This window comes from Planctomycetaceae bacterium, assembly GCA_021371795.1.
In the GTDB taxonomy this organism is placed as follows: domain Bacteria; phylum Planctomycetota; class Phycisphaerae; order Sedimentisphaerales; family UBA12454; genus UBA12454.
In genome coordinates this window covers 173,014-230,684 of sequence record JAJFVK010000019.1, presented here as the reverse complement: position 1 = coordinate 230,684, position 57,671 = coordinate 173,014, and the positions used below count along the sequence as shown (strand labels likewise).

The 57,671-nt window shown below is 43.2% G+C and carries 53 protein-coding genes and 1 tRNA gene (2 of these 54 only partly in view); 27 read left to right on the top strand and 27 right to left on the bottom strand.

The genetic code is table 11. The features are described 5' to 3' along the window. Together LLF92_09715 and LLF92_09710 are read left to right on the top strand one after the other, a co-directional pair. Nucleotides 1-1,018, top strand: partial view of an elongation factor G gene (locus tag LLF92_09715; protein MCE5341384.1) — the 3' portion only. Its footprint begins 1,019 nt before the window's first position; only the last 1,018 of its 2,037 coding nucleotides appear in the window; its start codon lies beyond the left edge, outside the window; it ends in the stop codon at nucleotides 1,016-1,018. Between the two features lie 67 nt (nucleotides 1,019-1,085). Further along, nucleotides 1,086-3,386: a heavy metal translocating P-type ATPase gene (locus tag LLF92_09710; protein ID MCE5341383.1), complete on the top strand. Its 2,301-nt coding sequence runs from the start codon at nucleotides 1,086-1,088 to the stop codon at nucleotides 3,384-3,386. Here the strand turns inward: LLF92_09710 and aroE are convergent. Both aroE and LLF92_09700 read right to left on the bottom strand, forming a co-directional pair. Beyond that, complete coding sequence (gene aroE, locus LLF92_09705) at nucleotides 3,381-4,931, bottom strand: shikimate dehydrogenase (protein MCE5341382.1); 1,551 nt, start codon at nucleotides 4,929-4,931, stop codon at nucleotides 3,381-3,383. The genes LLF92_09710 and aroE overlap by 6 nt on opposite strands. Before the next feature lie 63 nt (nucleotides 4,932-4,994). Further along, a complete protein-coding gene (locus LLF92_09700) occupies nucleotides 4,995-5,570 on the bottom strand; it encodes a hypothetical protein (GenBank protein ID MCE5341381.1) in 576 nt (191 codons plus the stop codon). A gap of 110 nt (nucleotides 5,571-5,680) precedes the next feature. Between LLF92_09700 and LLF92_09695 the strand changes: the two genes are divergently transcribed. The 5 genes from LLF92_09695 to LLF92_09675 all read left to right on the top strand — a co-directional run bounded on the left by LLF92_09695 (nucleotide 5,681) and on the right by LLF92_09675 (nucleotide 9,171). Then, nucleotides 5,681-6,655: a bifunctional riboflavin kinase/FAD synthetase gene (locus tag LLF92_09695; protein ID MCE5341380.1), complete on the top strand. Its 975-nt coding sequence runs from the start codon at nucleotides 5,681-5,683 to the stop codon at nucleotides 6,653-6,655. Nucleotides 6,656-6,674: 19 nt separating this feature from the next. Continuing rightward, nucleotides 6,675-7,388 (top strand): hypothetical protein, encoded by a 714-nt coding sequence (locus LLF92_09690; protein ID MCE5341379.1) that lies wholly within the window; start codon nucleotides 6,675-6,677, stop codon nucleotides 7,386-7,388. A 67-nt stretch (nucleotides 7,389-7,455) separates the two neighbouring features. Next, on the top strand, nucleotides 7,456-7,758 hold the full coding sequence (locus LLF92_09685; GenBank protein ID MCE5341378.1) for a nucleotidyltransferase domain-containing protein: 303 nt from the start codon (nucleotides 7,456-7,458) through the stop codon (nucleotides 7,756-7,758). Next, the gene (locus LLF92_09680; GenBank protein ID MCE5341377.1) at nucleotides 7,748-8,131 is read left to right on the top strand and encodes a HEPN domain-containing protein; all 384 of its coding nucleotides are present in this window, start codon (nucleotides 7,748-7,750) and stop codon (nucleotides 8,129-8,131) included. Before LLF92_09685 ends, LLF92_09680 begins: the two co-directional genes overlap by 11 nt. A 44-nt stretch (nucleotides 8,132-8,175) precedes the next feature. Beyond that, nucleotides 8,176-9,171, top strand: a complete 996-nt coding sequence (locus LLF92_09675; GenBank protein MCE5341376.1) for a bifunctional oligoribonuclease/PAP phosphatase NrnA — start codon at nucleotides 8,176-8,178, stop codon at nucleotides 9,169-9,171. A 34-nt stretch (nucleotides 9,172-9,205) separates the two neighbouring features. Here the strand turns inward: LLF92_09675 and LLF92_09670 are convergent, their stop codons facing one another. From LLF92_09670 to LLF92_09660, 3 genes are all read right to left on the bottom strand, one after another. Beyond that, complete coding sequence (locus LLF92_09670; GenBank protein MCE5341375.1) at nucleotides 9,206-9,817, bottom strand: flavodoxin family protein; 612 nt, start codon at nucleotides 9,815-9,817, stop codon at nucleotides 9,206-9,208. A gap of 15 nt (nucleotides 9,818-9,832) precedes the next feature. Next, nucleotides 9,833-11,470 (bottom strand): hypothetical protein, encoded by a 1,638-nt coding sequence (locus tag LLF92_09665; GenBank protein ID MCE5341374.1) that lies wholly within the window; start codon nucleotides 11,468-11,470, stop codon nucleotides 9,833-9,835. A 61-nt stretch (nucleotides 11,471-11,531) separates the two neighbouring features. Continuing rightward, nucleotides 11,532-12,176: a TMEM165/GDT1 family protein gene (locus tag LLF92_09660; protein ID MCE5341373.1), complete on the bottom strand. Its 645-nt coding sequence runs from the start codon at nucleotides 12,174-12,176 to the stop codon at nucleotides 11,532-11,534. 398 nt (nucleotides 12,177-12,574) lie between these two features. Between LLF92_09660 and LLF92_09655 the strand changes: the two genes are divergently transcribed. From LLF92_09655 to LLF92_09640, 4 genes are all read left to right on the top strand, one after another. Beyond that, nucleotides 12,575-12,868, top strand: coding sequence for a hypothetical protein (locus tag LLF92_09655; GenBank protein ID MCE5341372.1), 294 nt, complete (start codon nucleotides 12,575-12,577; stop codon nucleotides 12,866-12,868). Nucleotides 12,869-12,926: 58 nt separating this feature from the next. Continuing rightward, entirely contained in the window at nucleotides 12,927-13,757 is an 831-nt protein-coding gene (locus LLF92_09650) for an aminotransferase class IV (GenBank protein ID MCE5341371.1), read from the top strand. Nucleotides 13,758-13,857: 100 nt separating this feature from the next. After that, complete coding sequence (locus LLF92_09645; protein MCE5341370.1) at nucleotides 13,858-14,382, top strand: hypothetical protein; 525 nt, start codon at nucleotides 13,858-13,860, stop codon at nucleotides 14,380-14,382. A gap of 91 nt (nucleotides 14,383-14,473) precedes the next feature. Then, nucleotides 14,474-15,595 (top strand): PXPV repeat protein, encoded by a 1,122-nt coding sequence (locus LLF92_09640; GenBank protein ID MCE5341369.1) that lies wholly within the window; start codon nucleotides 14,474-14,476, stop codon nucleotides 15,593-15,595. Nucleotides 15,596-15,651: 56 nt separating this feature from the next. Here LLF92_09640 and LLF92_09635 read toward each other — a convergent pair whose 3' ends face one another. Further along, a complete protein-coding gene (locus tag LLF92_09635) occupies nucleotides 15,652-17,541 on the bottom strand; it encodes an ATP-binding cassette domain-containing protein (GenBank protein MCE5341368.1) in 1,890 nt (629 codons plus the stop codon). A 79-nt stretch (nucleotides 17,542-17,620) separates the two neighbouring features. On the opposite strand from LLF92_09635, the gene tadA reads away from it, so the two are divergent. Further along, a complete protein-coding gene (gene tadA, locus LLF92_09630) occupies nucleotides 17,621-18,094 on the top strand; it encodes a tRNA adenosine(34) deaminase TadA (GenBank protein MCE5341367.1) in 474 nt (157 codons plus the stop codon). Nucleotides 18,095-18,766: 672 nt separating this feature from the next. On the opposite strand, the gene rpsU is transcribed toward tadA, so the two are convergent. Both rpsU and LLF92_09620 read right to left on the bottom strand, forming a co-directional pair. Beyond that, on the bottom strand, nucleotides 18,767-18,955 hold the full coding sequence (gene rpsU / locus LLF92_09625; GenBank protein MCE5341366.1) for a 30S ribosomal protein S21: 189 nt from the start codon (nucleotides 18,953-18,955) through the stop codon (nucleotides 18,767-18,769). Nucleotides 18,956-19,048: 93 nt separating this feature from the next. Next, nucleotides 19,049-20,200 (bottom strand): hypothetical protein, encoded by a 1,152-nt coding sequence (locus LLF92_09620; GenBank protein ID MCE5341365.1) that lies wholly within the window; start codon nucleotides 20,198-20,200, stop codon nucleotides 19,049-19,051. A gap of 275 nt (nucleotides 20,201-20,475) precedes the next feature. Between LLF92_09620 and LLF92_09615 the strand changes: the two genes are divergently transcribed. Beyond that, on the top strand, nucleotides 20,476-22,053 hold the full coding sequence (locus LLF92_09615; protein ID MCE5341364.1) for a tetratricopeptide repeat protein: 1,578 nt from the start codon (nucleotides 20,476-20,478) through the stop codon (nucleotides 22,051-22,053). A gap of 126 nt (nucleotides 22,054-22,179) precedes the next feature. Here LLF92_09615 and LLF92_09610 read toward each other — a convergent pair whose 3' ends face one another. From LLF92_09610 to LLF92_09590, 5 genes are read right to left on the bottom strand one after another with little or no spacing between them, the layout of a single operon-like run. Further along, the gene (locus tag LLF92_09610; GenBank protein ID MCE5341363.1) at nucleotides 22,180-22,662 is read right to left on the bottom strand and encodes a hypothetical protein; all 483 of its coding nucleotides are present in this window, start codon (nucleotides 22,660-22,662) and stop codon (nucleotides 22,180-22,182) included. A 25-nt stretch (nucleotides 22,663-22,687) separates the two neighbouring features. After that, nucleotides 22,688-24,097: a hypothetical protein gene (locus LLF92_09605; GenBank protein MCE5341362.1), complete on the bottom strand. Its 1,410-nt coding sequence runs from the start codon at nucleotides 24,095-24,097 to the stop codon at nucleotides 22,688-22,690. A 12-nt stretch (nucleotides 24,098-24,109) separates the two neighbouring features. Then, nucleotides 24,110-25,309 (bottom strand): RHS repeat-associated core domain-containing protein, encoded by a 1,200-nt coding sequence (locus tag LLF92_09600; protein ID MCE5341361.1) that lies wholly within the window; start codon nucleotides 25,307-25,309, stop codon nucleotides 24,110-24,112. Between the two features lie 18 nt (nucleotides 25,310-25,327). Further along, on the bottom strand, nucleotides 25,328-26,176 hold the full coding sequence (locus tag LLF92_09595; GenBank protein ID MCE5341360.1) for a hypothetical protein: 849 nt from the start codon (nucleotides 26,174-26,176) through the stop codon (nucleotides 25,328-25,330). A gap of 41 nt (nucleotides 26,177-26,217) precedes the next feature. Beyond that, a complete protein-coding gene (locus tag LLF92_09590) occupies nucleotides 26,218-27,759 on the bottom strand; it encodes a GspE/PulE family protein (GenBank protein MCE5341359.1) in 1,542 nt (513 codons plus the stop codon). Between the two features lie 206 nt (nucleotides 27,760-27,965). Here LLF92_09590 and LLF92_09585 point away from each other — a divergent pair, with 206 nt between their 5' ends. The 4 genes from LLF92_09585 to purH all read left to right on the top strand — a co-directional run bounded on the left by LLF92_09585 (nucleotide 27,966) and on the right by purH (nucleotide 32,984). After that, entirely contained in the window at nucleotides 27,966-29,771 is a 1,806-nt protein-coding gene (locus LLF92_09585) for a HEAT repeat domain-containing protein (GenBank protein MCE5341358.1), read from the top strand. Between the two features lie 63 nt (nucleotides 29,772-29,834). Continuing rightward, the gene (locus LLF92_09580; protein MCE5341357.1) at nucleotides 29,835-30,137 is read left to right on the top strand and encodes a hypothetical protein; all 303 of its coding nucleotides are present in this window, start codon (nucleotides 29,835-29,837) and stop codon (nucleotides 30,135-30,137) included. Nucleotides 30,138-30,168: 31 nt separating this feature from the next. Continuing rightward, nucleotides 30,169-31,239, top strand: a complete 1,071-nt coding sequence (locus LLF92_09575) for a PQQ-binding-like beta-propeller repeat protein (GenBank protein MCE5341356.1) — start codon at nucleotides 30,169-30,171, stop codon at nucleotides 31,237-31,239. Between the two features lie 134 nt (nucleotides 31,240-31,373). Continuing rightward, nucleotides 31,374-32,984 carry a bifunctional phosphoribosylaminoimidazolecarboxamide formyltransferase/IMP cyclohydrolase gene (gene purH, locus LLF92_09570; GenBank protein MCE5341355.1) on the top strand — a complete coding sequence of 537 codons (1,611 nt, stop codon included), beginning with the start codon at nucleotides 31,374-31,376 and terminating at the stop codon, nucleotides 32,982-32,984. Nucleotides 32,985-33,082: 98 nt separating this feature from the next. Here purH and selB read toward each other — a convergent pair whose 3' ends face one another. The 5 genes from selB to selA all read right to left on the bottom strand — a co-directional run bounded on the left by selB (nucleotide 33,083) and on the right by selA (nucleotide 38,182). Continuing rightward, nucleotides 33,083-34,996 (bottom strand): selenocysteine-specific translation elongation factor, encoded by a 1,914-nt coding sequence (gene selB / locus LLF92_09565; GenBank protein ID MCE5341354.1) that lies wholly within the window; start codon nucleotides 34,994-34,996, stop codon nucleotides 33,083-33,085. 60 nt (nucleotides 34,997-35,056) lie between these two features. Then, complete coding sequence (locus tag LLF92_09560) at nucleotides 35,057-35,203, bottom strand: hypothetical protein (GenBank protein ID MCE5341353.1); 147 nt, start codon at nucleotides 35,201-35,203, stop codon at nucleotides 35,057-35,059. A 57-nt stretch (nucleotides 35,204-35,260) separates the two neighbouring features. Beyond that, on the bottom strand, nucleotides 35,261-35,746 hold the full coding sequence (locus tag LLF92_09555; protein MCE5341352.1) for a hypothetical protein: 486 nt from the start codon (nucleotides 35,744-35,746) through the stop codon (nucleotides 35,261-35,263). 74 nt (nucleotides 35,747-35,820) lie between these two features. Next, entirely contained in the window at nucleotides 35,821-36,705 is an 885-nt protein-coding gene (locus LLF92_09550) for a type II secretion system GspH family protein (protein MCE5341351.1), read from the bottom strand. A gap of 73 nt (nucleotides 36,706-36,778) precedes the next feature. Beyond that, complete coding sequence (selA, locus tag LLF92_09545) at nucleotides 36,779-38,182, bottom strand: L-seryl-tRNA(Sec) selenium transferase (GenBank protein ID MCE5341350.1); 1,404 nt, start codon at nucleotides 38,180-38,182, stop codon at nucleotides 36,779-36,781. A 393-nt stretch (nucleotides 38,183-38,575) separates the two neighbouring features. On the opposite strand from selA, the gene LLF92_09540 reads away from it, so the two are divergent. The 9 genes from LLF92_09540 to LLF92_09500 all read left to right on the top strand — a co-directional run bounded on the left by LLF92_09540 (nucleotide 38,576) and on the right by LLF92_09500 (nucleotide 46,097). Continuing rightward, nucleotides 38,576-39,382 (top strand): methyltransferase domain-containing protein, encoded by an 807-nt coding sequence (locus LLF92_09540; GenBank protein ID MCE5341349.1) that lies wholly within the window; start codon nucleotides 38,576-38,578, stop codon nucleotides 39,380-39,382. Between the two features lie 14 nt (nucleotides 39,383-39,396). Beyond that, nucleotides 39,397-40,551, top strand: coding sequence for a 2-hydroxyacyl-CoA dehydratase family protein (locus LLF92_09535; GenBank protein ID MCE5341348.1), 1,155 nt, complete (start codon nucleotides 39,397-39,399; stop codon nucleotides 40,549-40,551). Between the two features lie 7 nt (nucleotides 40,552-40,558). Then, on the top strand, nucleotides 40,559-41,455 hold the full coding sequence (locus tag LLF92_09530; protein ID MCE5341347.1) for a 2-hydroxyacyl-CoA dehydratase family protein: 897 nt from the start codon (nucleotides 40,559-40,561) through the stop codon (nucleotides 41,453-41,455). Then, complete coding sequence (locus tag LLF92_09525) at nucleotides 41,452-42,834, top strand: 2-hydroxyacyl-CoA dehydratase family protein (GenBank protein ID MCE5341346.1); 1,383 nt, start codon at nucleotides 41,452-41,454, stop codon at nucleotides 42,832-42,834. Before LLF92_09530 ends, LLF92_09525 begins: the two co-directional genes overlap by 4 nt. After that, nucleotides 42,831-43,640, top strand: coding sequence for an acyl-CoA dehydratase activase (locus LLF92_09520; protein MCE5341345.1), 810 nt, complete (start codon nucleotides 42,831-42,833; stop codon nucleotides 43,638-43,640). Before LLF92_09525 ends, LLF92_09520 begins: the two co-directional genes overlap by 4 nt. Continuing rightward, a complete protein-coding gene (gene selD, locus LLF92_09515; GenBank protein ID MCE5341344.1) occupies nucleotides 43,633-44,829 on the top strand; it encodes a selenide, water dikinase SelD in 1,197 nt (398 codons plus the stop codon). Before LLF92_09520 ends, selD begins: the two co-directional genes overlap by 8 nt. A gap of 39 nt (nucleotides 44,830-44,868) precedes the next feature. Beyond that, nucleotides 44,869-44,964: transfer RNA gene (locus LLF92_09510), tRNA-Sec, on the top strand. Nucleotides 44,965-44,975: 11 nt separating this feature from the next. Continuing rightward, complete coding sequence (locus LLF92_09505; protein MCE5341343.1) at nucleotides 44,976-45,254, top strand: hypothetical protein; 279 nt, start codon at nucleotides 44,976-44,978, stop codon at nucleotides 45,252-45,254. 24 nt (nucleotides 45,255-45,278) lie between these two features. Beyond that, nucleotides 45,279-46,097, top strand: a complete 819-nt coding sequence (locus LLF92_09500; protein ID MCE5341342.1) for a 4Fe-4S binding protein — start codon at nucleotides 45,279-45,281, stop codon at nucleotides 46,095-46,097. Nucleotides 46,098-46,100: 3 nt separating this feature from the next. On the opposite strand, the gene LLF92_09495 is transcribed toward LLF92_09500, so the two are convergent. The 7 genes from LLF92_09495 to LLF92_09465 all read right to left on the bottom strand — a co-directional run bounded on the left by LLF92_09495 (nucleotide 46,101) and on the right by LLF92_09465 (nucleotide 53,736). Beyond that, nucleotides 46,101-48,563, bottom strand: coding sequence for a carboxypeptidase-like regulatory domain-containing protein (locus tag LLF92_09495; protein ID MCE5341341.1), 2,463 nt, complete (start codon nucleotides 48,561-48,563; stop codon nucleotides 46,101-46,103). A 300-nt stretch (nucleotides 48,564-48,863) separates the two neighbouring features. Further along, nucleotides 48,864-50,036 carry a hypothetical protein gene (locus tag LLF92_09490; protein ID MCE5341340.1) on the bottom strand — a complete coding sequence of 391 codons (1,173 nt, stop codon included), beginning with the start codon at nucleotides 50,034-50,036 and terminating at the stop codon, nucleotides 48,864-48,866. Nucleotides 50,037-50,108: 72 nt separating this feature from the next. Next, nucleotides 50,109-50,852, bottom strand: coding sequence for a hypothetical protein (locus LLF92_09485; GenBank protein ID MCE5341339.1), 744 nt, complete (start codon nucleotides 50,850-50,852; stop codon nucleotides 50,109-50,111). A gap of 111 nt (nucleotides 50,853-50,963) precedes the next feature. Beyond that, the gene (locus LLF92_09480; protein ID MCE5341338.1) at nucleotides 50,964-51,431 is read right to left on the bottom strand and encodes a hypothetical protein; all 468 of its coding nucleotides are present in this window, start codon (nucleotides 51,429-51,431) and stop codon (nucleotides 50,964-50,966) included. 325 nt (nucleotides 51,432-51,756) lie between these two features. Next, nucleotides 51,757-52,971, bottom strand: coding sequence for an MFS transporter (locus LLF92_09475; GenBank protein MCE5341337.1), 1,215 nt, complete (start codon nucleotides 52,969-52,971; stop codon nucleotides 51,757-51,759). A gap of 200 nt (nucleotides 52,972-53,171) precedes the next feature. Continuing rightward, complete coding sequence (locus LLF92_09470; GenBank protein ID MCE5341336.1) at nucleotides 53,172-53,366, bottom strand: hypothetical protein; 195 nt, start codon at nucleotides 53,364-53,366, stop codon at nucleotides 53,172-53,174. A 52-nt stretch (nucleotides 53,367-53,418) separates the two neighbouring features. Then, the gene (locus tag LLF92_09465) at nucleotides 53,419-53,736 is read right to left on the bottom strand and encodes an HU family DNA-binding protein (protein MCE5341335.1); all 318 of its coding nucleotides are present in this window, start codon (nucleotides 53,734-53,736) and stop codon (nucleotides 53,419-53,421) included. A gap of 186 nt (nucleotides 53,737-53,922) precedes the next feature. Between LLF92_09465 and LLF92_09460 the strand changes: the two genes are divergently transcribed. Further along, nucleotides 53,923-54,108, top strand: coding sequence for a hypothetical protein (locus LLF92_09460; GenBank protein ID MCE5341334.1), 186 nt, complete (start codon nucleotides 53,923-53,925; stop codon nucleotides 54,106-54,108). Between the two features lie 592 nt (nucleotides 54,109-54,700). On the opposite strand, the gene LLF92_09455 is transcribed toward LLF92_09460, so the two are convergent. Continuing rightward, the gene (locus tag LLF92_09455) at nucleotides 54,701-56,617 is read right to left on the bottom strand and encodes a hypothetical protein (protein MCE5341333.1); all 1,917 of its coding nucleotides are present in this window, start codon (nucleotides 56,615-56,617) and stop codon (nucleotides 54,701-54,703) included. Continuing rightward, a protein-coding gene (locus LLF92_09450) for a glycoside hydrolase family 99-like domain-containing protein (GenBank protein ID MCE5341332.1) crosses the window boundary here: on the bottom strand, nucleotides 56,610-57,671 show its 3' portion. It continues 171 nt past the right edge of the window; only the last 1,062 of its 1,233 coding nucleotides appear in the window; its start codon lies off the right edge, out of view — the gene reads right to left on this strand; the stop codon is at nucleotides 56,610-56,612. The genes LLF92_09455 and LLF92_09450 overlap by 8 nt, the downstream gene beginning before the upstream one ends.

Here is a 57,671-nt window from a genome sequence, read left to right as displayed (position 1 = left end):
CGAAACACCAGTAGGCGTCGCAGGCGATATTGTTACGCTTGCGAAGCTTGAGGAATTGCGGATTGGAGATTTGATTCACGACGGCAAAGTTGCCGGCAACTTCGAAATGCCGAAAGTTCCGGCTCCGATGTTCAGTCTTGCTCTTGAGCCTACATCGAAGGGCGACGAGCAGAAGTTGAGTATCGCGATGGAAAAACTGACCGAAGAGGATGTTTGCTTCAAAGTCAGCCGTGACCATCAGACCCACGAACTGGTTATTAGCGGAATGGGCGATTTGCATTTGCGTGTTATGCTCTCGAAAATGGAAAAGAGATTTAAACTTGCCGTTACGACCAAAAAACCGAAGATTCCATATCGTGAGACTATTACCGCGAAAGCCGAAGGCCATTATCGTCATAAAAAACAGACAGGCGGCGCCGGTCAGTTTGGTGAAGTTTTCCTGAACGTCGAACCGGCTCCTCGCGGCTCTGACCCTACCCTCATCTTTTCATGGGATATTTTCGGCGGTTCGATTCCGGGACAGTTCGAGGCTCCGATTCTCAAAGGTATTCAGGATGTTATGGAAAATGGCGCTGTCGCAGGCTTCCCGATGAAGGATATTAAGGTTTCAATCACTGACGGCAAACACCACCCGGTTGACTCGAAGGAAGTTGCGTTCCGTGCCGCCGGCAAAGGTGCGTTCATTGAAGCTGTTTCAAAGGCGAAGCCGTGTCTGCTCGAGCCGATTGTAAATATTGAAATTACAGTTCCTGCCGATTTTGTTGGCGGAATTGCAGGCGACCTGTCAAGCCGTCGCGGCCGTGTACAGGGGCAGGATATGCTCGCGGGCAATATGATGGTCATCAAAGCACAGGTTCCATTATCAGAAGTTGCAAGCTATGACAGCCAGCTAAAAAGCGTTACAGGCGGTCAGGGCAGCTATTCGATGGAATTGAGCCATTACGAAGTTGTGCCGCCGAACGTCCAGCAGCAGGTTGTTGCGCAGTACGCAAAAGAAAAACAGGCTGAAGTCGAATAATATATATAAGGTTTAGCCCTGCCACCGCTATGGCAGGGTTTTTACCTTTTATCGCAATAGGTATAATGTGGAGACTGAATACGAGAAAAACACGACAGACCCGGTCTGCGGTATGTCCGTTGATACTTTTTCTGCGTCTGCTAAAACGCAATATAAAGGAAAAGAATATTTTTTCTGCGGTAACAAATGCGCACAAAAATTCCAGTCTGACCCTGAAAAATACCTTGCCCCCAAACCTGTCGTAAAACATTCTGTTTTGGATTCTGAAATAATTTACACCTGCCCAATGCATCCCAATGTTCGTCATAAGGGGCCGTCAACCTGTCCGAAATGCGGTATGGGGCTCGAACCTGAACAGTTATCCGCAGAGGAAATACCAAATCCGGAACTTGTTTCGATGAGTCGGCGTTTCTGGGTTGGTCTTGTTTTATCGTTCCCGATATTTTTCATTGCTATGGGTCATCATATTTTTCCTAAAGCGATTGAATCGATAGCGTCGATGCACGTGCTGCACTGGTTTGAGTTTGTTTTGGCAACGCCTGTGGTATTTATATGCGGCCGGCCTTTCTTTGTTCGCTTTTGGCAATCGATTATAAACCGCAGCCCGAATATGTTTACGCTTATTGCGATTGGCGTCTCGGCGTCTTACTTTTACAGTGTAGTCGCGATAATAGCTCCGCAGATTTTTCCCGCGTCATTTCGCAATTCTGTCGGCGGAGTTGATGTCTATTTTGAACCTGCGGCCGTTATAACAGTGCTGGTTTTGATGGGACAGGTTCTGGAATTGCGAGCCAGAGGCAAAACCAGTACGGCAATCAGGGAGCTGCTTTCGCTTACGCCGAAAATCGCAGGGAAGATTTTGGAAGATGGTTCTGAAAAAGATATTCCGATTGAAGATGTTATTGTCGGCGACAAACTGCGTATCCGTCCAGGCGGAATCGTTCCCGTCGATGGCGTTGTTATAGAAGGTTCAGGCTTTGTCGATGAGTCGATGATAACAGGCGAGCCCGCACCAGTTGAAAAAAATCCTCAGTCGAAAATCATTGGCGGAACGATTAATACTTCAGGTTCGCTTTTAATGCATGCCCAGCGCATCGGAGCTGAAACGATGCTTGCGCAAATTGTTCAAATGGTCGCGCAGGCTCAACGTAGCAAGTCGCCTATTCAGAAAATCGCTGATACTGTCGCGGCGTATTTTGTGCCGCTTGTTTTCACTGCCTCAATTATTACATTCATTATGTGGTCGCTGATTGGCCCACAGCCGCGTTTTGCGTATGCTTTGGTAAATGCCGTCGCTGTGCTGATTATCGCCTGTCCGTGCGCACTGGGACTTGCGACGCCTTTGTCGATAACGGTTGGTCTTGGCAGAGGGGCGAAGGCCGGCGTTCTTATTAAAAACGCCGAAGCCCTTGAAAATATGGAAAGTGTTGACACGCTGGTCGTTGATAAAACCGGTACGCTTACAGAAGGCAGGCCGAAAGTTGTTTCCGTTGTTGCCAACGAAATAAAGGAAAGCCTGTTGATTCAGATTGCCGCCGGGGTTGAACAGTATTCGGAGCATCCGCTTGGCCGGGCGATAGTTAATTTCGCCGAAAGTAAATATATTTCACTGGAAAATATTCAGAGTTTTCAGTCTTTTGCCGGCAAAGGCGTGACAGCATTGCTCAATGGAGGGAAAATTATAGTTGGAAGTCAGAAATTGCTTGAGGAAAATGGAATTGACGTTTCGCGAATGACGAACAGTATCGACCAGAGTAACACAACTGTACTGGTTGCCGTAGAGGGCAAAATCAAAGGGGCTATTGCCATTGCCGACCCGATAAAGGAATCCGCACGTGATGCGGTAAAGCTGCTTAAAAAACAGGCCATTGAACTGATAATGCTCACCGGCGACAATCAGAAAACCGCCGAGATGATCGCAAAAGAGCTTGGCATAGAAAAAGTTTACGCGCAGGTTTTGCCGCAGGACAAAAACGAAATAATAAAGCGGCTTCAGCAGCAGGGCAAAATTGTCGCGATGGCCGGCGACGGCATAAATGACGCTCCCGCTCTTGCGCAGGCCGATGTCGGAATTGCGATGGCGACCGGCACAGATATCGCTATGGAAAGCGCCGACATTGTCCTTGTCAAAGGCGATTTACGTGGAATCATCAGGGCACGAAATTTGAGCAGGGCGACAATGCGTAATATCCGCCAGAACATTTTCTTCGCGTTTTTCTATAATTCTGTTGCGATTCCGATTGCCGCAGGTTTGCTGTATCCGTTTTTGGGAATTTTGCTAAGTCCGGTTATCGCAGCGCTGGCGATGAGTTTTAGTTCAGTTTCTGTTGCGACAAACGCGCTTCGTCTGCGGAATACAAAATTATAATTTCAATGCTTCGAGAACTGCTTTTCGCATCACATCCATCGGACAGTCTGTTTGCGTAAACATTTTAAATTGTTCCGCGGCTTGCCCTATGAACATCTCCGCTCCGCAGACAGTCTTTGCTCCTGCTTGTTTGGCTTGTTTTATCAGTAGCGTTTCTATCGGATTATAAACCATATCGAAAACCGTTTGTGTAGGTTTAAGACATTCCGCCGGCAGCGGGCTTTCGTTGACGTTGGGATGCATTCCGATACTGGTGCAGTTGATAATAATATCCGCGTTCAGGTTTTTAAGTTCGTCGTTGCCCGCAAAATGACATTTAAATTCTCTGGCCAGTCCCTGTGCTTTTGCCATTGTGCGGTTGTAAATTGTAATTTTAGCGCCGACGTCCGCAAGTCCCGCCACGATAGCGCGAGCCACTCCGCCTGCTCCCAGACATGCGACAGTCTTTCCATTAAGCTGTTTTCGTGATATTCCCATCGCGACTGTTAATGCGTCCATCGCGCCGGCATAATCGGTATTACCGCCTGTGATTCTGTTATTTTGGCCGATGGTCAGCGTATTGACCGCTCCGATTTGCACCGCGACAGGGTCGATATATTCGCCTTTTTCCTGTGCGTATTCAAGTGCGTTGACTTTGTGCGGTATCGTTACGCTAAACCCCTTAAAATTCAGCCACGGCCTCGATGTAATGTTATTCAAAAATTTGTCGAATTCGGCATTTCCGCCCTTTACAAGCATTGGCAGATAAACGCCGTTGTAATTTTTCGCTGCGAAGCAAGCGTTGTGAACTGCAGGACTGATGGAGTGTCCGACAGGGTCCGCGATTACTCCGAACAATTCGGTATCTTTGTTTATCGTATCGAATCGATAGAGTTGTTTCATTGTTTCAATGGAAACCTGTCCCGGCGCGGTCTGCTGATTTTCGTCAAGACTTCCGAAAGTTAAAAACGCATTTAGTTTCTTCGCAATAATCCTGCTGATGATTCCGGCCTGTCCCATACATATCGCGATTGCTTTTTCGCCGTATTCGTGAAGTATGTCGAATGCCGGAAAGCAGTCGTTTATATGATTCGCCTGATAAGCTGTTTTTGCGATTGCGTCGGGAAACACGGAGTACATTTCCTCGTAAATCTCAGATAAATTTTCGAAAGGTTCTTTAAAGTTGTGCGATGAGAGAATCAGTTTTGTTTTTTTGTGTTCAGCTAATGCTTGTTTTATCTCGATTTCGACATCGCCGGTAAAGTTTTTAAATTCGCAGTCGATTAAATCCGCGTTGTTATTTATCGCCTCAACGAGTATTTGTTTGCGAAGCGGGGCGGGAATATTGTTTTGACCGCCTTCTTTAGCGTCCCGGCAGGTTACAATTATTGGCAGATTCGTCTTTTTGGCCTCTGCCATTAGTCCTTTGAGTTTATAGGTGTCGAGCGATTCTAAATAATCGCTGCGAAGCTCCAGCATTTGGACGCCTGCCTTGACAGCCGAGCTGATTTGCTCTTTGCAGCTTTGTAAATCTTTTCCGCAAATTGGAATAGTCAAATAAGTCATAAGTTAAATATCTCTGTGAGCTCTGTGTTCTCTGTGGCTAAAACAAAAATTATTCTCCGTGGCTTAATCTAATTGCTGGTTTACTCTGTCCATTACGATATTGATAGCAGTTAGATAAGCCTTGGCGATTGCTTCAAGCAAATCGATTGAGCAAGCTGTCGTTCGCACCTGCCTGTTATGATATTCAGTAGTAATGCTTACCTGTCCGAGCGAATTTGTGCCTTCCACGATTGAATTAAACGCAAGGTTTTTAAGGAAAATTTTTATTTGCGTCGCTTCGGAAATTGCGGTGCATATTGCATCGGTCGTACTGCATCCTGCCGCCTGTGAAGTGATGTGTTCTTTCTTTGGCGTTTCGAGTACAACTGTCGCCGTTGGAAGTATCTTTGGTCCCAGTGTTGTCTTGAGCGAGACAAGGTCGAACCCGATTTGGGGCTGAATATAAATTTCTTCCGCGATTGCCGCTATTTCCTCGACATAAATAGAGGTCTTAACTTCGTATAGGCTGGTTATCCGTCCGAACAGATCATCGAACTGTTTTTGTGAAAATTCCTTACCCATAGCCGCCGTTTGTGCCCGCACGACTTCGGCGATAGGCGGTTTGGTCGCGTCAAAAAGAGGATTATCGCTCATTCTCATTATCATAGCCTGATTGTACACTAATGCCCTAAAAAGTCAAAAATATATCTCCTTTAAAATACTTGCCCAAAACATTCTTTAATCGTAAAATAGTTTGAAAGGATTTTGATATGATTACGATAGATAAACTTGAAGGGATTGACAATGGCCTTCGTCATTGCTGCCTGACAATCGGCAACTTTGATGGCGTCCATCTCGGTCATCGTGAAATAATTCGTTCCGCAAAGCAGTTATCCGGCAATTTCGGCGGCTGTCCCGTTGCGGTAATGACGTTCGACCCTCACCCGGCCGCGATTTTGCACCCAGACAGAATGCCAAAAGTTCTTACGCCTTTGCGTTTGAAAGCCGCTCTGCTCGAACAGGCCGGCATAGATTATATGATTGTTATGAAAGACAATTATCAGATGCTCTCGCTTTCGCCGGACGATTTTGTTGTGAAATTTCTGATGAAGGAAATTGCCCCCAAAGCGATAATCGAAGGCGATGATTTCCATTTTGGTTACGGCCGCAGCGGCAACGTGCGGACTCTTGAGCATCTGGCGAAACAGCATAATTTTAATGTTACCATAATTGAGCCGCAGCAGTTACTGGTCGGAAACGCATCGATGCGAGTTTCCAGCACGATGATTCGCCATTTGCTGCACCGCGGCGATGTTGCCGATGCCGCCCGCGCACTTGGCAGGCCTTACCGCCTTATGGGAAGCATTGTCAAGGGCAGGGGAAAGGGCACTGAATTGGGATATCCGACCGCGAACATCGACCCGCACGACCAGATTATACCCGCTGAAGGCGTTTACGCGGGATTCGTATCGTTAGCAGATAGCGTTGATGAACTTGCGATTAAGAATCAGAAATCGCCCGCCGTTTTCAGTATTGGCAGGGCAAAAACTTTCGTATCCAACCACCCTCTGCTTATCGAAGCACATCTGCTTGATAAGAAGCCGGAAGATTTATATGGAAAATATCTTGCGATGGATTTTGTGGATTTTATTCGCACGCAGATTCGTTTCGAATCGGAAGAGAAACTCAAAGAGCAAATTGCAAAAGATTGTCAAAAGTCGGAGTATATTCTTTCTAACAAATAATTTGCACAAGGAGAAAAAAATGAAAGGGATTCGCTCGCAATTTTATAAGCGCAGCCGTTCTGGTTATGCAATGATTCTGGGGCTTTTTATTTGTGTGTTGATTGGTGTGTGGTTTTATTACAGGTCGTTTCTTGGCCCCGGCATTGAAATAAATACCGGCCAAAAAATGAAAAATCCGCCGTGGAAGCAATGGAGCAATCTGTATAAAATTACGGTTCGCAATAAGCTCGGCAAGCCTTTCCCTATTCACCCTAAAATTACAGAAAAAATAGGTTTGAAAGCCAACCTGCACAGGGGCAATGATGAAAGGGGCTTTCTTACTTTAGTTTTTGACCCGAACTATACAGTCCAAGGCAACTGGGCAGGCGAATATTCTGTCGGCCCGAACAAGGCGAAGGAATATCAAATTGCTCTTGGCAAAATCAGGGGCAATTTCGTGCCGTATCCCGACAGGATTAATGTTAAGTCGCCGCACAAGACAGACGAAATCTATTTTCTGGCGTATGGATTGTATATGCTGGTTGAGTATAACAATGCCGATGGCGGCAAAGTCAGGAAAGTCAACGGCGATTTATACATCACCGGCTGGCTCGCTCCTGATTTTACCATCCAGCGAGGCCAGGCCGTTATAACTTCGGATAACAAGCATTACGAAGCGTTTGATTTTGAAGGAAAAGCGGAAAAGAGTATGGATTTAGAGATGTTAATAAAAACCTTGCAGCAGCAGAAATAACAGCCAGATTTATTGCGCGTAAAAAAGCCTTTTCTTTGTGAGTTTATTTTAGTAGAATGGTGGAGTTATGACACAAATAGACAAAGAAAATATAATAAACAACATAGTAAATTTTCTGAATGATGAACCGGAAGTTCGCCGAATCGTGATTTTTGGCTCTTTTCTGACTTCACCAAACCCTAACGATATTGATGTGGCTGTGTTTCAGGACAGCAATGAAAAGTATTTGTCGTTAGCGATGAAGTACAGGAAAAAGACACGGCCGGTTTCGGAAAAAATTGCTCTCGATATTTTCCCCTTAAGACCGGACGCAAGAGAAGGTTTTTTTATGGATGAGATTGCAATGGGCAGGGTTGTCTATGAAAGATGAGACCAGAAGATGGCTTGAGTATGCAGAGGAAAATTTAAAATCTTCGCAGGTGTTGTTTGAGAGTAATTTATATAATCCGTGTTTGCAAAATGTTCAGCAGTCTATTGAAAAGGCCTTAAAATCATTGCTGGTTGAGCATTCGATTAAAGTTTTAAAAAGTCATAGCATTTCTGAAATTGTTGGCTTACTCAATCAACATAATATAAGAATTGATATTTCCAAAGAGGATTGCGAATTATTTGATTCGGTTTATTTGCCGTCAAAATATCCATTGATGAGCGTTTTGCCGGATTTCATACCAGATAAAGCCGTTTGCCACAAATGTATTCTAATAGCTGAAAATGTTTTTAAATCAGTACAAAAACTGTTATGACTTTCGGCTGCATTAGTTTGAGAAAGCAGTGATAGAAAATAGATATGTCTAAAAATTTTCAAAAAGCGCTTGATTTAATTAACAACAGCAAAAGTTTCCTTGTAACTTCGCATACCCGTCCGGATGGCGACGCGATTGGCTGTATGAAGGCCTTTTGCGATATGGCCGCCAATCTCGGCAAAAGTGCGCAGCCGATTTTGCTCTCACCGCCTGCGGTTTGGTATGATTTTCTTTTTGGTAAACCTGTTCCGGTGCTTGGCAATGATGTAAAACTTGAGCAGCTTGGGTCCGGCGAGTTTGGCTCGTTTGATTTGATTGTGATTGTCGATACCAACAGTTATGTCCAGCTTCCGGAATTTGACAAATGGCTCAAGACCTCAAAACTGCCTGTGCTTGTAATTGACCATCACGTTACAGGTGACGGCTTGGGTGCTGTTGAGATAGTTGATTCAACCGCCGCGGCCACTGGTGAAATTATCTTCGATTTGTTTAAGTTTGCCAAATGGGAGATCACACCACAGATTGCCGAGGCTGTTTATGTGGCTCTTTCTACCGACACAGGCTGGTTCAGGTTTGACAATACCGACAGCAGGGTGATGCGCAATGCCTCATCGCTTATAGAGCTTGGTGCAAAGCCTGCCCAGATATATCACAAGCTTTACAAGAATTATTCGCCCGCTCGTTTAAAATTGCTTGGTAAAATGCTGAACAATCTTGAGTTTCATCACGATGGCCAAATTGCATTACAGCACATTATGCGAAGCGATTTTGACGCGACCGGTGCGATAGGAGCGGATACGGAGGAATTTGTAAACGAATGCCAGCGTGTCAGCGTGGTTGAAGCCGCAGCGTTATTTATTGAATTGAAGGATGGCGGTTTCCGCTGCGCGTTGCGAAGCACAGGCCGTGTGGATGTCCAGAAAATCGCAAGCGAACTTGGCGGCGGCGGCCACAAAATGGCTTCCGGCGTTAATCTAAAAGGCTCACTGGACGAAGTAAAGAAACTTATTTTAGACAAATTTGAAAAGCAGTTGAAATAAAACCTCTGTGATATCTGTGTTCTCTGTGGCAAAATTAAAAATTCTCTGCGGCTAAAAATTTGCCTGCTTTTCTCGCTTTTAGAACATATTTCTTCGGCAGAGATTCTTTTTCATTGGCCGCGACTGTGCCGATAACCAGCGGAATTACTTTTTTAGCTCCCAGAAGTTTCGCGACAGTTTTCAAAATTCTCGGCCCGCCGGTTAATAATATCTGCATAATTGCCGGCATCGCGGTGGCAGTTATATAAACAGCGTTTTTGGTACACACTTTGCTTCTTAATTTTGGTGCCGCCGATTTTCCCCACGGCCAATAAGCAAAACAAACAAGTCTTTCGATGAATTTCCGCATAAGGGCGGTAACATTGTAAAAATTGATGGGCGAAGCGAGAATGAAACCGTCTGCGTTTTCTATTTTCTGAAGAATTTCGTCCAAATCATCATTAAGAACGCATTTGCCATAGTGTTCGCCGGGCATTTGCGTGCATTTTCGGCAGTTTGTGCAAAATTCAAGATGTTTATCGAGCAGGTAAATTTTTTCTGTTTCGCAGCCGTTTTCTTGTGCCGCCGACAGTATCTCATCGACAGCCGAATCTGTAATTCCGCCTTTGCGATATGTTCCGACGATTGCCAGAATTTTTTTACTCATTTCCGAATTTCGTATTTATTTCTTATTACGTACAGATTCTTTAATTCGCTGAATATGTCCGCGACCGAGTGCCTTCACTTCGCAGCCTAATTCGAAATAACGCTTGATAGCGGCGTCGTCGAGAATGCCGAAGCAATCAACAACTGCGATTGGTGCGCCTGCCCATTTGACAATTTCGTCAGGATTCAGTTTTAGATAAGGCTCGTGCGGCACAGCAAGAATCAGCACTTCAGCACCTTTAAGCGATTCCTGAAGATTGCTTTGTACGTGAATATCCTTTAAGTGTTCCTGGTTCCTGAAAAATCTCGACCATGAATGTCCAACAGCCGGATATGTATCCTGTTGTTCGAATTCATACCAGTGTTCGAGGTATGGATCGTGAACTGCAATATCGGCTCCCATTTCAGTCAGTTTGCGTACAACTATTTCCGAACCGCTGTATCTTGTGTCGGCGACATCCTGACGATAGCTCGCACCGCACAGCAGCACTTTTGCGCCGGCGATATATTTGCCCATATTCCGGAGCGCATCGCGAGTCAGCGTTGTAACGTGCAGGCCGCGAGTGTCGTTAATATCAATTGCCATCGTTGACATCTTGAAAATATCATCTTCAAAGCCGAGAATGTGTTTGTATGCCCAAAAACCCAAACCGCCGTCTTTCGGCAAACAATATCCGCCGACGCCGGGGCCGGGGAATATCATATTACTATGCGTGGGACGCATTTTGATGGCATTGATAACTTTTATCAAATCAACGCCGTTGCGTTCGGAGAAAATGGACCATTCATTTAAGAACGCGAGTATTGTAGCGCGATACGAGTTCTCAATAATCTTCGTTGTTTCAGATTCAATGGGTCTGTCCATAACGGTCAGCGGGAATTTTTCGGTGTTGAGTACTTCCCGCAGAAATTTTTCAACTCTTGCGCGTGCTTCAGCGTTACAGCCTGAACATACTCGCCAGAAATCGCGAATGGAAGCGACGTATTGTTTGCCAGGCATTACTCTCTCGAAGCTGTGTGCCAGCAATGGTTCGCTCTTAATGCCGCGTGCCTGAAAGGCTTTCTTCAAAATCGGCCATGCTACAAATTCCGTTGTTCCCGGCGCTACTGTTGTCTCGATGAGCACAAGACATTTCGGCTGAATTTTTTGGCCGATAGTCTTCATCGTCGCCTCGAGTGCGGCCATATCGGTTGTGCCTGTCCGCAGTTGCCCCAGGTCTTTTTTCAGATAATCGCATTGCACATCGATCACAACACAGTCCGCCAGTTCGAGGCAATCGCTGTTGTATGTGCCGATTAGTGTTTTCTTGTCATTAACGCATCGGGATATCATTGGGTCAACTTCAGGGTCTTCAGCCTTAACGGGAGATACGCCTTTGTTGAGCATTGGAATCTTCCAATAGCTTCTTGCGCTTGGCCTTTGACAGCCGATAACGAATTTTGACGGTTTGCCGGTCTTTTTATCTACTGTATCGGCGACGATAGCCGCCATAACTGCGCCAACAAACCCGACGCCCATAACAACGACAACTTCTTTGCCGTCTTTACGTGCCGAGTCCGCAAGCTTCCGAACTCTTTCAAGTTCTGACGGATATTGGTCTTTGGTTGGGATAGGGAATTTTTCGCCGGTTGAGCTTATTGAATAGTCTGTCATTGTACCTCCTATATAAATTAGACTTTGTGTATTATAAGGGGAAAGGGCTTTAGAATCTACCTTATTTTCTAAAACGATCGGCCGTGAGAATTGTGCAGACGGCCAGACCCGCGATAATGCCCCAAACGTATAAAGGATTTAATTTTGAGGACAAGGCATTGTGTATTCCGACAAATCCGAATATCATAAAAATAATCGCTGCGGTCCATTTGATTGCTTTTTCAGGAATATGTTTGTGCATTACGACGCCGATGATAATTCCTATTGCGTCGGCGATTACCATTCCAAGCGTAGTCCCCATCAGCACGTTGAATGTGTTATTATATTCAACCGCAAGGCTCACGGTTGCCAGTTGAGTTTTATCGCCCATTTCCGCCAGAAAAAACGCGATGCCTACGGTAATTATTGGGCCGAATCGTGTTTCTTTTTTGTCTTCGCCGTGAAGCTGATCGCCGCGAATTGTCCACAGACCGAAGCCAATGAAAGACAGCGACGCGATTAGATTGATTATGTCCATTGGCATAACCGCAGATAGTAGCCGGCCGGTGTATGCCGCCAGAGCATGATTGATGATGGTAGCGATAAATACTGCGATAAGAACTTTGTGTGCTTTGTATTTGGTCGCGAAAGCCATCGCAAGCAGTTGCGTTTTGTCTCCCATTTCTGCAAGAACGACAAAAAAGAGAGATGCTATAAATGCTTCCATTTAATTGCTTTCAGATTGGCCTTTGTCTAAATGTATGGACATAGACACAGTAAGACTGCTGCAAGTTGTATTTAACGAAACCGCAAAGCCCACACTAAAGCCGGCGTATCAAACCAGTTTATCAGGACGAATAGCCCATCTATACATAATAGAACTGCGATAAACAAGCAACAAACAAGCTGTTGCCCTTTAACACAATCCATTACTTACGATGCCTGATTTTCCATTTCTGGTGTCTCTTTTTACTTCCTATTTTACGTCTTCTACGCGGCTTAGCCATTACCAATATACTCCAAAGATAATTTTTTTAATATTTTCGTAAACTTATTTAAGGGGATAAGATATAATGTTTTATGAATTTTTGCAAGTACCTAATTATTATTTTTTCAGGTGCGGTAATGATACAATGTAAAGACTGTGAGTTTTGTGAGATGGGTGCTGATAACCGGCGAACTTTCAAATGCGACCCCTTTATTAACATTAAAGAGCCGGAATGTATCGCTAAATGGCAATTAATTCGCCTGGATATGCTTTTGGTCTCATACAGGGGGATGCAGCAGTGGCAGGAGAAGATTGCACCTTTGCAGGACAAGATTTTCAAATACATGGAGCGGGAAATGGGCGATATCGACGAATCTGAAAAATGGAAGATTGACGGCGAAGACAGTAAAGACGATAATGGATTAGTTTAGTTTTTCGTATTTAATATATTTTAGGATTTGAATACTTAGGATTTAGGATTTTATAAAGATGCAGCTTGCTATGATTGGCGATAAACTCATCGAGGCGGACAAACTCGATTTAGCTCATCAGGACTACGGTACATTCTTTGGTGATGGCGTTTACGAAGTTTTGCGAAGTTACAACGGCAAACTTTTCGCGTTGGACGAGCACATGGCTCGTTTCAAGCGTTCGCTTGCGGAGATTGAGATTGATGGCGTCGACGTGGACGACATCCGCGGGAAGGTCGTTTCCACATGGGAAAAGACCGGCTTTTCCAACGCCAAGATATATTTTCATATAACACGCGGCGCAGGCGTTCGCGACCATGCCGCCGAAGGCCTTACTCCTCGTTTCTTTTTGATTATCTCGGAACTGGAAGAAGCAACCGAGCAAAAGCAGAAGGGCATTGCCGTAATTACAACTCCCGACACTCGGTGGAAACGCTGTGATATCAAATCGCTCAATTTACTGCCCAATGTACTGGCCAAACGTAAAGCGCACAAAGCAGGCTGCGACGAAGCGATATTCGTTGACGACAAGGGATTTGTTACAGAAGGCTCATCGAGTGCGTTTTTCGAAATTTTTGGGAATAAGCTGCATACTTCACCGCTGGCGATAAATATTTTGCCATCGGTAACGCGTTTGTTTGTGATGAAGATTTACAAAAACGCCGGCCTTGAGCTGATGGAAAAGCAGATTACCCCCGAACAGTGCACAAAAGCCGACGAACTTTTCATTGCGGTTTCGAGCAAAGATGTTGTGCCGGTCGTGAAATTTGACGGCAAAACCATTGCTGACGGCAAACCCGGCAAATACACCAAACGGCTCATCGAAGAATTCAAAAATCTGGTTAAGTAACCTAAAACACACAAAATTGCTTTGTCATTTTATTTTGTTACTGTGCCCAAACTCCATACACCGTTATTACAGACATGGATTAATTTGAAAGGAGTTTACAATGGCAAAGAGAATAGATTTAGTTGCGTTGTTAGTGATTGCGTTATTAACAGAAAACATCTTTGCTTTCGACAACATCCGAGCCAGACATTTTCACCATTATACCCATCCGCGTTTCAGACCTGCTGCCTATCCGCAGCAGATAATAATGCAACCAATGCCGATACAGACAAATATTGTTACCGTCTGGATTACAAACAACAACGGTTCCAAAACAGAAGTTAGGCTGACCATAACCGCCGCGGGCTACATTGGCCCCAAGGGCGAGTGCTATCAGGCAATGCCGACAGAAGAGCAGCTCAAGCCGTTGTATGGCGTCTATTCACCGCCACCGGTAAGAAACAACATCATTTTCTATCTCGGTAAAATCAACGGCGTGGAGAAAATCGTGGTAATTACCCGTGACGGCGAAACGTATCTCGGCCCAAATGGCGAGCGTTACCTGACTGTTCCGACAGAGCAGCAGTTAAGATTCGTTTATGTAACTCCTGCTTTGACCAGCACATATATTGCTGCCGCTCAATAGTATGTTACCATTGATAAATGCAATACACTAATATAGCAAGCATAGGAAAGCTGAAAAAAACAATAGTAATAATAGACTGAAAGGAACTACAATGTTTAAGAAAACGTTTATAATATTAATAGCGGCACTCGCCTTTTTAGCGATTCCCGCATATACATTTGCAGGTCATCATGGCGGTTACCATGGACATGGCGGACATTGGGGACACGGCCCGCGTTGGGGTTTTAATATTGATTTGATTATCGCTCCGCCTCCGGTTGAACGGGTTTATGTTTATCCGCCGCAGCGGGTAGTTTACGTTGAGCCTGCTCCGGTTTATGTTGCGCCGGCACCGATTGTTGTGGAAAGACCTGTCGTCGTAGAAAAAACGGTTGTTGTTCAAACTCCCGCACCGGCACCGACTGAAATTGCGGTTGTCTGGATTGCAAACGACAACGGCTCGAAAACAGAAATCAAGCTTACACGCACCAGTGAAGGCGGCTACAAAGGTCCTCGCGGCGAATATTACGCAACAATGCCGAGCGAAGATGATCTAAAAATTCTCTATGGCGTACGTACAGTGCAGGCAAAACCAGCGAATTTTACAGTATGGATTACCAACGACAATGGCTCGCAAACACCGATTACACTGACGCCTTCCGGCAATGGCTTTGTCGGGCCGTCAAATGAATATTATGCAACAATGCCGACAGAAGACCAGCTTCGCGCTCAATACGGTTTAAAAACAAATGCGCCTGCTGAAAATTCTGTAACAGTGTGGGTTGACGAAAATCTGCCGATAGTGCTGAACAAAGACGGCGATGAATACATCGGACCAAAAGGCGAGCATTATGCGGCAGTTCCGACAAAAGACCAGTTGAAAATGATTTACGGCCATAAAGTCGAAAAAGTTGAAAACGACAACACCGTGGTTTGGCTCACAGCTTCTGATGGCTCAAAGACGCCGATAACTTTGCAGAAAACCAGTGATGGTTATGTCGGCCCCGCAGGCGAAAAGTACAACACAATGCCGACCGAAGAGCAACTCAAGGCATTGTATGGCGTTCCGGACAGTAACAACACAAGCGAATTGAATTTTGAGATTACAAAAAATGACGGCACAAAAACGGTAGTTGCCTTGAAAAAGGAAAACGGCGAATTTGTCGGCCCCAAAGGTGAACGATATCCGAAAATGCCGACCGAAGAACAGTTGAAATTAATTTACGGCAAGTAAATATAAAAAATAATTCTTCTTCCTCCTGAAACCCTCGACTGCACGTTGAGGGTTTTTTATTTCAATTCTTCAAGTTCCTGCCAGCGTGCATAGGTAGTTTCCAGAAGTTTTTTTAATTCTGCCGCTCTTGTGCCGACTGCCGCTGCTTCTGCACCATTTTTATAAATCGACGCATCGGCCATTTTTTCGTGTAACTGTTTTTGTTCGTTTTCCAATTTTTCGATAATTTTCGGCAGGGCGTTCAACTCCTGTTTTTCTTTATAGCTTAATTTCCGCACCTGTGTTTTCGGTTCGACTTTTGGTTGTGTCTTAACTTCCTCCGCCTCCGCATCTGCTTTAGCCAGTTGTTTTTTCTGCCGCAGATAATCGTCGTATCCGCCGTCGTATTCGTTCACAGCCCCGTTGCCTTCAACTTCGATTATGCTTGTAACAACATTATTTAAAAATTGCCGGTCGTGACTGACAAGCAGCAGGGTACCCGGATGGTCGAGCAAAACTTCTTCGAGCAAATCAAGCGTTTCGACATCAAGGTCGTTGGTCGGTTCGTCCATAATCAGCAGATTCGACGGCTGCGTGAAAAGTCTCGCCAGCAGTAGTCGGTTGCGTTCACCTCCGGAAAGATTCGACAGGGGCGCTAAACATTGTTCCGCCGTGAACAGAAAATCCTGAAGATAGCCGACTATATGCCGCCGTGCTCCGTTGATTTCAATAGTTTTATTTCCGCCTGCGATATTTTCATAAACGCATTTATCGTAATCGAGTTCTGCGTGCAGTTGGTCGAAATACGCGATTTCAAGATTTGTTCCGTGTCGCACCGAGCCGTTTTGCGGTTCGAGTTGTTGCAGCAGTATCCGCAGCAGGGTAGTCTTGCCCGAACCGTTAGGCCCGATGATGCCGATTCGGTCGCCGCGCATAACAGTGGTTGAAAAATTTGTAATCAGCGGCCTATCCGCCTGATATGCGAACGAAATATTCTTCGCTTCAATTACTAATCTGCCGGACTGCTGAACCTGATGCAATTGGATGCGAACGTTTCCGGTTTCTTCCCGCCGCTGATGTCGTTCGTCACGCATTTTTTTCAACGCCCGCACTCGGCCTTCATTGCGTGTCCGCCGTGCCTTTATGCCTTTGCGAATCCACACTTCTTCGGTAGCGAGTTTTTTATCAAAGAGCGATTCTTCTTTTTCTCGTGCTTCGTTGGCTATATCTCTGCGAACAAGAAAAGTATCATAATTGCACGAGTAGTTTATAACTTGCCCTCTGTCGAACTCAAAAATTCGTGTCGCGAGTTTTTTCACAAATACGCGGTCATGACTTACAAAAATCAGCGTGCCTTTATAATTTGCCAGAAATGCTTCTATCCACACGACGGTTTTTATATCGAGATGGTTTGTCGGCTCGTCCAGCAGCAGCACATCAGGCTGACGCACAAGAGCCTGCGCAAGCAGCGCGCGTCTTTTCATTCCGGCAGATAAACTTTCCGCTGATGCGTCGGCGTCAAGCTCCATATTTTGAATGATGTCGGCAACATATTTATCCATCTGCCAGCCGTCCTGCGAATCGATACCGTGCTGAATAGCTTCGAGTTTATTGAGCAGTGTCGGACTTTCGTGGTCTGTCGCGAGTTGATGACTGACAATATGATATTCGGCAAGCAATCTTCCGCATTCGCCAAGCCCTTCGGAAACAAGCTCGAAAACAGTGCCTTTAAGATTGCCCGGCACATCCTGCATCAGACAGGTAATAGACATTTTCGGCGAACGTGAAACATCGCCTTTTTCAGGTATGACCTCACCGGCTATGAGTTTCATAAACGTAGTTTTACCCACGCCGTTTCGCCCCAGCAGACATATCCTGTCGCCGGCGTTGATTTGTATGTTTATATTTTCGAGCAACGGCCTTCCGCCAAAGCCTATGCTCACATCCTGCATTCCGATTACTGCCATATTAATTTTGCCTGTTGAAAACAGAGCATTATATCAGAATTATCTTTAAAATCTGCCGAATTTTAAGTAAAATTATGATATGGACGACAAAGACGTATATTTTATGAAAGCCGCGATAGACCAGGCGTATACCGCTTTGGAAAATGAGGATGTGCCGGTCGGTGCGGTAATCGTTAAAGAAAATAAAATTATCGCCAAGGGGTATAATCAGCGTCATCATCTTAACGACCCGACAGCGCACGCGGAGATAATCGCTTTGACCGCGGCGTCAGAACACGTCGGCCATTGGCGTCTTCACGGCTGCACGATTTACGTTACGCTTGAACCGTGCCCGATGTGTGCGGGCGCACTGGTACTGGCAAGACTCGACAGGTTAGTTTTTGGTTGCAGTGACCCGAAAGCCGGCGCCTGCGGCAGTTTGTACAACATCGTACAAGACACCAGACTCAATCACAGACTCGAAGTTACAAAAGATGTACTCGGCGAAGACTGTGCAGCAATGCTGCAAAACTTTTTCAGGAATAAAAGAAAATCCATTGAGGACAATGCCTGAAACTTTCAGAGCCATGAACGTCGAAAACCCTGCGTAAGTGTCAGCGAGGGGTAAATAGATTGTTTAGCCGCTTTCGGCACGAAAGAGTTTGTTTGAGCGTAGCGAAAACCCATAAGCGAAGCGGGGTACCCTTTTTTCTAATTAAAACATACAGCCAAAGTATTACGAAATTTTAAAATTCCTGCATGTTACAACAATTTTCACTCTTAGTTTTTTTACTTACGAGACCGCTTCATTATTCTGTCTACCGTCTACTGAATTCTGTATTCTAAACGCTGATTTTTTGTGAATTTCTGTCATTTCTATGTTGATTTACTGCTATTTTCTGTCATTTATTTGATTTTTGCTGCCGAAAATTATCAAAAATAACTGATTTTGAATCTTTTTCCGTTTAAATTTGCGCAAGTCAGGTGTTTTTGGGGTTAAATATGCGCAATTCACGTTTAAATATGCACAATTTGATGACTTTTTACGTGTAATAATGCGTTGGAGCGAAGCGGAAACCCCTGTTTCTTCAGGATTTTGTTGCCTCGAAAACAAAATCAGAGGGGCCAGTATGCAAGATTTGCGCAGGAATTCCCGTGCGCAGACTTGACGAAAGGGGGGCATAAATAAAAAAACCGGACACATTGCGCATCCGGTTTTAGGATATTTGAAAATAACTTGCAGTTATTAGTATCTGCTGGAGAACTTTGCAGATCTGGCGGCTTTGCGTCTTCTTCTGCGGTTCTTTTCAGACGGTTTTTCATAGTAGCTTATGCGCTTAATATCTCTGATGATGCCTTCTTTTTCGCACATCTTTTTGAAACGCTTAACCATCTGTTCAACTGACTCGCCGGCGCGAGATTTGACTTTAATCATATAAAATTCACAACCTTTTTTTTTGAAAAACTATATTTCTTATTACTTACGACAGAAGTAGAGAATATTAGTAACTTCTTTGCTAATTTCAAGTTAAAAATTAAATAAAAACACTTTATTTTTAACCTGGCAGCCAAAATTGAGGTATTTTGATGCTTTTAACAATCTCTTACTGCAATTACTTATATCGTCAATTGACCGGATTTTGGATAATTTTCTTTTATATAAAATATTATCCACAGTATTCGGCCCTAAACCGGGGACTCTTAAAAGTTTGTATCTATCGGCCGTATTTACGTTTACAGGAAAAAATTCGGGATGTTTTTGAGCCCATAATTCTTTGGGGTCGAAATCTTTTGATAATAGACCGTTCTGGTCGTATATAATGTCGGATTGGGAAAAATTATATTTTCTAAACAGAAAATCAACCTGATAAAGTCTGTGCTCACGGACAAAACCATCCTGTTTTGGGGTGGCAACATCGTTTGCGTCGTTTATATGCTGATATGCCGAGAAATACACCCTGTTCAGACCGATTTTGTCATACAGGGCGGAAGTATAATTTACGATTTGCCGGTCGTCTTCGCCGGCGGCACCGACGATAAACTGCGTAGTTTGTTTAATTCTTCGGCGATGTTCGCTTATTAATCTGCTGATAAGTTTCATCGGCTCGACGATATCGCGTATAAAGTCTTTTTGGCTCGATAGTTTGCCCATAAATTCCTTGCCGGGCGTTTCGATATTCAGCGAAACTGCCGATGCCAACGAAAGGGCTTTTTCGATAGCAGCAGGGCTTGAGCCGGGCAGGATTTTCAGGTGAATATAGCCTTTGAACTGATGTCGTTTCCGCAGGATTTCCGCGGCGGTAATCAGTCTGTCCATCGTTGCCTCGGCCGTCCCTATTATCCCGCTTGATAAAAACAGGCCGAAGACTTCTTTGCGGTTATAATAATCGAGAAAGGTATTTACAATCTCTTCGCTGCCCAAAGTGCAGCGTCTGACATCCGAATTTCTGTTCAGGGGGCAGTATTTGCAGTCGCTTGAGCAGACATTGGAAATCAGGGTTTTAAAAAGTACGCTTTTGCCTCTGTCCGGCAGAGTTATCGGATAAATCCACTTGCCGTGTCCGCCGCGTGTTCGATGGCTGTCTTTGGTTGAGCCGCACGCGCAGGCTAGGTCGTATTGTGAATCCCGACTCAAAAGCTGGAGCTTTTCAAAGGTATCGGGTTGTGTGGTGATTAACATATCTGCAATATATATCGCGGAAGTTTTTTAGCAATAGTGCCGTTAACATTTTTTGTTCCGGCAGGGCAGACAGGGCACAGAAAGGCCGGATTTGGTGAGTTTTCACCTCCACAATTTTGCGATTTGGCACTGAAAGTCCCTATACTCGGCACAACTCCAACCTAAAAGCCTGATTTTTAAGTTAAAAAACCGTTTTTTAGGTTAAACCGATTAAGACGGGTACCCGGCCAGTCGATACAAAAGAAGCTTTATTATTGATTTAACTTTAGGATACTATGTCAAAATTGCTTGAAATTCTCGGCAGGGCAATAGCCGTAAATACTGCAGGTTTGCTGTGGCAATGGATAGAGACTATGAACAAGTCTAATGCCAACAGTGACCGAATAGAGGAAATCCTCGACCTTATATCTGTTGCGAGTTTTGATATAGCCGAGGAAAGAACGGCCCAATACTTGCTTGAATTTACAGACTGTACAATAGGGCGGATGTGTGCGGCGGCTCTATGCCTTGAAAAATCAGACTTAAAAGGCGCGATAGAGAATCTTCAGACGATTTATTATAAGCAGCCGACGAACACGCTGGCATTGTATGCTTTAGGCCATTGTTATGAACGGCTTGATAAAGAGGCCGAGGCAATAGAGTTTTATCAGGATTGCCTGAAGTTCAAGAATTACCTCGAATTTCCGCGACAGAGACTTGCGGCTATTTATTATAAAAATGGTCAAATCGAAAGGGTGATTCAGGAGTATAGAAGACAGATCCAGGAATATCCTGACGATATTGAAACGTTTGTACTGCTGGGCTATTTATACCTTGAGACAGGCGATTACAATGCAGCCGGCGAGGCATTCAGCAACGCTATTTTAGTGCATCCGGACAATTACAGCACTCCGCCGTCGGAAGAGGAAAAGATACAGGAAATTATTGACCAGCAGGGCCCTTACGAGGCAATTAACTATCTGAATGAGCTGATAGAAAAACAGCCGACTGCCGCGGAATTATACATCCAGCAGGCGGGAATTTTCATTAAGGCCGACGATTTTGCGCAAGCTGTCGTCGCCTATGAAAAAGCCATAAAATTAGAACCAAATTATCTTGCGGCATATATCAAACTCGGCAGTCTGCACATGGCCAACGGCAATATGTCTTTGGCGGCGGGGATGTTCAACCGTGCAGGCGCGATAAATGATGAAATCGTTGACGCGTATATAGGCCTTGCGAAAGCACAGAAAAAACTCGGCAAAAATGAAGACGCCTGGTCAACGCTGAAACTCGCGGCTACAATCAACCAAAACAGCAGCATTTTATTGAGCGAGACCGCCCGTCTTAGATTAAATTCTGTAAACTGCAGCGATATCGATAAAAAAGAGTCGGACAATATAGTCCTTGATACGCTTGCGAGAGAATATTTCCATAACACAGGAAATTTATCCGTCGGCTACGCTCTGGGCTCAATCCTGATGAAACACGGCAATTTCGCGCAAGCAGCCGATAAGTTTTCCAATATCATCCGCCAAAACGAGACAAACTACCGCGCCCTGTCGAAGCAAATAATTTGCAAGACAGAACTCGGAGAAAAACAAAGGGCACTAATATATTTGAGTACAGCCAACAACGTCAGCCGCGAACTTATCGCACTGCACTACAAAACTGCGCTTTTATACTGCAACAGGTCAGCATTCATTAACGCTATTCAGGCGACCAAAAAAGAACATCTTGACGAATCAGAAACTGACGTAACTATGATAACGCTGAACGAAACACTTCAGAATATGGGTCTGGTTGACCGTGCGTATTCGTGCTGGAATATGCTCGGCGAAATGGTCTGTATAGCCGCAAACAAATCATTATAACGCATTTATAGCATTTTCACCCCCTTTCGCTGAATGAAACATAACATGTATTATGGGACGTTGAAAATTTCCTATAAATTCAATTCAAACGTGTTTCGGTTCAGGGATTTATTATCGCCGCCGATGCTATTGTCTGATAGCGTTGGCTACCTCCGGCGTTACCGCCTGCACAGGCTTATTTTCAAATACCGGTTTAAACCTTTGCCTTTGCAGATTACGTCTTTGCTGCATAGAACCTGTATCATTTGCCGCCATCTGCTGACCCTGCGTTTGAGACATTGGAATCTGTGATGTTTTTGATAATTGATATGCCCGTTTTGGGTTTGCAACCGCAGGCAAAGGCTGTTTGGGAGTTTTACTCACCTCTGCAATCTTATTCTTCTGCACAGTGGCATTCCCATTTGTATTACTGTCCGCACGCACGATGCCATCATTGCGTTCTATGTCATTCCCGCGCAGGCGGGAATCCACGTCCGAAACCGTATTAGGCTTTTCGACTGCCGGCTTTTCCGCAGGCCAATAAATCAAAACCGCACCTGCCAAAACTACTACAGCTATTCCAAAAATTCCCGCTGTTATAAACTTTTTATTCGTTAATATATTTTTCATTCTTGCCCTCAAGTATATTATGTAATTATTCCAATTTCATTTTTGTATAAACTATGCCTTCGGCTGTCGGATAAACTATATGCAAATTGTTTTCGCTATCAAATTCAGCCGCTATAAATTTCGTGTAAAGAATCGCTTCAGGTCGTTCGCTATCTTCAACTGAATAGGAATATTTTGTATAAATAATTGGCTTGGCGTTAACACCATTTAATATAATTTTTTCATTGCTCCACTTGCCATTTGTTCTGACTTTCTGGATAACATTTCCATTTCGGTCAACATAAAAAATGTGAACCCTGCCAAACTGGTCTGCTCTAACTAATGGGCAAAAGCCATCAGCGATTTTTTCAGCTTTGCCATAAGATTTTTCATCGCATTGCCAAAAATAAATGCTCGAATTGACATCGCTTAAATTAAATCCATCTTTATGCTTTAGCCCTTCATACTTCACCATTGTAGAACCGGCATGATGCCTTTGCCATTTAACCCATGTAAATACAGAATAAACATTTTTATCTTGGCTATCAGCAGATAATACACCGTAATCAGAGTAAGTATCTGCTGTAGAATCATATCCGGGTATATTTTCATATATTGTATAATTTCTTGTGTTCTTACCTTTTTGCAAATTATAATCTGAATAGTGTAAGATAATGGATTGTTTAATTGGCCTTCCTTGGTAATAGTCCCCTCCGTCAAATTGGTGCGTTTTATATGCATAACCATTTGTTCCTGAATCAACAACTTGAGTTGAAGGAAAATGTCCATCTTTCATCCAAGGTATATCTATATTTCTGAAACCAAAAAAATGAATTGAACCTTTTCCAGCTATAGCTTCCCGGATAACATAAGATTCTTCTGTTTCGCTATCATAATTCAATTTTATAGTACGAGTAATTTTACTGTTTTCAATCTTAGCTAAAAATGGTTTTTTAAACGATGTAACTCGGCCATTAGCTGCAATTCTTTCAAGGCTTTCAAGTGGGTTAAATGTAACCTTTGTATAATGTCCAAACAGATAATAATAATTCTCTTCAGGAACTAGAATAACTCCATCATAATCGTGATACTCGGAAATTTTGGGTTCAATACAACTTTCAAGTTCTATCTTATTTTGAATTTTGTAAACATTAGTTTTATGTATATCATTAATTGCCACATAAAATCGACTATCTTTTACATAGCCCCCCAAAATATCACAACAATATTCACTTAAATTTCTTGTATTTGTTAAATTGTCGCCTATATAAAAAAGACCTTTCATCGTAATCAATACATTATCACTATTATCAAAAACCATTTTGGTCCAATGCATATCCCAGTCATTCACTTTTTCAGCAATGATTTTTTGCTGTACAACTTGAATAGCCTTTATATTTACCACACATACCAACAAAAATATTGATGCAGTTATTATTATTTTTTTTGCAATCATAATATACCCCTATTAGTATTCGCTAATAAGTTTGCCAAAATCATCTCTTTCATATCTCCAAGTTCGCATAAGAGCATCCATCTTGCTAAATTCGCTGAAACCTTTGTAAAGTCCATGTTCGTCATTAAACATCAACCAAAGCTCTTCCCAAGTTCCCGTTGTCTTTTTGCAACTTTGATAAACATTATCATTTTCCTTTGTATGCAGATCAACATCCGGACGACCGGTTAAACCTCTAACAAGAGAATCTAAACCATGTCCACCACTTTCCCATCTAAAACCATTATCCCAATGAACATACGAATCCTGCCAAGCATGCATACTATATTCAAATCCCCTTGTAAACCCGAAAGCGATTGATGTAAGTAAATATGGCTTTACCTGCTCACGACTCATAAAGTGATATTTAGCCCATTCATTATAATGTTTTAAATCCGTAGTAGGATAATCTTTATCCAATCTTGCATAATCAAATAATGAACCAGGCTTGCCCGAACCAAGCGTTCCAAACTCTTGATGAATATATTCTTTCCACAGACCATTTAAATCATAATTATTTAATGGATCGTTTTGACAGTACAGATATTTATGCAGTGTCAGTGGATTTTCAAATTGCCCAACAATCAAATCTCTGCCAGTAAACCGTGAAAGATACGGCGAATATTGTCTTGCGCGAAGATAATATTGGCCGGTTTCGGAATCCAAATATTGACCTGTGAATTGCCACGAAGTAGAGAAATCGCCATAAGATTCAATAGTTTCGCCAAAAGGATTATACGTCAACGTTTTAGCCACCGAGCCCACAGAGGTAATTACTTGACGAATTGAACCCAATCTATCATGCAGATAATAATACTGCGTTGCATTGTAACCGCCATCGTGTTCGGATAAAATTTCTGCGTTGGCGTAGATGCAGCATTTCTTAATGCTCATATCAGCAGAATCGATTTCCATAAGTATCACCGGCAAATCGCCAACCACATCAACGATGTATTTGCGAGCCACAGAGGACACAGAGCCCACAGAGGATTTATAGACACGATTGCCAGCCGGGTCGTATTTGATGTCAATAGTATTTGCACCGGCTACTGCACTGCGCAGTTTATTATCCCAATTGTATTCTAATGTCATAGAGGTTGAAGCATCTTTCGGAGCGGCGGTTTGATTGCCGTTCTCATCGTAAGGCAAGGTGTTGCTGTTAAGCGTTCTCATTTCGTTGCCCACACGGGATTATTTAAGCGGGTTTTCGAGTTTGTGCTCTGTGCGTCTATTTCTCTGCTGCAATTCCATACCTCTTTCGACAGGTACCATTATTTCAGCCGGTTTTGTTTCGGTGTTTGTATTGGTATTGACATCCATAATTTTATTAGTGTCGGCAGGGATGATTTTTATGTCTTCCAGTTTTATGGGTTCCCGGACTATTTGCTGACCGGTATTATTTGGCTCAACAATGACAATCTGGTTGCTGTCCGTATTTTCTTCGGCAACTAACGCCGGCTTATTTGAATCATCCGCAGGCAGTGTTTGCTGCTCGACAGGTTTAGTTTTGGCGTATGAGGTCTTGATTTTTTCAATTGCCTTCAGCAGATTGTCATCAATGCCCTGAAGCGAAAATGACGAAATGTACCGGCAAGCCTTAACTATGGCACGGCCGTCATTATCTGGTATGAATTTCTGTGTAAGGGAATTTTCATTCAACGGCGAAACCGCAAGGGCGAACAATAATATATTTGCCGTGATGTATCCGCCCGCAAAGCCTAATAGTGCGCCGCCGAAGTCATCGACAAATTTTGGAAACGAAACGCAATATGTATTCGTCAGATAATAAAAACTTAAAAGCTGCGAAAGGGCGAGGTATAAACCCCAAATAGCCAGTAAAACCGCAGCATTTGTCCACGTGCCGAGAAAACCTGTCAACTCCCCCACCGCTTTGATTTCCAAAACGGCAGGCGTTAAAACAAGGGCTAAATACGTTGCTATCAGGACATTGAAAAGAAACGCCCACATAGGATACAGCCGTTTATGGTATCCCCATAAACCAAATACGGCCGCTATGATTATCGCGATTATTGTTGACATTTTCTTTTCCTTACAGAAACGACTCCTGGCACCGTTTTTTTCTAATTACTTGTTACTTTTTTTGCTTCTTCAAGCGATGTAACTCCGGCAATTACGTGCCGCAACGCCTGTCTGTTCAAAGTTGCTTTCATTTTTTCATCACTGTGTTCTGCAGTTATAATGGCAATATCGCCGGTAGAGATTTTATTCTTTATCGCAGCGTCGATTAACATTACATCAAATACTCCGATTCGACCTTTGTAACCTGTGTTATGGCATTTACTGCAGCCGGCAGCTTCGTATATTCGAGATGTGTCGATGTTTTTCTTCTGAAATGCCGCCCTTTGGGCTTCACTCATATTTGCAGGTCTTTTGCAGTTATCGCAAAGTTTGCGAATGAGTCTTTGCGAAACCAGCAAATCAAGACCTGAAGCCATCAGCAGCGGACTTATGCCTAAATCCAAAAGACGCACAAGCGAAGCACTGTTGCTGTTACTGTGCAAAGTAGCTATCACTAAATGGCCAGTTTGAGCAGCTTTTAATGCAATCGATGCGGTTTCATCATCTCTTATTTCGCCAACACAGATAACATCCGGGTCCTGACGTAAAATGCTGCGCAATGCCTTTGCGAATGTAATATCCGCTTTTGGATTTACTTCTATTTGGCCTGCGCCGGGAAGCACATACTCGACAGGGTCTTCGATTGTAATTACATTTTTCGCGTAAAAATCTATTTCACGCAGCATAGCGTAAAGCGTTGTGCTTTTACCACTGCCAGTCGGGCCACACATAATAATCATACCGGTGTCTTTGGACATAACATGTCTGACTGCCTGGCACGCCCTTTCGTCCATACCAATTTCCGGCAGTGTCTTGGGAGCAAGGTTCTGATTCAAAATTCTTATGGACAGCTTTTCGCCGTGAAGTACGCCTGCGCTTGCGACGCGGAACGATACAGTGCCGTTCGGAATCTTCGCAACAAACGCACCATCCTGCGGCCTGCGTTTTTCAGAAATATCCATACTTGAAATCGCTTTGATACTGTTTACAACCGCACCGTAAATTTCCGGACTAAGTTTTGTATAAGGCTGCATTATGCCGTCAATTCTGAAACGGACATCGTAATTGAAGCCTTCGATGGGATTTATCAGTATATCGCTGGCGAGCAATTCAACCGCGTCGCCGATGAGTTTTTCAGTGCTGGCGACAGTTTGCTTGGTATCGTCGTTGCCCTGCCCGCCGTAAACTTCATTGATGTTCTTGCCGGAAGGGTCGAGCAGTATAATAGATGAACTTCCCCTCGCCCCGCCGAGTTTGGTGTACTTTATGGATTGAACCGCACTGCCCAATGCGCTTTTGATTGCTTCGGCAAACGAAATTCCGGTTTCCTGGATTTTTTTGAGCACTTCGAGCAATAAAAGCACTAACAACACAAAAGGTGCCGCGACGAGCATTAAGAGGTTAATCCACCCTTTAAAACGATTGCCTATTAGGGGACTGAACTCAAACCGCTGAACTAAGTACATGCAACCATATACCCAGACTACAAGAAGCCCCAATTTGATTGGGCTAAAAAGCAACCCTTTTACAACGACAGTATCCATCAACAGTAACTCCCCACCGCATAATTTCTCTAATCCTAATAAAAAAGACATACAAGTGCAATAAAAAAAACTCGATAAATAGCTTTTTAATTGACAGTTAAGTCATATAATTTATAATCAATTATGGTTGTATTTACTGTTTTATTGTCTTTATTATCTATTTTATTTTACTTACCTTAACAAAAGGTATGTTCGGAGTAGCGCAGATGAGAAACTTTTTGACGTTTTGCGGACTATGTTTGATTATTGCATCAGCTTCACTTACGGTTAATGCCGAGCCTAACCAGCCATCATCCACCACACCCACATCCAATCAACTCGCGGATAATTGGAATGATTTTCTGCACTATACGGTTTTGGGAAGGTATGACCTTGCCGGCGGATTTGCGCAGAAAGTAATCGACAGCAATCCTGACCCGTTGGCGCTTCTGAAGTTGAGCGAAGACAATCCAAAGGGATACGCGATACTTGTGAAAGTGCACGCGAATAATCCGCAGCTTTCCCCCCTTGCGGCGAAGATTCTCGACATCATCGAACAAGGCAGATACCAGAGGCGCACCGCTTCGGATATTATTGTTGAAGAAATTAAAAGGTTGAGCAGTACAGTACGCGGCAAATATACCGCTATTGAAAGACTTCGCAATTCAGGCGAATACGCGATTCCATACATGTTGAGCGCAATGACCGATGAATCGCGCAAAGAAGAATTTCCGAATATCGCATCTGCCCTTTCAGAAATCGGCAGACCTGCGGTAAGGCCGTTGGCGGCATCTCTGGAAATGGAAAATCCTGCTATCAAAGCAGAAGTAATCAGAGCACTTGGCAAAATTGGTTATTCCGAAGCACTTGGCTATTTAAAATATATTGTTGAAAACGATAAGTCGCAGCAATTGCGTGAATTGGCAGCCGATTCGTTGAAACAAATCGACGCAGCAATCGCTGATAAGAAAGCGGCTGAACTGTTTTTCCAGACTGCAAATAATTATTATTACAAGGCTGATTCGCTGATGCCTGTTACCGAAGGCAATACCGCGAATGTATGGTTCTGGAGCAAGGAAAGCAGCGGCCTGATTCGCGAAGCGGTCAGCAAAACTAATTTCACAGAACTGATGACAATGCGAAGCTGTGAATGGGCATTGAGAGCGGATAAAGATTTCGGTCAGGCTATTTCATTGTGGCTTGCCTGTGCATTCAGAATCGACTCGACACATATTCCTTATCCGGCATATTTTGGCACCGGACACGCCGATGCTATGACTTACGCTGTTACAACCGGGCCGGAATATCTGCACGAAGCACTTGAGCGGGCAATCAAAGACAGTGATACGGTCGTTGTATTCGGCGCGGTCGAGGCACTTGCCCGCAACGCAGGCGAAAAATCGCTTATGTTCAGATATAAGACTTCACAGCCGCTGATACAGGCCCTGTCATACAATGATAAAGCAGTGAAATATACTGCGGCGATAGCGGTCGCATTGGCTGAACCGACAGAAAAATTTCCTGAAAGCGAATACGTAATTAAGAATCTGGCAGCAGCAATTACCGATACAGCAGGCGAAAACTGGTCTGCCGAACAGAATGACAGCTATGCTATTCGCGCGGCACAGGCATTGCTGAAACTTGCGGAGACAAAAAATGCGGCGGTCGATGTTTCAGCCGCTTTGGACGCACTTGTAAAAACAACCGGCGACAGCCGTGATGAAATGAAAATAATTGCCTGCCAGATACTGGCATATCTTTCAAGCCCGGACGCTCAAAGAGCAATCGCAGAGCTGGCATTAAAAGAAGGCAACGCTGTTGAAATAAGAATCGCGGGATTTGAATCTCTTGCGGTTTCGGCAAAGGTAAACGCAAATCAACTGCCCGACGGACAGATTGACCAGATTTATAATTTAGTTGCGTCACGCGATGCGAATGAACAATTGCGTTCGGCCGCAGCGGGCGCGTTTGGTGCGTTAAACCTGCCGAGCAGAAAAGTCAAAGACCTGATTCTTGATCAGTCGAAGATTTAGACGTCGCTGCCTTCATAGCAGCGATATACAGTTCCCGATTGAATCGGGGGCTTTCGGGACGCTATGGGCAAAACCACTGAAAAAGACGGTATAAAAACCGACGAAAAGAAACGCGACAACAAAGTTGCTGACTTTGTCAAGGGGCTTTCTGCCGAACATAAAATGCTGATAGTGTTAAAAAGTCAGCTTTACGGCGGGAAATGGGAGCCGATGCATCAGGACCTGAAGAACCGTCTTACAGGTCAGCCTTATATTTTTAAACTGGCGACCAGAATCAACGACGATATCGAACGAATTGAACAAATGATGCAATTTGAAAAACAAAACGACGCGGATTTATGCGATTACATAGATACAATTGAATAATACTATAACATTTTTTTCATGGAGAATGACTTTGAGAAATTCTTGTTTAATATGTCTGGCGGTATTGACATTTTTGATGATTATTCCGACGCAATCGCCGGCAAAAATAAATGACACATTACTTAAAGAAGCCAGTCTTCATACCGTATGGCAAAGCGCCGTTGCACTAAACCCCAAAGAAAAAGTGCAGCAAATGACTGTTCTGGGCAATTATATTTATATCCTGACGAACAGCAATTATCTGTTCTGTTTGGATAGAAACGACGGCCGGTCGGTTTTCAGCATTTCGGCAGCAGACGCAGATTTGCCTGTTTCGCAGCCGGTGGATTTTAATAATACAGTTTATTTCGCGGCGGCAAACAACCTGCTTGCGGTTGATTTGCAAAGCGGCAATGAGCTTTTCAGAAATAAAATAGAATTCCCTATAAGTTCACGACCTGCTGTGAACACGAAATATTTTTATTTGCCCGGTATGGATAAACAACTCCACGTTTTACAGCGTGATATGTTTCAAGTGTTCAGAGTTAACCCTGATGACCGCTCTGGTATCACAAGCGTTATCGCAAATGATAATTCGATTGTGTTTGCTACCAACAGCGGCAAGGTGTATTGCATGAACGCAAATCAGCCCATCAAACTCTGGCAGTTTGATGCCGTCGGTTCAATCGAGGCGGCTTTGACAAAAACAGACGATTCAATCTACGTCAGCAGCAAGGATACTAACCTTTACAAAATAGACGCAAACAGCGGCAAAATGTTATGGAAGTTTTACACCGGCAGTTTTCTTAACGTTTCTGCAAGAGCAATAGAAAAGGTCGTTTACCAGTATGCCATCAACAAAGGCCTGTATGCCGTTGACGCAAACAGCGGCAAACAGCTATGGCTTTCACCTGACGGCGCAGATTTGCTTGCGGAAGACGGCAGCAAGGCTTATGTAATCAGCCAAAAGAATATTTGTGAAGTCATGGACAACGCGGCAGCCAAAAGGCTTTACACGCTTAATTTCGAGGCTGTTACGGCTTTTGCGACAAATCCATACGATTCCAAAATATATGTAATGGAAGACAACGCAGTATTATGTATTGAACCAATTAAAAAATAGCCACGAAGGTACGAAATTATTTAAGATTTAAGATTGAAGAATGAAGATTTGAGGAACGCCTGCGGCGGGATATTTATAATAATCTTCAATCTACAATCTACAATTTTTCAATTTCTTAAGGAGCAACGATTCAAATGGATGTGAAAATCAAAACTGCACTCATCAGCGTATCAGATAAAAACGGTGTCGCAGAATTCGCAAAAAATCTTGCGGCAATGGGCGTCAAAATCATCAGCACAGGCGGAACAGCCAAATCGCTTGCGCAGGCGGGAATTAGTGTCGTCAGTATCGATTCGGTTACAGGTTTTCCTGAAATGATGGACGGCCGAGTTAAAACCCTGCACCCGAAAATCCACGGCGGTCTTTTGAGCATCCGCGACAACAGCGAACATCAGGCTGCAATGAAAAAGCACGGCATCGAACCAATCGATATGGTTTGCATTAATCTTTATCCTTTCGAAAAAACTGTTGCCAAACCTGACTGTAAATTCGAGGACGCAATCGAGAATATCGACATTGGCGGCCCAAGTATGGTTCGCTCGGCAGCGAAAAATCATAAATATGTTACGGTTGTTACAAGCTCCTGCCAGTACGAAAAAATTATCGCCGAAATGAAATCGTCCGGCGGCAGCGTCAGCGAAAAGACAAGAAGCGATTTTGCTCGAATCGCTTTTGGAATGACCGCGAGTTATGATGCGGCTATATCGAAATATCTCAATAAACAGGCCGGCGTAAGATATCCTGAAAGAATCAGCATTGCTCTTAACAAAGAGATGGAACTTCGCTATGGCGAAAATCCGCACCAGACCGGCGCGTTTTATAAACTCGCTCCGAACGACGAAGTCAGCGTTTCCTCCGCTAAAGTTATGGAAGACGAAACGCAAATCAGCTTCAATAATCTGATGGATGCAAACGCGGCGTTCGAGCTTGCAAAGGAATTTTCAGAGCCGGCGGCAGTTGTTGTAAAACATTTAAATCCCTGCGGCTGCGCAATCGACAACGATATTCACAAGGCATATCAAAAGGCCTACGAAACAGACGTTACAAGCGCATTTGGCGGAATCATCGCCCTGAACAGAAAAGTCGATAAGGCTCTTGCGACGACGATTATGGAATCATACTCATTGTTCGGCAAGGCAAAAGGCGCTGCGGGATTTTTTGCGGAAGTGTTAATCGCGCCGGGCTTTGATGTTGACGCAATCGAGACAATCAGAACATTAAAGCCGTGGGGCAAACGCGTAAGAATTATGTCCACCGCCCAAATCGACAGAGCAAAAATTGATTGCGGCGAATTCGATGTTCGCTGCATCATCGGCGGAATGCTCCTGCAGGATAGAGACCTTATCGGATGGGAACCTACTGTACTGACTTATCCGACAAAAATAAAACCCAATAAGGAACAACTCGAAGATTTACGCATTGCGTGGATTACTGCCAAACATGTTAAGAGCAATACTATAACGCTTGTAAAAGACAGAAGACTTATCGGCGTAGGCGCAGGCCAGATGAATCGCGTTGAGTCCGGCTTTATCGCATTTAAAAATTCAGCCGAAGACACAAAAGGCTGTTCAATGGGGTCCGATGCGTTCTTCCCGTTCCCGGACAATATTGACCAGGCGGCCAAGCACGGCGTTAGCTGTATAATTCAGCCCGGCGGCTCAAAGAAAGACGATGATGTTATCGCTGCCGCAGACAGATACGGTATAGCGATGGTCTTTACCGGCAAAAGACATTTTAAACACTAATATAGGATTCAATGTCACATTATCTAATTCCTTTACAACAATAGCTCATAGCTTGGTTAACGCACCACACAGGGGCTTTCTATGGGGAATAATTTAAATTAATTTTTGAGATATCGTGTATGGCCGGAGTTACGAGTAACACCAACTTGGTCAAAATAATCCAAAAGAGGAATCGCATATTTTCTTGTGGTATTAAGAATGTATTTGAATTTGACACTTTCCAACATTCCTTCTTTTTTAATGTAATCCACTAAAAGCTGACGTGCTTTCAGTATAGCATCAGCATGGAAAAATAAATCCTTTTCCACAACAACAAGCCGTTCAGACTCTATAAGCATCTTTACAAGTGCAGATATCTTATCATTTGGAACACTAAGAACTTTTGCCAATTCTTCCTTGTCCGGCGGATTAAATAACCGCGACAGAAATAATTTTTCTATTTTCTCAAGAGCCGCCCGATGCACATCCGGAAATTCCTCACGATGTGCAGGCAAAGCGAATTTGTGTCCACGGACGACAATTAGCCTTTTCTCTTTTAGATAAGTTAAAATCAGATTAAATACCGGCCTGTCCAACTCACTCATTTGACAAAGCAATTCCGAATCTATGCCCGGTGCCTGTGGAGAATTTTTGTGATAATCCGCAATCACTCCAAGTAATTTCTGTTCAAGCTGGTTCGCAGTATCACGATGTATATACATATTTCCAAACTCTATCACTTTTTGCTGCGTGACCAGTTCTTTTAAAAATTGCTCAACATATTTTGCCGGAATTTTCGTTCGATTGGAGATTTCTTTTGCGGAAGCAACATACAGTTGAGCTTTTTTAATACAATATTCTATAAAATCTTTTTCATCAAGAACCGCTTGTGCCCATTGCGTAACATCATTTTGCATATTCGGCAAAGTTCTTTTTAGTTTTACCGGCAATGAATCTATTATCATTCCGCCACCAATGGTCTGAACAGGCGAAAGACTCCTGATTATAAAACGGTCCCTTGGTGCGGCGACACAAGGACTGTTAAGTCTTAATTGCACAACAGCCTGCTCGCCTGATTGCAATTTATCACCCAGCATTAGATATACAGACGCTAAAATTTCGGAAGTTCCGGTGTGAAATTTTATTTCCTGACCATTTTTCAGAAATAACTGATTACCCTCCAATAGCGATAACTTACACAAATACCACGACTGGGGTACGAAACAATCATTAGAGACTATTACATTGCCTCGTTCAATCATTTTGTGTTCAAGTTGAGGAATATTAATAGCTGCACATTGACCGGCTAAAACCGCATCAGCAGAATGTTTGTAAACCTGAATAGTTTTAATTCGGCCTTTCATATTATGCGGTAAAAGCGTAACTTCATCACCAATTTTAACTGAACCGGAAACAGGCACACCTGCGACAACTGTTCCATAACCTTTAACACTAAAAGAGCGTTCTATCGGCAGCCTGAAAAAACCATCTATGCGTTTTGGTTTTATGGAATTAACCATAGTCTGCAAGGCACCATAAAAATCATCGAAGCCTGCACCTGTTATATTTGAAACAGGAAGAATGGGTGAGTCTTCCAAAAATGTACCTTTAAGAAAATCTTTCAGTTTCGATATGACAGTTTCTAATTGCTCCGGCTGAACGCAATCCGATTTTGTTAACGCTACTATGCCGTGTTTAATTCCGAGAAGAGTAAGAATCCCAAGATGTTCACGAGTTTGCGGCATTACGCCGTCATCTGCGGCAATAACAAATATTACGCCATCCATTCCGGCCGCACCGGCAACCATTGTTTTAATAAAATTCTCATGGCCGGGAACATCAACAATACCGACTTCCAAATTTGAAAGAATGCAGGGCGCAAAGCCAAGTTCGATTGACATTCCACGCTCTTTCTCCTCTTTTAAATAATCAGTATCGCATCCTGTAAGATTTTTAACCAGCGCAGTTTTGCCGTGGTCTATGTGACCTGCTGTTCCAAGTGTAATATTTATTTGTTTGGCTGTGGACTTCACAGATTACCTATAATACTTTAATCACCCGCAGAGTTCTGACAAGGACATAAACAACCATTTTTATTTCGGCTGATCCGTGCAAGTTGAGGGCTGGTTCACCTCAACAACGTACCACTGCCACTTTGTGTCGACACGCTTTGCGTTCAACAAATACCATACATTCTCAACTTTTTTCTCAAATGGTCCGAGGTTTATATCCACCTGCATCTGAAAATTTCCTGAAAAATTATTAGGCACTCGCCACGAGTACCTGCAGTTACCGCTTCAACCATATTTGAATGAACCGCTGTCAAGCACTTTGCCTGCACTATCAACAATCTTAAAGTCCGGCGGCTTCTGCCATTGGCCATTCCTGCGAACACCGCCGACATATTTTTCGCCGCCGCGTCCTGTAACTACTACCCCAATCAAAATTTCGCCATTTGCTTCTTTAAGCTCCGCATTTGTTCTTACAACCAGCAGAGGCCCAAAACCGGCGTCAACATTGAGTCCCGAAATGGGCTGGCCCTTAACAAGGTCAAGTTCCCATTTATCGCCTTGCGCATCCTTTCGTGCCAAATCCAAAAGCCCAATCTTTTGCTGCTCTGATTTAGGCATTGAATGGCCGCTGCTGCACGATCGTATTAATCCTATCAATAAAAAACATGGTATCAGAATAGCGATAATTCGGATGGCTCTTTTTTTTGCCGGCGAACAGTCATTGTAATCATCTATAAAATCGGAAATAAGTTCGAGAATATAATCTTTCATATATCGACACCAAAAGCAGACTTACTCTGTGTTTGACTTTATTTCGACCGACACGGCCGAATATTTTCTTAGCCTCAGCCAGGCACCGGACGTCCCCTGGTTTCTGGTTGTACTGATTTTTTCCACCCACCAACCACATCCGCTACCAGAGACTTCTTTCCAAGATTTGACAGCCTTACAGGTTTGGAAATTGTGCCCGTGGCGTGCTGACTTACCCAGGACATCGGATTTGCCAAAAATTCTTTTGCCTCATCGATATTGACCTGTCCATTTGCAAACCATCCATGCAGCATACTTGTCGGGAAGCAAACATCTGTCCTTGAACAAACCTGTGCAAGTCCTTCAGCTCCGACGTTATCATCGTAAACTAACTTTTTTACATTGAAAACATGCACGCTTCCATCGGTCAACAGATAATTTATTTTGTCAGTGTGAAATAGTATGCTTTGCTGACCCGGCGCAACACAATTGTCGAAGCCGTCGAGACTATTGTTGAACATATAGGTAATATATGTTGTTGAATCGCTCTCGCCCCAAGTCGATTTAAAGTTATCGTAAGGCCTGCCTCTATCGAAATTACTGCCTGACGGACAGAAAAAAATATGATTATCCCCCGTCGGCATAGGTACTTTATCCGCCGAAAGCAGATGCCCTAAATTTACCGACTGTGGTTGATCGCGAATTACGCCCCCTGCATTCTCGGTCGGCACCGACCACACATCCCAGGGGGTCTGGCATTCACCCGGCACAATCATACCATCAAAATCATGTGCGTAAAGATACAGACTTTGACCAATTGCGTGAAGATTGGCCAGACATACCACCCTTTTTGACTGTTCGCGAGACCTCGTCAAACTCGGCATTAGTATTGCCAGCAGCATTGCGATTATGGAAATCACCACAAGCAATTCGATGAGCGTAAACCCTTCAGATTTTCGTCTCGATTCCATGCCTGCCATCCTACCTTTCCCAACACGTGTTTGCAAGTATTTTCCGGATATATCCGAGTCTATTTCACATAAACATCCCAGTTTACGGGGCAAGAATTTTTGAAACCGCTTCAACAATTATCTTTTCGTCATCTTCGAGCAGCGTACGCGAATCCATAAGGAATTGATTATTTTGAATTCGGCCGATAATCGGCGGCTCATACATCCTCAATCTTTTCGCAAAAACATCAATTCCAATTTTTTTAGGCTTAACTGCGACAAGTTTTGTTTTGAGGTTCTGCGACGGCAGTGAACCGCTCCCCATTTGGCTAAACCCGTCCACAACCTCGATTTCAGCATCACAATTTCGAAGTTTTAATTCGCTTTCAATATTCCTGGCTTGTTTATTAAGCTCTTCAATCGAACGCTGTAACATCGCCAAAGTCGGAACCTCCTTCAGAGCAAAAGATTCATCCAAAAATAGCTTCAACGTTGCTTCGAGAGCAACAAGCGTTATCTTATCCACCCTTACTATTCTGGCGAAAGGATTCTTTCTTATTGCGTTGATATATTCAGACTTACCAAGAATAATTCCAGCTTGTGAAGCTCCAATCAGTTTGTCGCCGCTGCTGGTTACAACATCCGCACCTGCACGAATAGAATCCGCAAGAGTCGGCTCATATTCAAAACCAAATTTCGAAAAATCAATCAGTGCCCCGGCTCCAACATCATCTATAAGAGGTAATTTATGCTCGTGCGCAAGTGAGACAAGTTCGTCAAGCGGAACTTCTGATGTAAAACCGGTAATTTTATAATTACTCGGATGCACTCTCATAATCGCGGCCGTATTTTCAGTGATAGCGTTTTTATAGTCTCGTAGATGAGTTTTATTGGTCGTTCCAACCTCAACAAGCTTAACGCCGCTTGAAGCCATTACATCCGGCAGTCGAAACGACCCGCCGATTTCTACAAGTTGTCCGCGCGAAACTATCACTTCCTTACCACATCCAAGCGTATTAAGAACAATCGCAGTTGCGGCCGCATTATTATTTACCACTGTCGCTGCCTGCGTGCCAGTCAACTGCTGTAAAAGCCGCTCAATACAATTATCCCGCTTTGAACGCTCACCAGTTTCCAAATCCATCTGGAGCAGAGAATAACCGCCAAGTTCATTTGTTATCTGTTCAATCGCCTGTCGCGGCAGAATCGCCCTTCCCACTCCCGTATGCAAAATAATACCGGTAGCGTTAATCACTTTACGATAGAATGGTTTCATTGCTTTTTCGATGCGTTCTTTAGCGGCCGAAACAATTAACTCCCGGATTGCCTCTTCACTCATTTTTTTGTCGGACTCCTTCAAAAGCTGTACACGAAACTCATTCACTGAATCCCTGATTGCATTGACTATTATGGTTCGCGGCACAGGCACATGGGGAAATGATAAAAAATCCAAAAGTTCATCAACCGACGGTATTTTTCTCAAAAGACTTTGATTATTTTCCTGCATTCTTCACCATATTAAAAGGCCTCTAAAAAAACCTGTATTCAGTTTACTTATTAATCATTAGAAAATCAAGACTCAATCACTTGTAATCGGTTAAAAAAAGAAAAAATAGTCTTTTTTTTTAAAATCTTCAATATATAATACGTTTATGGTAAATATTGCGATAATCCGAGGTCAAATCATTACAGGCTATGGCTGAAGCAATTCCTGCCGGTGCTCGTGGCGAGTGCCCCAAAACTTCAATGACAATTATCAATCCGATTCTAAATTTGAACTTTTGTCATTTGAATTAATATGGAGGACACTCTTGTGATGTAATCATCATATAATAATAGCTGGGTACCCGCAGGTGAGGCAAATTTATTTCCTCACCTGTTTTTTTTTAGAAGGATATCTATGAAAAGTATTTCAAGTGTGGGATTAAATGATGTACAAGTTGTGTATAGCGGGCCGGAAGGCAATCTCTGGGAACTTATTATGGGGGAGCAAATACACATCGGCGGACTTGCTTCTTCTACGGCTTTAGCTAAAGAAGCAGGTATAAAAACAGGTATGTGCGGCGTTGACCTGTGCTGCTGTACCGGAGCGGGAATGAGATTTTTAGTGCGAATGTTCGATGCGAAGCAAATGCAAGGCATAGATGCCACACAGCATATAGTGCAGGAAGGAATTAAACGAGTCAAGCAGGAAGGATTTGCAGATAAAATCCATTTTACTCTGGCCGATGTGTGCAGCAGCGGACTCGAAAGTGATTCTGCTGATTTCGTTTGGGGCGAAGATGCGTGGTGCTATGTAGTCGACAAAGAAAAACTGATTGCCGAAGCAGTTCGAATTGTAAAACCCGGCGGCATCATCGCATTTACTGATTGGGTCGAAGGAGATTCAGGACTTACTTCTGACGAGGCAGAGAGATTTTTAAAATTTATGAAATTCCCGAACATCAATAATATGAGCGATTATTGCAGTCTGCTCCAAAAAAATAATTGTGAGGTTATTACAGCCAAGGATACGAAACGTTTCGCTCCTTATGTCGATTTGTATTTGAATATGCTGAATATGCAGCTTACTTACGATGCTCTTAAAATTATTAATTTCAATTCAGACCTGATGCAGGCAATGGCCGGCGAAATGATGTTTATGCAGCAGTTGGCACATAAAGGCAAAATCGCACAGGGAATGTTTATCGCACGTAAGCGTAATTAAGAAAGGAATACGCTATGGGAAATTGCGGCGGCAACGAAAACTTATGCAGCAATACGTGGTTTAAAAATATGATTCCAAATTGCCTTCAATACGCGACAACCGCAAAGGCACAGGGCAGGCCGATTGTCGGCATTATGTGTGAATATACGCCTCGAGAACTGATAATGGCGGCAGGTGCGATTCCGGTATGCTTGTGCGGAGGTTCTGTAAACACTATTACAGCAGCGGAACAGGATCTGCCCAAAAATCTTTGTCCTCTCATTAAATCAACTTACGGCTATAACATACTCAAAAAAAATCCGTTTTTGGAAATGACTGATTTACTGGTCGCGGAAACAACCTGTGACGGCAAAAAAAAGATGTATGAACTTTTGTCGCAAAACCACCCAATGCATATATTGGAATTATCGCAAAAGCCAGACGACTCTGACGCTTTTGAACATTGGCACAAGGAACTTATAAAATTAAAATCAGCTTTGGAAAAACGCTTCAACACAAAAATAACGGACGCTAAAATCCGCCAAGCAATTGAATTAATGAATCGTGAACGCAGATTACGGCGTCAGCTTGCAGGATTTATGGAATCAGATACCCCGCCATTAACGGGGCGTCAGCTTTTGGAGCTAAAAAGTATTATCGGCGGCATTGAAGCTGATTTGGAAGAATATGAAAAAATCATAAGCATAATGAAATCAAAAAAGGCTGAATGCGGAACGGCAAAAAAAGTTCGCGTGCTCTTAACCGGCGTACCGTTAGCACACGGCGCGGAACGTGTAATCGACATCATTGAGCAAAATGGCGGACTGGTTGTATGTATGGAAAATTGCACCGGCATAAAACCAATATTGGAAGATGTCGATGAAACTATTGAAGACCCAATGGCAGCGTTGGCGAAAAAATACTTTAATATCCCTTGTTCAGTAATGACCAGAAATGATCTCAGACTTGAAACTTTGCGGAAACTCATCCGCCAATACCGGCCGCAGTGCATTGTCGAATTGATTTGGCAGGCTTGTCTGACTTATGATGTTGAATCGCATTTTATCAGGCAATTGGCACAGCAGGAATTTAAACTGCCCTACCTTAAAATAGAGACAGATTATTCACCATCAGATTCTGCACGTATTGAGATGCGTGTGGCAGCTTTATTTGAAACGTCACGGAAATAGTAAAACTATGAACAGCAAAAATACCGTTATATATTGCGACCCATATATTCCGCCGGAATGGATAGCCGCTCACGGTCTGCAACCGTTACGAATCACGCCGAGGATATCTAAAAACGCGGCAATTGGTATATGCCCATACGCGCGAGCATTTATAAATGAAATAAAGATTCAAAAAAATGCCTGTGCTGCAATTTTAACGACCACCTGCGACCAAATGCGACGCACTGCCGATGTCGCAACGCAAAATCATAATCTTCCGATATTCCTAATGAATGTGCCGACTATATGGCAAAGAAAATCTGCAGCGGAACTTTATGCCGCAGAACTCAAAAGGCTTGGCAGGTTTCTGACACAATTTAACGGACAAGGCCCGACTAATGCAAAGCTTGTCGAAACTATGGTCGAGTTTGAAAATAAAAGGAACAAGGCTTCTGTACAAACAAAACCAAATGGCAAAACGCCTCTTGCCCTGATAGGCAGTCATTTGCTGAAACAGGACAATATTATTTTTGATATTGTGCGAAAATATGGCGGCTATATCACTCTTGACGCGACAACAGACGGCCCGCGTACATTGCCGAGAAAATTTAATCCGGCACATCTCAACGAAAATCCCATTAAAGAATTGGCAGCCGCATACTTTGAAACTATACCTGATGTATTCCAAAGGCCTAATGACAAGCTTTACGAATGGTTTAAAAAGAAACTAAACGAAACACCCGTTCGGGGTATTATATTCCATCATTATATGTGGTGCGACAAATGGCACGCGGAACTTGGCCGAATATCCGATAAGAAATTCACAAACCTGCCTGTTCTGGATATTAGTGCCGGCGACAACGATAAAAACATAGAAAACCGGCTGGCTACACGAATTCAAGCGTTTATGGAGATGCTTGAATGAAACAAAAAACTTCCAAAATCACTCTCGAACAATGGGATGAACAATATAAATTGCTTTGCAGAGCCGGAATAAAGCAGCCTGATTATGGCGGAAGTTTGCGAAGACACGCTGAAGACGGCGACACAAGGCTGCGTACTCTTCAATTTGATAATTCCGCTGCATCGCTTCGACTGTGGAATTTTTTGCTTACAGAAAATGAACGTCTGCATAAAGCTCGCACAGACGGCAAAAAAATCGTCGGCACAATGAAAGACCTTGGCACAATTCCTGTTATGGTTTACGCGTTAGAAAATACGGTTGCGTTTTATCCGGATGGGGCATGGTGGACGCCTTGTATTATGGAAACGAATGAAGGTTTATTCAAAATCGCCGATTCGCTCGGCATCGATGAATCATTCTGTCCGGTACGTGCGATGCTGGGTGCTTTTCTGAATGAGGAACATTTCCCTGTTCCCGATATGCTTATTTGCAGCACAGGGGCTGTTTGTGACGATTTTTCAGCAATTGCTCAACGCCTTGACTGTCTTGGTTTTAAAATAAACTGGTGGGAAATTCCGCACAGACGCAAAAGCGAAAACAATGAAGTGAGGATAAATTTGCCCGGCGGTTTTCACGTTCCACTGTCACAAATTGAATTCGTAAAAACAGAACTGGAACACATAAGAAGTTTGTTAGAAAAATTAACAGGCGAAAGACTTACAGATGAAAAACTGGCAAATGGAATTGCCAAAGCGAATATTGTTCGCAATTTGCTCGCTCAACTTCGGCATATTGTTTTCACAGCAGAAATAAATCCGCTACCCGCACTTGAAATGCTCATTGCGGAAATGCTCGCTATTCATTTTTGTTCGGATATTGACGAAACAACCGTAATTTTACAGGAATTATTAAAAGAAGCACAGTGTAGAGCTGCAAATAATGAAGGAATTTCAGATAAAAACGCCGCGAAAATCTTTTGGGTTAATCCTGTATCTGATTTGCGAGCAATGAATCTTCTTGAAGACTGCGGCGGACGCGTTTGCGGCACAGATTACCTTTTTACACACGCTTTGGATATGATACCGACAGATATATCGCCGATGGACGCATTGGCACAGATGGCATTAGCGGATACTATGGCCGGTTCTTCGTTCGACCGCGCTGAACGCATTTGTCGGGATATTGAAAAATTCGGTTCTGACGCAATTATTATTTCTCGTATCCCAGGCGCAAGTCATTGCGCAACCGAAGGCACAATAATCGCAGAAATCGTTAAGAAAAAACTTGGCATTCCAACGCTTGAAATTGAAATTCCATCGCTATCGGATTCCTTGCGGCAGCCGATAAAAAATAAAATTGAAACATTAATTGAAATTGTTTTACAGCGGAGGCAAAAATGATTTGTGCCGGCATAGACGCAGGCTCACGAGCAATCAAAATCGCATTGATGCGTTCAGATAATTCTAAAATTATCGCAACAGGCGTAATTGATCAGGGAGTGGCACAGGAAAATCTCGCAAGAGAACTTTTTGAGAATACACTGAAAAATAACGGCATATCTCACAGCGAAGTTGCCGCGACAATCGCAACCGGTTATGGCCGAAATGCAATAAGCTTCGCCGATAAGGCAATTACCGAAATCACCTGCCACGCGACCGGAGTAAAATATTTTGTTCCCGATGCGCGTGCGATTATAGACATTGGCGGGCAGGACAGCAAATTCATTCGGATGAACGAAAGCGGCAGTATTGAAGACTTCGCAATGAACGACCGCTGCGCAGCCGGAACAGGATGCTTTTTGGAAATGGTCGCGAAAAAATTATCTGTACTGCTTAATGCGCTGGGTATGATGGCAAAAAAAAGCAAACAGCCCGCCTCAATCAGCAGTATGTGTGTCGTTTTCGCTGAAACAGAAATCGTGGGATTAATGGCAGAACAACGCTCCCCTGCCGATATCGTCTGCGGAGTACAAAACGCTATCGCATCGCGAATCTTGAGTATGGCCGGACGAAATTTGCCGACTGAAATTATTTTTACAGGCGGTGTAGCTATGATTCATGGAATGGATACCGCCCTCCGGAAAGTTTTTGAAAGACCAGTTGAAATATCGCCGCAGCCGCAATTGACCGGCGCAATCGGCGCAGCGATTCTCGCAATTAAATATTTTAAACAGCAACATGAAATCAAAGGAGTTGAATGTGATTAACATCGAAAAAAGAAAATTGATTATGGGCCGTTCTATGCGGCTTGGCCATTGTGTATGCGACCCTAAAAAACCGTGTCCGTGCGACATATTTCAGGGGAAAAATGTTTGCCTGTGTGCAGGAGAACGACTTGAAGACGCAAAAACAAAAAAAGTGCAGCTTACAAAACTGGTCGAAAAAGCCGGTTGTGCTTCTAAAATAGACCAGAAATTCTTGAAAAATGTTTTGCGAGGACTGCCTTCTTTCAATCATCCGAATGTGCTGGTTGGTGCTGCCGCGGGTGACGACGCAGGAGTTTATAAAATTTCCAAAGACACAGCTTTGGTTCAAACAGTTGATGTTTTCACACCTTCTGTTGACGACCCGTACGTGTTTGGTCAGGTTGCCGCTGCTAATTCAGTTAGCGACGTATATGCAATGGGAGGCAGACCAATCACCGCCTTGTCAATAATCGGATTTCCATGCAAAGAACTCAAGGACTCAATAATGCGTGATATCCTTCGAGGCGGAATAGACAAAATGATAGAAGCAGAGGTGCCCGTCATAGGCGGACACAGCATTAACGACCCGCAGATAAAAGCCGGTTTTGCGGTAACCGGATTAATTAATCCCAAAAAAATTCTTACAAATGCAAATGCAAAATCAGGCGACGTCCTCATACTCACAAAACCACTGGGCACAGGAATAATCGCGTTCGCTTCACAGATTGATAAAGCGTCTGCAAAAAGCGTTAAGGCTATTTCAAATTCGATGGCAACTCTGAACAAAAAAGCCGCCGAGTTAATGCAGGAATTCGACGTACATGCCTGCACTGACGTAACGGGTTTCAGTCTTATGGGACATTTAGGCGAAATGGCAGGATTGAGCAAAGTAAACGCGGAAATATTGTTTGACGCCATTCCTCTTTTCCCCGGCGTTTTGGAGGCTGTTAACGCGGACATTGTTCCAGGTACGGTCGAACGCAATAGGGAATCTTCCGGCCATCGTATAGTAACGGGAAAAGGCGTAACAAGGCCAATGGCCGATATCTGCTTTGATGCCCAGACATCCGGAGGATTATTGATTTGCCTGCCGCAAGCCAAAGCAGAAAAACTATTGGGAAAACTGCATAAAGCGAAAATAGAAGAAGCCGCTATTATCGGCAGGATAATTGGCAAAGGAACTGGTAAAGTGTTTTTAGAAAAGAAGTGAAATCTTATAAATTTATGTTACAATTAATAATGACTAAACGGAGGTGACATGTGTCTGGTGGCGCTCCTGGTCTTCAAAACCAGCGCGAGGCGCGAACGCGTCTCGGGTGGGTTCGATTCCCATTCGCCTCCGCCATTTTTAAAATTATGGCTAACGAAAATAAGATAAAACGATACGTCACTATCACTCTGCTGGTGGCAGCGGGAGTTTTGCTGTATATCGGCTTGTTTCGCACTTTAAAAATACAAAACCTGCCGTTAGAAAAGATGACAAAGCTCCCTAAAACATATCAGCCTGTCTTGTATATTTCAGAATCGCAGGCGATATTTGATGTTACTTTAGGCGGACTTGTTAAACTGGATTCAGGCGGCATACAGCGTACGTATGACATCAATAACAAACCTGCGTCCTTGTGCCCTACTTGAGTTAAGTAAAGGGTTATGGTGGCCATGACCAAAAAAACTTCATTCATTGAAAAATTAACCGCCAGTCGAATCTGGATACAAACAGCGTTTCTCTTAATCTGGCTGGACCCGATGGCTCTTAGGATGCACAACGTCTGCGGAACCGTATTCCATTGTTATGCCTGCCCATTAGCAACATTCGCTTGTCCTGTTGGAATACTTGTAAATTTCAGCGCCTTGCATTTGTTTCCTTTTATGGCAATAGGAACACTGATATTAGTTGGCGCGATTCTTGGAAGTTTTGTCTGCGGGTATATCTGTCCGTTCGGGCTTTTGCAGGATATGGCAGCTAAAATTCCTGTTCGCAAATTTAATCTGCCGCAATGGTTTGGCAGCATACGTTATTTAGTACTTTTAGGACTCGTGCTGGCTGTCCCATTTTTCTGGGGCGAAAATCATCCGCTCACATTTTGCAAAGTTTGCCCGGCCGGTGCACTTGAAGGAGCGGTACCTAATATGCTCTCGCAGGCTGCCGCGGGACAAAAAATTATTTTTCCAAACACACTTAAGATTACAGTTTTACTTGTTACATTGACCGGGATGATATTTGTCAATCGTTTCTGGTGCAAACTATGTCCATTAGGGGCAATTTTCGGGTTATTCAATAAATTTTCAGTATTCCATCTTAAATTAGACCCAGCCGTTTGTACAAATTGCAATATATGTCATACAAGCTGCAAAATTGGTGTAAAACCCAATCTGCAACCTAACCATACTAACTGTATTCGTTGTCTTGACTGTACAAGCTGCAAACCAAAAGCACTTAGCATAGGTTCTGTTTTTAAAAAGCATAAATCAAATTAGGACTTATTTTTGCTCTGTAAGCTTTGCATCAATCTCGTCAACGGAAAAACCGTCAGCAATAATTTTGTGCTGCTTATCAGTTAAAACAAGCCACGGCAATGATTTTACGCCCCATCCAAAAAGATCTTTTTCATCATTTGGAATTTGGCCTTTTATAAATGGCTGATTCGCATCAACATCTGCATTACCAATTTGTATAACTATAATCTTAATGCCTTTTTGTTCAAGCTCACTGTGTTTGTTCATAAGCTCTTTGAAACAATGTCTGCTGGGCCGTTGATTCATATCTACAAAACAAAGCAAGACTGCTTTATCTTTCACATCATTGGCATCGAACTTAACACCAATAGAATTGACATCCGGCAGAGGTTTGCCTTTGAGCGATGATGGTTGTTTTTCAACAGACCTGCCACCATCACCCTGCTGCCCGATTATCAACTCAATTTCCTTATCTCCAGACTCGACATTTGCATATCCATATAAATATGAATTGCCTTTATTATAATTCGCATAGATATACACTTGACCTTCGCAAAGTTTATCAATTGTAAAATTCCCGTTTGCATCTGTAACAGCCCTGCGATTCTGCTGCCCCTGTCCGGACACGCCCACATCTACGCCCGCAACAGGTTTATCATTGCCGTCTTTAACAACACCGGAAACACTCATCACAGCCAATTTTAATATCATCGGCTCAATCTCAACAAGGCCGTCAACAGCATCTTCCGTCAGTACTTCAGCATAACTTTGGCCATAACCGTCAGCTTGTGCGGAAACGCTATATCTCTGCTCGTCCGGCAAAGCCTTATATTCATACATGCCCTGCGCATCAGCCTTAATACCATCCTGATCAACATACGTTCCCCAGTTGGAAATATGAAGATTCACATGCACTTTGGCATCAGCCAGTGGTTTACTGTTAGCGTCAACAATTTTACCCTTAATCACAATCCCCTGCGACATTTTTACATCAATAGTTTTAGTGTCTTCGTCAATATCCACAGCCACAGCAAGATTGCGTCCAATATGGCGAGCAACAAGGAGATATTGAATTTCCTGATTTCCTCCCCATCGTTCAGGGTTCCAGGCAACTTCAAATTTGCCAGTTGTGTCTGACTTTACATTCTGAGTCCGACCCATTGGAAAGATTCGAACAGTTGCGTCAGCCAAAGGCTTGCCTTTATCGTCTGTTACAATTCCGGAAATTTTTGGAGAACCTTTAAGCTCAATTTCCAGCCGTGTGGTTTTGCCGTCTTCCACTGTCGCGGTTTGTCTGTCCTTCGGTGATGAATACCCCTCCTTATATGTGCCCTGCAATTCATACTCGCCCGGTGCCAACCGAATTGTCGCAACTCCGTTTGAATCTGTAATTCCGCCCTGTCCCTGCGGAATGTCTTTTGCGCGAATGTGCACATTTACGCCGGCAATATTTTTATTCTCATTATCGCGTACAATAATTTCAAGCACACCACCCTTACTCGCTTTAATAACCACATCAGAATTTGTCCGGCCTGCAGTTGTTGTAACATTTGCAGGTTCAATGACCCATTGCGCAGTTCCTTTTTGCGATGAAGCACCACGCACCGTATAAGTCTTCGCTTCAAGCCCGTCAAATGTAAATGTTCCATCTTCTTTTGAAACAACAGGTTTAATGCCGGATGCCCCAACACGCGGCTCCACAACGCACGTCACTTTGACACCACCAACAGGTTTTTCGGTACCGCTCTCGACAACTTTACCTTCAATCTTCGCTTCAACAGGCTGAATAATTTTTATATCCTTACTTTCTACGGTGTATTGGCCGGGATTGTAGTTGGATGGATTAAAGACGAACGTGCTAACAGTTGCGCGACCGACTTTTGTAACCATAAATTCCGCTTTGCCTGCCGCCGGGATATCTTTGAATACAAAAATTCCATTAGCATCAGTCGTTGTTTTGAGCATATCAAGATGTTTAACTGCCGTCAGGTATCGCCCTTCATTATTCCTGCCGCTAATATCTCCCACAATCAGCATTGAAATCCGCACTTCGGCATCTGCAACAGGTTTATTGGCGTCATCGACAACAACGCCCTGCAATTTATACGGCTTTTCCAATGATAGCGCCAGAACCTTGTCTTTTCGCATATCCCAGTTATCCCAGCAAATCGCAAAGCCATCCTTCTGCACAACTACTATTCCCATGCGATATGTTCTATCTGCAAGTTTTTCCACGCTGAAAGAAAAACTGCCATCGTCTTTGGTAATCTGTTCCTCTGTGTTCACATCCCCTATTTCCAAACCACCGGCATCAGGCACAAGCATATGCAATTTAACTTTCACACCGGCAACAGCTTTGTTTGCGTCATCAACTAATTTACCAGAGCATGTAATCTTTTGTGGAACATCCGTCCCATCACAAAATGCAGACGATATTCCGGTCAATACAATTATAACGCAAATAATCAGCCTCTGCCGGGTAAACATTTATTATCTCCTATGTTAAAATTCCACTATAAGATGAAACTATAAACTAATACAACAGTTAAGAACTAAAATTATTTATTTTCGGCGGACAAACAAGGCAATAAAAACAACCACCATGACTATGCCTAACACCCATGCCCAGTTATATGATTTAGCCGGTTTGTCGTCTGCCGCCGCAATTTTTGTTTCAATTTTAACCGAATCAGTATCAATTTTAAACGGTCCTGCGATTTGAACTATTACAGTAAAAGGACCTCTCACTTTTTTGGGCTCTCGCCACGAGAGCGAACATGTACCACCTCAACCATATTCCAGACTAAATGTCTTATTGTATGTTTTGTCTGCATTGGTGATAGATACTTTCGGAGCATTAGTCCTTGAACCATTATGTAAAATATCAACACTTTCACCAAGTCGCCCTTCAAGCCTATGGTTAATTCGATGATTTTTCCCGTCTGGCTGGACGTCAAGTTTTGAAACAACAGGCTGACCAATCATAAGATTGGGCTCATTTGCTTCTGTCGCAAAAAAACGGGCTTTATCACTACTCCCGCTTGCACGAAGTTGCCAGATATCGCCGCCTTTCTTTTCCTCAACAGACCAGTTCAAAATTTGATAATGCCCTGCCGGTATTTTGCAGATACCATTTTTAGGATGAAAAACAAAACTGCCGTTCTTGCCGCCGGCCTGTAATTCAGCTATTTCCGAAGGAACACGAAAATTGCCATAATTTACATCGACTGCTTTAGCAATTTTGATATACGCGCCATCTTTGGCAACTTTCAGCGTATAAAGTTTATCATCAATGGAAATATATTTCCCTACAAAAGCAGATTCCCATTTTTCACCTTTTTTGATTTGAAGACGGTCTGATTTCCATTGATTTAGAGACTTATCATTGAAAGTCCCGTCACTATCGTAATCCACAAGCATACATTCGTACTTTGTGCCATCAACTGTGATTTGCCCCTCATACCAGCAACCGGAAGAAACATAAGCACGGTTTTCTTTTTCATTGCTGTAACAGTATATATTCAGGTGGTATGTTATTGGCCCATCATTGCTGTCAAAAATTACAGCGATAGACCCAAATTGGGCATAATTTTGTTCTTTTTGATATGCGGTAACGGCAGTTTCATCTTTTAATGATTTATTTGCATTCGAATCGATATAAAGAATGCTATATGCTCCCCTTTTGCTTGTCCGGTCGAAAGCAACCCACAGAAAACCGTCTTTTGCCATCGGTGTTTTAAATTTGCCAAAAAGCGGCTGGTCACTTTTAAACACAGGTAACTCGACACCTTCCGGTTTTTCAGACGCCAATTCCAGATTCTGTGAACAGACTCCTTGGACAATATCTCTGGCCTGACGTGATGAGCGATAGCTTAACCATTGCTCATCCTTGCCGAACGCAGATGCAACCACACCTATAGTCAAAACAGCCCAAATCCCTAAAGTCCGCTTGCTAATCATTTTGCAGTCCTTAACACTTGATTATGACACAATAATAACAACTTTACCGTTTATTTCAAAAAAAATTTAACATCATGAATACGGCATTGAAAAATCATTTTCTTTAGCAGGTTCGGTTAAACGCAACCAAGCTAAAAACCGTTTTCTATAAAACTCGCATTTAAACGTCAAAATAAGATAAGGCAATGTAAAAACATAGGCCATCAAACCTGCTGTCGTGCCCTGAATCGGCACAAAAATCAGTATAAAAAGATTCCTCATCAAGTATCCGCTGGATGCCAGCGTGACCAACATTATAAAAAACATCATAACGTCGAACACAACTATCATCCACAAAAGCAGCCACAGAGAAAACACCTTACCGCTAAAGCCTTTACGGCAAAAATATCGTGCTATTAAAATTCCGCAAACCAGTGAAACTGCCCATGCAAACTGCATAATAAAAATTGAAATCACATCGCTGGAAAAACTAAATCCGCCAAAAACAAACATACTGATAATTCCGACCATCGAAAGCAGTACAATCGACAGGAAAAATGACACAGCTAATTTGTATCTTGCCAATCTATCCAACATAAGCCAAAGAATCGCAGCCGACAGCATAAGCGTCGATACAATGTGTGTAAGTATATTTGATTGCGAAACAAACGCCGGAAGAATCTGTCGTATTATGCCCCAAAGAGCACATACAGATAAAATCGGCAAAAGCACGAGATATGCCCGCAAATTCCGGTTTTCCTTCAATACCAAACATGCAAGCAGTATGCCCCATAAAATCAGGTTGGGAAAATGATAATAAAGTTTCCAATCATACATCACAGGCAGACCTTGACCGGGACCTAACTGGCCAATGTCGTTTGATGCTATAATTTTAAAATTGCCGTATGATTTTAAGGGTACTCGCCACGAGTACGAACATGTACCGCCTCAACCATATTTAAAATTACAATTTGCAATCTCTTCGTCACCGGCATATACCGTACACTTTGGAGGGTTGCCTCTTACTTCCGGGAAATATGTTTCTCCGCCAATGCCCTGAAGTTTATAGTTTAAAACTAATGAATTGCCGCGTCTTAAAATGTTCACATTTTGATTTAACGGTGCGCCCATTCCCAAGACAGTCGTCTGTCCCTCTTTGATATGTAATTCTTTGGATGAAAGATTATAAGGATGACATACATAATCACCCTCTAATTTAATTTCAGAAATATAATAAGTACCAACCGGCAAGTTTATAATTTTGTTGGGCTCATTAAAAACCTCTTTACCGTTACCATACAAACTCAAATGTTTAACATATTTCCCCTCGATTTTTAATATACCATTTGGTTCCGCAGCCAAACACAAATTGCTTGCGAATATACAACAACCCAAAAGTATAATTACAGCTTTCATAAACGATGTCCTCAAAGATTTAAATCCTTTCAGTTACCCGGCCTTCAAAGTATAAATCTGTGTTGATTATACCGGCTTTATTAAAAATAAATAGTAAATTTGCTGGTAAGCCAAAACAAGTCTAAAATCCAAACCCCGTCTTATCTATCTGCTCCGGAGCAAACGGCTCTCTGATAAATTTACTGTGAACGCTTACGCCGATACAACACGTTACAATTGTAACTCAGACAAGCCTTTGATGACAAAAAGCTTGCGCGTGCTTTTGTCAAATTCACCTTACCCCACATTCGCCACCTTTACCACCGCCTACATCGCCTTCTGCTTGTCAAATTCCCTTTATGCCGGTCAGTCGCTTCAGCACAACGAATTGCAATATCATAGCACTTGTTATCATCGCTATGAGTGTTATCGGAAACGCAGAAAATCCAAACCTGTCTGCCAGCGTACCAGCCATAATCGGTCCCACCACGCCACAGATACCCACGACCATTTCATTAATAGCTACATATCTTGCGCTGCGATGCGGATGCACCAGAGAGTGAAATACCAATCCGAAGAAAAATGAACCTGAAAAAACTCCATAAAAGGCAGTCGAAACGTACAATCCTATCGTCCTTAATGGCACAGTTAATAGTTCTGCTCCATTTAGAATCGGTAGTAGTGATATACCAAAACATGTTATGCTGATCAATCCGAAAGCTGTAAAACCAATGACGGGCAAGACCCGAAACATCCAAATTTTGCTGCGCATGAAACTCAAACCAACCAACGCTTGAACAACATAGAGCAATGCTATCATTGACCCAACCTGAGATTTTGGTATTGCAAATGATACACTAATAGACGGCAATAAAGCTAACAGCGCATAAGAACCAAGGCATCCAACTCCGGTAACCGCCCATTGCAGCCAAGCAATGTCTGGCATTGTGTGATAGTTGATATCTTCCACATTGCACGATTGCTGATTCGGTACTATAGCCTCACTATGATGATGTTTGGCATGATGCTTCAGTAACTGTATCCCAAAGGCTGTTAGCAAACTAATCAGGCCGGTGAAGGCAAAACACCACTGCCAACCCAACCATTGGTATATAAACCCCGCGATAAAAGGGCCACTCGCAAAGCCCAAACTCCATGAGAAAGTGTAAAAAGCTACCGACCGCACCACACCCTGATTCTGGTCAGGCTCAACAGCTTTCATAAAAATTTGAAATGGAAGAAAGAACAACGCTGACGCCACTGCCAAAACTGCCATAGCGGTATATATTGCCCAGATATTTTCAATAAACACGAATACCCCGGCTATGGCAGTGAATAGCAAGTTTGCGACAAACATCATTGCTGCTGCATTGCGTGAAGTAACAAACCGGGCAAGTATCTGATTGCTAAAGATGTAAACTGCTGCCCATGCAGCGAATACCATAGCAACTTCAGTCCTGCTCTTGCCGGCATCAGCAATACGATTGCTGCATACAAACATTGTAGCTGCGAGTATCACATCAGCTACGGCTGGGAACAGATAAATCAAAAATCGAGTCATATAGCTTTCTAACACAAATTGTGATAAAAAAAGAAAATCCTACAACGGAAGGATACGCCTCTATATACACGATTTCATGTTTTTGGCAAATTCACCCTGTCCCACTCTCAGTACCGCATCCATTGGGCTTAAATACCTGCAAAGACAAGCCCACTCTGCCGGGTCAATTCCCTCAAATCTGGTAGAGCTTATTAGAACTCTTATTTCCTGAGTCCCATCTTTTTAAGATATTTAGCTGTTTTCTTCAGACCTAACTGAAATGCCTTGGCTTCAACTGACTTTGGGTTCCTATTCAGTTTCTTAGCAAGCTCTTTTGTGCTTGTATTAGAAAACAGTTTTTTTAAAGATTTAGTTTCCTCTTTTGAGAACACTCCAGTTACAAGTTTTTTTGCCATAATAGTTCCTTTCTGAAAATAGCATTATTTCTATAAATACTATTTTATCAATTTACTTAGCCATTTCCTTGAGAGCTTTGAAGGCTCGAACCTTGACGACTCTGCGAGCGGGCTTGGCTGCAAAGACCTGTTCCTGCTTGGTGAACGGATTGATGCCCTTGCGTTTTGGGGTGGCCGGTTTGTTAACGACTACGATCTTTATCAAACCCGATAAAGCAAAGACGCCGGGACCTTTTTTGCCTACGGCCTTCTTAATCTGGTCTGAAAGGGCATCGAACACAGATGCTACCTGTTTGCGGGAAAGCTGTGTGGCCTCGGCGATGTTGGACAGAATTTCACTCTTTGTTGCTGGTTTTGCACTCTTTGCCATAATACTACTCCTTAATCTAATTTCCTATCAATACAATCTATTCTCAGCTACACCGCTGAGACTGATTTTCAGTAGAATATCATACTTATTTTGAAAAGTCGAGAAATTTAACTTTATCGCGAGATAAATAAATGATTGCTACCCTACCCTACCCCTACCCGCACCACCGCCTCCATAGCCTTCTGTTTGTCAAATTCCCTTATGCCGGCCAGTCGCTTCAGCACAACAAACTGTAATATCATAGCACCTGTTATCATCGCTATAAGTGTTATCGGAAAAGCAGAAAATCCGAACCTGTCTGCCGTGAGTTTGCCCGTTCCGAGTATAATCGAGGAAGTCGAACGGTCATTCCTCGAAGACCCATTTGGATGATCTCCGGGGAGAGAGATATTTAAATTCATCGCTTGCACTATATTCTTTCAATATCACAGACAACAATCAGGACAGAGATAATTTAAAGGCCCGAATGCTACACTTGGACTGCCGACCTTAATCTTTTCGTGTTGAGTCCATTTTTTGCAGTTGGTGCATAGAATTTGAAAACTCATGGGCTTACAGATTTTGACTAATAGCCCAACACCACCAGGCAAAATATTATCTGTATCGCATCTTTTTCGCAACCCGAACCTGCGACCTCTTGCATGCCATGCGATGCACACACTAAACTCTCATTTTTTGAAGTTTTCTGTAACTCATTTACCCACAATGAGCAACAATTCACGACACATTGCAAGTTGTTTCTGAAAACCATTGCATTGATTGCGAGTAATTACGCGCGCCGAAGCAGTATAATACTTGTGGACAACAGAAGTGAGGAATAGAAAACATGCCGGATGTGACACCTAACTTTGATGTGATATGGTGATTATTGTTTGAATTATTTTTGGCAAAATCGGCTAAATTCGGCCGCCCTCGTATGGTACAAAAATTAATTTGTCATAACCATTTTAAATGAACAGACACACTATTCACAGAGCCAGTTATCCGCAATCACCGCTAAATCACGAACCTCATAACCGCCCTGCCAATTCAACCCGACAAGTACAAGGTCTTTAAAATTCACCTTGCCATCGTGCGAATAATCCCCCGGCTGATACGCCGCAAGTGAACCTTCTCCTGTCCAATATTTTACAGAATCAATATCAAAGAAGTTTGCCCAAAACGACACTATATACTCCGCTTGTTCGTATTGCCCCACTTTTATATATTCACTTGCGGTCTGCATATCCGCAAGCACCTGTGCGTTATCTGAAATATCTCTGATTTTATAAATCCATATCGGAACATTGAAATCGGGAACAGGTGAACTTGGGAGATTTTGGAATACTGCGTTTTTCAAAAATGTTTTCTGCATATATAAATTGCCGAATTCAACCGACGGCTCAATTATCGTTCCCTCAAACCAGTCGTTCCACGTAGCAACCTGCACGACAGGCAGATTATCATCTATCGCATAGTCCCAAGTTATATCGTACAACGCGCCATCATATCTCGGCATAAGACGCGGCCCGCTGCCCCATCCCCAAACGCCATAATCGTCAAATCCCGGCCAAACGCCCGACATATAAAAATCAGCGTAACTGTTCTTCAACAAATACTGGCCGAAATCCCTTGCGTTATAAAGCGTATCATTATTATCAGCCATATCACAATAGCCGACATAAGGCAGCATTTCTGCCGGCGCGGTATATAATTGAGGCCAACCATATTGACCATTCAAAACGCCGATGTGTTCAGGGTCTCTAAACCATTGACGCATCATCACAGGTCTGTTCGCGGAAGAAAAAGTATTCAGCCAGGTCGTAATCTCCGCAGGCGAAAGACAGCTTATGCCTTTGCCGCTAACTTCGGTTTCGTAACTGAACATTAGAAATAACGGCCTTGTGCCGGTAACATAATATTGCGTGCCGGAACTGATAAATAAATTCAGCCAGTTGTTCATATCCTGATAGGCTCTTGCTAATGCCATTGCTCGTGTCGTCGCGGAACTGTCCCATATCCAGTGCGCTTTGTCCTCAAAACATATCACGGCCTGCAAACCATATTGGGACATAATATTCAGATAGCCGGTTATCATATTCACGGTGTCGGTGTCCATCTGATAATAAGCCAAATCGAATATAACGCCGCCAACGCCGGCCATTTTCATAATCTGGCAGTGATACTCGACAAGACACGGGTCTTTCATATCATAATAACCAACGGACGGATAATAAACAGAAGCAATGTCAGGTTTACCGTTGGCATCGAGTACATTGGGATTATGACTGTTATAGTTCCAGCCGCCCCAACTGCCGCTGTATTGCGGAGTTCTGAAAGCTGCCATCTCGTGAACGAAAACGGTTTTCGGCGCGGCTTGCGTTAATGCTGTCGGCGTCCAATAGCCGGTGCCTTCCTTAATATGGATTTTATCAAAAATAAATCCGCTGTTGACATCGCCGTGCAGTCTGAAGCGAACGAAAAAATACTCCGCATTTGTGATATTATTTTGCGCGGCAAGTCGTGAAACGCTTTTGAGTATCTGCACATCCGTACTGTCGCGGGCATCGGCCCATTGGACTTCGCCAAGAAAATATCTATCGCTGTTGAAAAATAAAATATACAGCGAATACTGGCCGGAATTGATTGCCGCTGTCGGTGTGATTTCCACCCTGTCCTGATAATTTCTAATTTTTATATAGTAACTGTTGCTGCCACGCCAGTTGACGACCGAATCGCCCGCTGCCGTTCGTTTCATACTAACAGTGCTGTTGCCGTTTGCGGTAAAAGACGAATTCAGCACGGCAGTTAAATAAGTCGCGTTGTCGAGATTGTCTATAACCTCTGCATAACAGCAGCAACCAAAGCAGAACAAAAACAGTATTGTCAATTTTTTAATCATTAATTTTTCCAGCCAGCGATTTTGCTTTTCCAAAATCTTTATTAAACAAACAACCGCTCAATTCATCCAATACTGCCTTTTCAGCCTGACCTGCTTTTCTCGCTTTATAAAGTTTCAGCGGGATTCTTAACACGTCATTAGGCATATCGTCTTTAATGCCTTTATATATCGCTGAATATTTTTTATTCAGTTCGAGATATTCGTACCCAAATTCATCACACGGCTCTATCTGCGTCCCCTCATTCCAATCATTCCAGGTAATTACTTGAACGACATCGACCTTATTATCAATCGACATCTGCCAGGTCATATCGAATCTTTTGCCGTCATAACGAGGCGCTTTTCTTGCGGTAGTGCCCCATCCCCATACAGGCGAATCATCAAAGCCCGGTGTAACTCCGCCGAAAATAATTCCATTTTTAACCTGCGGGTTTTTTATATTAAAGAAATCCGTATAAACTTTTTTGCAAAACTCCAGACTGCTGTTATTCGTTTTAGGGTCGAAACTGCCAACCCAGAAATATTTGCCGCCGACTGCCGAGCCGAACTGACGATACGCATCCGCATCGAAAATCAACCGCACATTGTTAAAATCTTTGGTAATATCCTGCCATTCGGCGGGATTAAACCATTTGTCGGGAATTTTACGAAATACCAATACCGGCTTTTTACCGTTTATAGTGCCATAAAACGGCTTATCAAGGAAAGTTCCAATCATCCACTGCATTTCATCTTTGGCGGCTTTTATTTCAGCCTGTCTGTCTGCGAAAGTTCCTCTGGGCCAATAGCCGCACCATTCCTCGAAACACATAATCAATTTCAAATTATATTTTTCCAAATACGGCAGAATCGTCATCAGCGCATCGTGGCGATATTGATTAATCTTTCTGCCGTCCCAGTCAACGATGATTCCATCGATACCGCTTAATCTCATCAGCAAAAACTGATACTCCAAAATGTCAGGGTCGGAAGTATCATACGGGCCGGTCAGAGGATAACTTGTAACAGCCAAATCCCGCCTGCCGTTCATAAAAATCGTATCGGGATTATGCGG

Excerpts from the sequence above, each read along its gene's own strand:
- aroE (MCE5341382.1), bottom strand. The coding sequence starts at position 4,931 with ATGACTTATTTGACTATTCCAATTTGCGGAAAAGATTTACAAAGCTGC.
- LLF92_09700 (MCE5341381.1), bottom strand. The coding sequence starts at position 5,570 with ATGAGAATGAGCGATAATCCTCTTTTTGACGCGACCAAACCGCCTATC.
- LLF92_09695 (MCE5341380.1), top strand. The coding sequence starts at position 5,681 with ATGATTACGATAGATAAACTTGAAGGGATTGACAATGGCCTTCGTCAT.
- LLF92_09690 (MCE5341379.1), top strand. The coding sequence starts at position 6,675 with ATGAAAGGGATTCGCTCGCAATTTTATAAGCGCAGCCGTTCTGGTTAT.
- LLF92_09685 (MCE5341378.1), top strand. The coding sequence starts at position 7,456 with ATGACACAAATAGACAAAGAAAATATAATAAACAACATAGTAAATTTT.
- LLF92_09680 (MCE5341377.1), top strand. The coding sequence starts at position 7,748 with ATGAAAGATGAGACCAGAAGATGGCTTGAGTATGCAGAGGAAAATTTA.
- LLF92_09675 (MCE5341376.1), top strand. The coding sequence starts at position 8,176 with ATGTCTAAAAATTTTCAAAAAGCGCTTGATTTAATTAACAACAGCAAA.
- LLF92_09670 (MCE5341375.1), bottom strand. The coding sequence starts at position 9,817 with ATGAGTAAAAAAATTCTGGCAATCGTCGGAACATATCGCAAAGGCGGA.
- LLF92_09665 (MCE5341374.1), bottom strand. The coding sequence starts at position 11,470 with ATGACAGACTATTCAATAAGCTCAACCGGCGAAAAATTCCCTATCCCA.
- LLF92_09660 (MCE5341373.1), bottom strand. The coding sequence starts at position 12,176 with ATGGAAGCATTTATAGCATCTCTCTTTTTTGTCGTTCTTGCAGAAATG.
- LLF92_09655 (MCE5341372.1), top strand. The coding sequence starts at position 12,575 with ATGATACAATGTAAAGACTGTGAGTTTTGTGAGATGGGTGCTGATAAC.
- LLF92_09650 (MCE5341371.1), top strand. The coding sequence starts at position 12,927 with ATGCAGCTTGCTATGATTGGCGATAAACTCATCGAGGCGGACAAACTC.
- LLF92_09645 (MCE5341370.1), top strand. The coding sequence starts at position 13,858 with ATGGCAAAGAGAATAGATTTAGTTGCGTTGTTAGTGATTGCGTTATTA.
- LLF92_09640 (MCE5341369.1), top strand. The coding sequence starts at position 14,474 with ATGTTTAAGAAAACGTTTATAATATTAATAGCGGCACTCGCCTTTTTA.
- LLF92_09635 (MCE5341368.1), bottom strand. The coding sequence starts at position 17,541 with ATGGCAGTAATCGGAATGCAGGATGTGAGCATAGGCTTTGGCGGAAGG.
- tadA (MCE5341367.1), top strand. The coding sequence starts at position 17,621 with ATGGACGACAAAGACGTATATTTTATGAAAGCCGCGATAGACCAGGCG.
- rpsU (MCE5341366.1), bottom strand. The coding sequence starts at position 18,955 with ATGATTAAAGTCAAATCTCGCGCCGGCGAGTCAGTTGAACAGATGGTT.
- LLF92_09620 (MCE5341365.1), bottom strand. The coding sequence starts at position 20,200 with ATGTTAATCACCACACAACCCGATACCTTTGAAAAGCTCCAGCTTTTG.
- LLF92_09615 (MCE5341364.1), top strand. The coding sequence starts at position 20,476 with ATGTCAAAATTGCTTGAAATTCTCGGCAGGGCAATAGCCGTAAATACT.
- LLF92_09610 (MCE5341363.1), bottom strand. The coding sequence starts at position 22,662 with ATGAAAAATATATTAACGAATAAAAAGTTTATAACAGCGGGAATTTTT.
- LLF92_09605 (MCE5341362.1), bottom strand. The coding sequence starts at position 24,097 with ATGATTGCAAAAAAAATAATAATAACTGCATCAATATTTTTGTTGGTA.
- LLF92_09600 (MCE5341361.1), bottom strand. The coding sequence starts at position 25,309 with ATGAGAACGCTTAACAGCAACACCTTGCCTTACGATGAGAACGGCAAT.
- LLF92_09595 (MCE5341360.1), bottom strand. The coding sequence starts at position 26,176 with ATGTCAACAATAATCGCGATAATCATAGCGGCCGTATTTGGTTTATGG.
- LLF92_09590 (MCE5341359.1), bottom strand. The coding sequence starts at position 27,759 with ATGGATACTGTCGTTGTAAAAGGGTTGCTTTTTAGCCCAATCAAATTG.
- LLF92_09585 (MCE5341358.1), top strand. The coding sequence starts at position 27,966 with ATGAGAAACTTTTTGACGTTTTGCGGACTATGTTTGATTATTGCATCA.
- LLF92_09580 (MCE5341357.1), top strand. The coding sequence starts at position 29,835 with ATGGGCAAAACCACTGAAAAAGACGGTATAAAAACCGACGAAAAGAAA.
- purH (MCE5341355.1), top strand. The coding sequence starts at position 31,374 with ATGGATGTGAAAATCAAAACTGCACTCATCAGCGTATCAGATAAAAAC.
- LLF92_09560 (MCE5341353.1), bottom strand. The coding sequence starts at position 35,203 with ATGCAGGTGGATATAAACCTCGGACCATTTGAGAAAAAAGTTGAGAAT.
- LLF92_09555 (MCE5341352.1), bottom strand. The coding sequence starts at position 35,746 with ATGAAAGATTATATTCTCGAACTTATTTCCGATTTTATAGATGATTAC.
- LLF92_09550 (MCE5341351.1), bottom strand. The coding sequence starts at position 36,705 with ATGGCAGGCATGGAATCGAGACGAAAATCTGAAGGGTTTACGCTCATC.
- selA (MCE5341350.1), bottom strand. The coding sequence starts at position 38,182 with ATGCAGGAAAATAATCAAAGTCTTTTGAGAAAAATACCGTCGGTTGAT.
- LLF92_09540 (MCE5341349.1), top strand. The coding sequence starts at position 38,576 with ATGAAAAGTATTTCAAGTGTGGGATTAAATGATGTACAAGTTGTGTAT.
- LLF92_09535 (MCE5341348.1), top strand. The coding sequence starts at position 39,397 with ATGGGAAATTGCGGCGGCAACGAAAACTTATGCAGCAATACGTGGTTT.
- LLF92_09530 (MCE5341347.1), top strand. The coding sequence starts at position 40,559 with ATGAACAGCAAAAATACCGTTATATATTGCGACCCATATATTCCGCCG.
- LLF92_09525 (MCE5341346.1), top strand. The coding sequence starts at position 41,452 with ATGAAACAAAAAACTTCCAAAATCACTCTCGAACAATGGGATGAACAA.
- LLF92_09520 (MCE5341345.1), top strand. The coding sequence starts at position 42,831 with ATGATTTGTGCCGGCATAGACGCAGGCTCACGAGCAATCAAAATCGCA.
- LLF92_09505 (MCE5341343.1), top strand. The coding sequence starts at position 44,976 with ATGGCTAACGAAAATAAGATAAAACGATACGTCACTATCACTCTGCTG.
- LLF92_09500 (MCE5341342.1), top strand. The coding sequence starts at position 45,279 with ATGACCAAAAAAACTTCATTCATTGAAAAATTAACCGCCAGTCGAATC.
- LLF92_09495 (MCE5341341.1), bottom strand. The coding sequence starts at position 48,563 with ATGTTTACCCGGCAGAGGCTGATTATTTGCGTTATAATTGTATTGACC.
- LLF92_09490 (MCE5341340.1), bottom strand. The coding sequence starts at position 50,036 with ATGATTAGCAAGCGGACTTTAGGGATTTGGGCTGTTTTGACTATAGGT.
- LLF92_09485 (MCE5341339.1), bottom strand. The coding sequence starts at position 50,852 with ATGTATGATTGGAAACTTTATTATCATTTTCCCAACCTGATTTTATGG.
- LLF92_09480 (MCE5341338.1), bottom strand. The coding sequence starts at position 51,431 with ATGAAAGCTGTAATTATACTTTTGGGTTGTTGTATATTCGCAAGCAAT.
- LLF92_09475 (MCE5341337.1), bottom strand. The coding sequence starts at position 52,971 with ATGACTCGATTTTTGATTTATCTGTTCCCAGCCGTAGCTGATGTGATA.
- LLF92_09470 (MCE5341336.1), bottom strand. The coding sequence starts at position 53,366 with ATGGCAAAAAAACTTGTAACTGGAGTGTTCTCAAAAGAGGAAACTAAA.
- LLF92_09465 (MCE5341335.1), bottom strand. The coding sequence starts at position 53,736 with ATGGCAAAGAGTGCAAAACCAGCAACAAAGAGTGAAATTCTGTCCAAC.
- LLF92_09455 (MCE5341333.1), bottom strand. The coding sequence starts at position 56,617 with ATGATTAAAAAATTGACAATACTGTTTTTGTTCTGCTTTGGTTGCTGC.